Source organism: Congzhengia minquanensis (assembly GCF_014384785.1).
In the GTDB taxonomy this organism is placed as follows: domain Bacteria; phylum Bacillota; class Clostridia; order UBA1381; family UBA9506; genus Congzhengia; species Congzhengia minquanensis.
Map to the genome: position 1 here is coordinate 230,687 of NZ_JACRSU010000003.1, position 57,671 is coordinate 288,357.

Annotated in this window: 52 protein-coding genes (2 of these 52 running past the window's edge); 20 read left to right on the forward strand and 32 right to left on the reverse strand. The window is 44.9% G+C overall.

What is annotated here, in order from left to right; translation table 11 throughout:
• Window positions 1–190 carry the final stretch of a GNAT family N-acetyltransferase gene (locus tag H8698_RS08920; protein WP_249312915.1) on the forward strand. It extends 275 nt beyond the left edge of the window, so 190 of the gene's 465 nt are visible here — the last part of the coding sequence; its start codon lies off the left edge, out of view; the stop codon is at window positions 188–190.
• Here H8698_RS08920 and H8698_RS08925 read toward each other — a convergent pair.
• Complete coding sequence (locus H8698_RS08925) at window positions 187–651, reverse strand: BofC C-terminal domain-containing protein (protein WP_177678053.1); 465 nt, start codon at window positions 649–651, stop codon at window positions 187–189. The two genes, H8698_RS08920 and H8698_RS08925, sit on opposite strands and share 4 nt — an antisense overlap.
• A 202-nt stretch (window positions 652–853) precedes the next feature.
• On the opposite strand from H8698_RS08925, the gene H8698_RS08930 reads away from it, so the two are divergent.
• Both H8698_RS08930 and H8698_RS08935 read left to right on the forward strand, forming a co-directional pair.
• A complete protein-coding gene (locus H8698_RS08930) occupies window positions 854–3,193 on the forward strand; it encodes a transglycosylase domain-containing protein (RefSeq protein ID WP_249312917.1) in 2,340 nt (779 codons plus the stop codon).
• Window positions 3,194–3,250: 57 nt separating this feature from the next.
• On the forward strand, window positions 3,251–4,978 hold the full coding sequence (locus H8698_RS08935) for a phospho-sugar mutase (RefSeq protein WP_249312919.1): 1,728 nt from the start codon (window positions 3,251–3,253) through the stop codon (window positions 4,976–4,978).
• Between the two features lie 35 nt (window positions 4,979–5,013).
• On the opposite strand, the gene ybaK is transcribed toward H8698_RS08935, so the two are convergent.
• The 11 genes from ybaK to H8698_RS08990 form a co-directional block, all read right to left on the reverse strand.
• Entirely contained in the window at window positions 5,014–5,496 is a 483-nt protein-coding gene (ybaK, locus tag H8698_RS08940) for a Cys-tRNA(Pro) deacylase (protein WP_337399374.1), read from the reverse strand.
• 4 nt (window positions 5,497–5,500) lie between these two features.
• On the reverse strand, window positions 5,501–6,433 hold the full coding sequence (gene fmt / locus H8698_RS08945; RefSeq protein ID WP_249312921.1) for a methionyl-tRNA formyltransferase: 933 nt from the start codon (window positions 6,431–6,433) through the stop codon (window positions 5,501–5,503).
• A gap of 21 nt (window positions 6,434–6,454) precedes the next feature.
• Window positions 6,455–6,913 (reverse strand): peptide deformylase, encoded by a 459-nt coding sequence (def, locus tag H8698_RS08950; protein ID WP_177678025.1) that lies wholly within the window; start codon window positions 6,911–6,913, stop codon window positions 6,455–6,457.
• 11 nt (window positions 6,914–6,924) lie between these two features.
• Window positions 6,925–9,180 carry a replication restart helicase PriA gene (gene priA, locus H8698_RS08955; RefSeq protein ID WP_249312931.1) on the reverse strand — a complete coding sequence of 752 codons (2,256 nt, stop codon included), beginning with the start codon at window positions 9,178–9,180 and terminating at the stop codon, window positions 6,925–6,927.
• Window positions 9,180–10,382, reverse strand: coding sequence for a bifunctional phosphopantothenoylcysteine decarboxylase/phosphopantothenate--cysteine ligase CoaBC (gene coaBC / locus H8698_RS08960; protein WP_249312939.1), 1,203 nt, complete (start codon window positions 10,380–10,382; stop codon window positions 9,180–9,182). Before coaBC ends, priA begins: the two co-directional genes overlap by 1 nt.
• Window positions 10,376–11,014, reverse strand: a complete 639-nt coding sequence (locus H8698_RS08965; RefSeq protein WP_249312942.1) for a regulatory protein RecX — start codon at window positions 11,012–11,014, stop codon at window positions 10,376–10,378. The genes coaBC and H8698_RS08965 overlap by 7 nt, the downstream gene beginning before the upstream one ends.
• 65 nt (window positions 11,015–11,079) lie before the next feature.
• Entirely contained in the window at window positions 11,080–11,826 is a 747-nt protein-coding gene (locus H8698_RS08970; protein ID WP_249312943.1) for a thiamine pyrophosphate-dependent enzyme, read from the reverse strand.
• On the reverse strand, window positions 11,826–12,893 hold the full coding sequence (locus H8698_RS08975; protein ID WP_249312945.1) for a 3-methyl-2-oxobutanoate dehydrogenase subunit VorB: 1,068 nt from the start codon (window positions 12,891–12,893) through the stop codon (window positions 11,826–11,828). The genes H8698_RS08970 and H8698_RS08975 overlap by 1 nt, the downstream gene beginning before the upstream one ends.
• A 30-nt stretch (window positions 12,894–12,923) precedes the next feature.
• Window positions 12,924–13,130 carry a 4Fe-4S dicluster domain-containing protein gene (locus H8698_RS08980; RefSeq protein ID WP_177678037.1) on the reverse strand — a complete coding sequence of 69 codons (207 nt, stop codon included), beginning with the start codon at window positions 13,128–13,130 and terminating at the stop codon, window positions 12,924–12,926.
• Between the two features lie 82 nt (window positions 13,131–13,212).
• The gene (locus H8698_RS08985; protein WP_249312948.1) at window positions 13,213–13,872 is read right to left on the reverse strand and encodes a hypothetical protein; all 660 of its coding nucleotides are present in this window, start codon (window positions 13,870–13,872) and stop codon (window positions 13,213–13,215) included.
• Between the two features lie 140 nt (window positions 13,873–14,012).
• Entirely contained in the window at window positions 14,013–14,912 is a 900-nt protein-coding gene (locus H8698_RS08990) for a hypothetical protein (RefSeq protein ID WP_249312952.1), read from the reverse strand.
• 101 nt (window positions 14,913–15,013) lie between these two features.
• On the opposite strand from H8698_RS08990, the gene H8698_RS08995 reads away from it, so the two are divergent.
• Genes H8698_RS08995 through H8698_RS09010 form a run of 4 tightly spaced genes read left to right on the forward strand, consistent with a single transcriptional unit; the run spans window position 15,014 to window position 18,920 of the window.
• A complete protein-coding gene (locus tag H8698_RS08995) occupies window positions 15,014–16,081 on the forward strand; it encodes a LacI family DNA-binding transcriptional regulator (RefSeq protein WP_283245426.1) in 1,068 nt (355 codons plus the stop codon).
• Window positions 16,082–16,134: 53 nt separating this feature from the next.
• The gene (locus H8698_RS09000) at window positions 16,135–17,100 is read left to right on the forward strand and encodes a sugar phosphate isomerase/epimerase family protein (protein ID WP_249312962.1); all 966 of its coding nucleotides are present in this window, start codon (window positions 16,135–16,137) and stop codon (window positions 17,098–17,100) included.
• A complete protein-coding gene (locus H8698_RS13415) occupies window positions 17,091–18,161 on the forward strand; it encodes a Gfo/Idh/MocA family oxidoreductase (protein WP_177679273.1) in 1,071 nt (356 codons plus the stop codon). Before H8698_RS09000 ends, H8698_RS13415 begins: the two co-directional genes overlap by 10 nt.
• Window positions 18,162–18,182: 21 nt before the next feature.
• Window positions 18,183–18,920, forward strand: coding sequence for a ThuA domain-containing protein (locus tag H8698_RS09010; RefSeq protein ID WP_177679271.1), 738 nt, complete (start codon window positions 18,183–18,185; stop codon window positions 18,918–18,920).
• 274 nt (window positions 18,921–19,194) lie between these two features.
• Here the strand turns inward: H8698_RS09010 and H8698_RS09015 are convergent, their stop codons facing one another.
• Window positions 19,195–22,629, reverse strand: coding sequence for an SGNH/GDSL hydrolase family protein (locus H8698_RS09015; RefSeq protein ID WP_249312965.1), 3,435 nt, complete (start codon window positions 22,627–22,629; stop codon window positions 19,195–19,197).
• A gap of 206 nt (window positions 22,630–22,835) precedes the next feature.
• Window positions 22,836–23,939 carry a MocR-like pyridoxine biosynthesis transcription factor PdxR gene (gene pdxR, locus H8698_RS09020; protein ID WP_249312968.1) on the reverse strand — a complete coding sequence of 368 codons (1,104 nt, stop codon included), beginning with the start codon at window positions 23,937–23,939 and terminating at the stop codon, window positions 22,836–22,838.
• A gap of 91 nt (window positions 23,940–24,030) precedes the next feature.
• Here pdxR and pdxS point away from each other — a divergent pair, with 91 nt between their 5' ends.
• Together pdxS and pdxT are read left to right on the forward strand one after the other, a co-directional pair.
• A complete protein-coding gene (gene pdxS / locus H8698_RS09025) occupies window positions 24,031–24,906 on the forward strand; it encodes a pyridoxal 5'-phosphate synthase lyase subunit PdxS (protein WP_249312972.1) in 876 nt (291 codons plus the stop codon).
• 1 nt (window position 24,907) lies between these two features.
• The gene (gene pdxT, locus H8698_RS09030; protein ID WP_249312979.1) at window positions 24,908–25,486 is read left to right on the forward strand and encodes a pyridoxal 5'-phosphate synthase glutaminase subunit PdxT; all 579 of its coding nucleotides are present in this window, start codon (window positions 24,908–24,910) and stop codon (window positions 25,484–25,486) included.
• 57 nt (window positions 25,487–25,543) lie between these two features.
• Here the strand turns inward: pdxT and H8698_RS09035 are convergent, their stop codons facing one another.
• From H8698_RS09035 to H8698_RS09070, 8 genes are all read right to left on the reverse strand, one after another.
• The gene (locus tag H8698_RS09035) at window positions 25,544–26,983 is read right to left on the reverse strand and encodes a 4Fe-4S dicluster domain-containing protein (protein WP_249312983.1); all 1,440 of its coding nucleotides are present in this window, start codon (window positions 26,981–26,983) and stop codon (window positions 25,544–25,546) included.
• 13 nt (window positions 26,984–26,996) lie between these two features.
• Window positions 26,997–28,166, reverse strand: coding sequence for a SpoIIE family protein phosphatase (locus H8698_RS09040; RefSeq protein ID WP_249313408.1), 1,170 nt, complete (start codon window positions 28,164–28,166; stop codon window positions 26,997–26,999).
• Window positions 28,159–29,835: a [Fe-Fe] hydrogenase large subunit C-terminal domain-containing protein gene (locus H8698_RS09045; RefSeq protein WP_249312987.1), complete on the reverse strand. Its 1,677-nt coding sequence runs from the start codon at window positions 29,833–29,835 to the stop codon at window positions 28,159–28,161. The genes H8698_RS09040 and H8698_RS09045 overlap by 8 nt, the downstream gene beginning before the upstream one ends.
• A 26-nt stretch (window positions 29,836–29,861) precedes the next feature.
• On the reverse strand, window positions 29,862–30,104 hold the full coding sequence (locus tag H8698_RS09050; RefSeq protein ID WP_177677707.1) for a (2Fe-2S) ferredoxin domain-containing protein: 243 nt from the start codon (window positions 30,102–30,104) through the stop codon (window positions 29,862–29,864).
• A 188-nt stretch (window positions 30,105–30,292) separates the two neighbouring features.
• Complete coding sequence (locus H8698_RS09055; RefSeq protein WP_177677709.1) at window positions 30,293–30,763, reverse strand: HD domain-containing protein; 471 nt, start codon at window positions 30,761–30,763, stop codon at window positions 30,293–30,295.
• Window positions 30,764–30,787: 24 nt separating this feature from the next.
• Complete coding sequence (locus H8698_RS09060; RefSeq protein WP_249312989.1) at window positions 30,788–31,348, reverse strand: chromate transporter; 561 nt, start codon at window positions 31,346–31,348, stop codon at window positions 30,788–30,790.
• Window positions 31,345–31,893: a chromate transporter gene (locus tag H8698_RS09065; RefSeq protein ID WP_249312997.1), complete on the reverse strand. Its 549-nt coding sequence runs from the start codon at window positions 31,891–31,893 to the stop codon at window positions 31,345–31,347. Before H8698_RS09065 ends, H8698_RS09060 begins: the two co-directional genes overlap by 4 nt.
• A 2-nt stretch (window positions 31,894–31,895) precedes the next feature.
• On the reverse strand, window positions 31,896–32,579 hold the full coding sequence (locus tag H8698_RS09070; RefSeq protein WP_249312999.1) for a polysaccharide deacetylase family protein: 684 nt from the start codon (window positions 32,577–32,579) through the stop codon (window positions 31,896–31,898).
• Window positions 32,580–32,712: 133 nt separating this feature from the next.
• Here H8698_RS09070 and aroB point away from each other — a divergent pair, with 133 nt between their 5' ends.
• Complete coding sequence (gene aroB / locus H8698_RS09075; protein WP_346726842.1) at window positions 32,713–33,780, forward strand: 3-dehydroquinate synthase; 1,068 nt, start codon at window positions 32,713–32,715, stop codon at window positions 33,778–33,780.
• Window positions 33,781–33,818: 38 nt separating this feature from the next.
• Here the strand turns inward: aroB and H8698_RS09080 are convergent, their stop codons facing one another.
• Window positions 33,819–34,262: a YbjN domain-containing protein gene (locus tag H8698_RS09080; RefSeq protein ID WP_249313003.1), complete on the reverse strand. Its 444-nt coding sequence runs from the start codon at window positions 34,260–34,262 to the stop codon at window positions 33,819–33,821.
• A gap of 70 nt (window positions 34,263–34,332) precedes the next feature.
• Window positions 34,333–35,181 (reverse strand): patatin-like phospholipase family protein, encoded by an 849-nt coding sequence (locus tag H8698_RS09085; protein WP_249313006.1) that lies wholly within the window; start codon window positions 35,179–35,181, stop codon window positions 34,333–34,335.
• Window positions 35,182–35,300: 119 nt separating this feature from the next.
• On the opposite strand from H8698_RS09085, the gene H8698_RS09090 reads away from it, so the two are divergent.
• A complete protein-coding gene (locus H8698_RS09090; RefSeq protein ID WP_249313007.1) occupies window positions 35,301–35,483 on the forward strand; it encodes a hypothetical protein in 183 nt (60 codons plus the stop codon).
• 16 nt (window positions 35,484–35,499) lie between these two features.
• Entirely contained in the window at window positions 35,500–35,748 is a 249-nt protein-coding gene (locus tag H8698_RS09095) for a spore coat protein (RefSeq protein WP_249313009.1), read from the forward strand.
• A 44-nt stretch (window positions 35,749–35,792) separates the two neighbouring features.
• Here the strand turns inward: H8698_RS09095 and H8698_RS09100 are convergent, their stop codons facing one another.
• The gene (locus H8698_RS09100; protein ID WP_249313010.1) at window positions 35,793–36,644 is read right to left on the reverse strand and encodes a polysaccharide deacetylase family protein; all 852 of its coding nucleotides are present in this window, start codon (window positions 36,642–36,644) and stop codon (window positions 35,793–35,795) included.
• A gap of 161 nt (window positions 36,645–36,805) precedes the next feature.
• Between H8698_RS09100 and pdaA the strand changes: the two genes are divergently transcribed.
• From pdaA to H8698_RS09115, 3 genes are all read left to right on the forward strand, one after another.
• Window positions 36,806–37,663 (forward strand): delta-lactam-biosynthetic de-N-acetylase, encoded by an 858-nt coding sequence (pdaA, locus tag H8698_RS09105; protein ID WP_249313012.1) that lies wholly within the window; start codon window positions 36,806–36,808, stop codon window positions 37,661–37,663.
• Between the two features lie 56 nt (window positions 37,664–37,719).
• Window positions 37,720–38,934, forward strand: coding sequence for a SpoIVB peptidase (spoIVB, locus tag H8698_RS09110; protein WP_249313013.1), 1,215 nt, complete (start codon window positions 37,720–37,722; stop codon window positions 38,932–38,934).
• A gap of 270 nt (window positions 38,935–39,204) precedes the next feature.
• On the forward strand, window positions 39,205–39,456 hold the full coding sequence (locus tag H8698_RS09115; protein WP_177679992.1) for a helix-turn-helix domain-containing protein: 252 nt from the start codon (window positions 39,205–39,207) through the stop codon (window positions 39,454–39,456).
• Window positions 39,457–39,503: 47 nt separating this feature from the next.
• On the opposite strand, the gene H8698_RS09120 is transcribed toward H8698_RS09115, so the two are convergent.
• Both H8698_RS09120 and H8698_RS09125 read right to left on the reverse strand, forming a co-directional pair.
• Window positions 39,504–42,029: an AMP-binding protein gene (locus H8698_RS09120; protein WP_177679991.1), complete on the reverse strand. Its 2,526-nt coding sequence runs from the start codon at window positions 42,027–42,029 to the stop codon at window positions 39,504–39,506.
• Window positions 42,030–42,221: 192 nt separating this feature from the next.
• Window positions 42,222–42,491 (reverse strand): Veg family protein, encoded by a 270-nt coding sequence (locus H8698_RS09125; RefSeq protein ID WP_249313019.1) that lies wholly within the window; start codon window positions 42,489–42,491, stop codon window positions 42,222–42,224.
• 219 nt (window positions 42,492–42,710) lie between these two features.
• On the opposite strand from H8698_RS09125, the gene H8698_RS09130 reads away from it, so the two are divergent.
• Together H8698_RS09130 and H8698_RS09135 are read left to right on the forward strand one after the other, a co-directional pair.
• Window positions 42,711–43,979 carry an FAD-dependent oxidoreductase gene (locus tag H8698_RS09130; RefSeq protein ID WP_249313022.1) on the forward strand — a complete coding sequence of 423 codons (1,269 nt, stop codon included), beginning with the start codon at window positions 42,711–42,713 and terminating at the stop codon, window positions 43,977–43,979.
• Window positions 43,980–44,002: 23 nt separating this feature from the next.
• Window positions 44,003–44,860: a hypothetical protein gene (locus H8698_RS09135; protein WP_177677795.1), complete on the forward strand. Its 858-nt coding sequence runs from the start codon at window positions 44,003–44,005 to the stop codon at window positions 44,858–44,860.
• A gap of 93 nt (window positions 44,861–44,953) precedes the next feature.
• Here the strand turns inward: H8698_RS09135 and H8698_RS09140 are convergent, their stop codons facing one another.
• From H8698_RS09140 to H8698_RS09160, 5 genes are all read right to left on the reverse strand, one after another.
• Entirely contained in the window at window positions 44,954–45,310 is a 357-nt protein-coding gene (locus H8698_RS09140; protein WP_177677793.1) for a hypothetical protein, read from the reverse strand.
• Between the two features lie 199 nt (window positions 45,311–45,509).
• Window positions 45,510–46,721 carry a cation:proton antiporter gene (locus tag H8698_RS09145; protein WP_249313025.1) on the reverse strand — a complete coding sequence of 404 codons (1,212 nt, stop codon included), beginning with the start codon at window positions 46,719–46,721 and terminating at the stop codon, window positions 45,510–45,512.
• A 134-nt stretch (window positions 46,722–46,855) separates the two neighbouring features.
• The gene (locus tag H8698_RS09150; protein ID WP_177677789.1) at window positions 46,856–47,605 is read right to left on the reverse strand and encodes a phosphotransferase family protein; all 750 of its coding nucleotides are present in this window, start codon (window positions 47,603–47,605) and stop codon (window positions 46,856–46,858) included.
• Window positions 47,605–50,214, reverse strand: coding sequence for a bifunctional acetaldehyde-CoA/alcohol dehydrogenase (adhE, locus tag H8698_RS09155; protein WP_249313028.1), 2,610 nt, complete (start codon window positions 50,212–50,214; stop codon window positions 47,605–47,607). Before adhE ends, H8698_RS09150 begins: the two co-directional genes overlap by 1 nt.
• 176 nt (window positions 50,215–50,390) lie before the next feature.
• On the reverse strand, window positions 50,391–51,956 hold the full coding sequence (locus tag H8698_RS09160; RefSeq protein ID WP_249313031.1) for a response regulator transcription factor: 1,566 nt from the start codon (window positions 51,954–51,956) through the stop codon (window positions 50,391–50,393).
• 196 nt (window positions 51,957–52,152) lie between these two features.
• Between H8698_RS09160 and bglB the strand changes: the two genes are divergently transcribed.
• The 3 genes in view from bglB to H8698_RS09175 are tightly spaced (at most 32 nt apart) and all read left to right on the forward strand, a layout consistent with a single transcriptional unit that may run on beyond the window.
• Window positions 52,153–53,196, forward strand: a complete 1,044-nt coding sequence (gene bglB / locus H8698_RS09165) for a beta-galactosidase BglB (RefSeq protein WP_249313034.1) — start codon at window positions 52,153–52,155, stop codon at window positions 53,194–53,196.
• 32 nt (window positions 53,197–53,228) lie between these two features.
• Window positions 53,229–54,980 carry a hypothetical protein gene (locus H8698_RS09170; protein WP_177677780.1) on the forward strand — a complete coding sequence of 584 codons (1,752 nt, stop codon included), beginning with the start codon at window positions 53,229–53,231 and terminating at the stop codon, window positions 54,978–54,980.
• A protein-coding gene (locus tag H8698_RS09175) for a hypothetical protein (protein WP_249313037.1) crosses the window boundary here: on the forward strand, window positions 54,977–57,671 show its 5' portion. It continues 125 nt past the right edge of the window; only the first 2,695 of its 2,820 coding nucleotides appear in the window; it begins with the start codon at window positions 54,977–54,979; the stop codon falls past the right edge of the window. Before H8698_RS09170 ends, H8698_RS09175 begins: the two co-directional genes overlap by 4 nt.

Sequence of the window (57,671 nt, forward strand, 5' to 3'; positions counted from 1 at the left end):
GATAGGAAAATCCATGATGAACTCGTTGGACATGGAGCTTGCAGAGCTAAAGGTAAAGCGCGTTATGCTGCACACCGCGTCGAAAGCCACGTCGCTGGTGCGGTTTTATTACAACCGCGGCTTTTATATTGATTCTACAACAAAGGACAAAGGTTATATCCGGGCGCTGTTAATTAAGGATTTGGCCTAAGAGGTGTAGTCCTCAAGCAGGGCGGCAAGCTCCTCCTCCGATTCTAAAATAATACCTTCCTCCAGCTGGGCCTTGTCCTCAGCCAACAGCGCGTCGGGGGCAATGTCTAAGTCTTTTGAATAAATTTGGTCGCCGCTTTCGGTAATGTTATAAAGTTTCACAACGCCGTTTTCTGATATTACCAGATAGTCGTTGGGGTCGGACGGGACGCGCACATCCTCCTTGGGCAGTGAGGCAGAGGCAAGGTCCTCAGGCAATTTGAGAGGGTCCTCCTCCTGGGGAGCTATGGTTTCGTTTATTTCCGGCTCCCGGCTTTCAACCGGATTCTCCGCAGCATTGCTGTTTCTGACAAAACGGTAGCCAGTTATGGCGCAAAGATACATAGCGGCAAAAATTAAAACCGCTGTAAGCACCAAATTTAAAAAATGTCTTTTTCTTGTGCCTTGTGTTCCTTTCTCCATTCTTTTCATCTCCTATCCATCATCTTTTACTCATAGTATTTGGCTTTTTGCCACCCTTTATTCGCCTAAAATAACCGTTTTTTGGAGCATTTAGTGTTATTTTACACCAAAGTAACGCACACGTAATAGTTTTGTAATATGTTTGGGATACAATAAATTTGGTATAGTTTAAGATTTACTACCAAATTAAGGGGTGAGCTATTTGGCAAAAAATACATACAAAAAAGGGACAAGTCCTGCTCAGGATAAAAATAAAAAAAGAAAGAAAAAGAGCAAGGGATTGAGAATTTTAGCACGGGTTTTAATTGTTATCCTCGTAATTGCGGCCCTTGCGGCTTCTGTGATTGCAGGTGCGGTTGTGGGTTTTATCGACAACAGCATGGACTTAATTGCCGAGGAATATAACTTAGATTTTACATCAATTATTTATTATATTGATGAGGAAACCAACCAGCCGGTGGAGATGGACCGCATTCACCGAAACGAAAACCGCGTTTGGGTAGACATTGAAAATATTCCCGAAAACTTAACCAACGCTTTTATTGCTATTGAAGACGAGCGGTTCCGCGATCACAAAGGTGTTGACTTAAAGCGTACGTTTGGCGCATTTCTACAATGGATAACGGGAAATAAAAATTCCTATGGCGGTTCTACCATTACCCAGCAGCTGATTAAAAATATCACTGGTGAAAATGACGTATCACCTACAAGAAAAATTCAGGAAATTGTTCGGGCAATTAATCTGGAAAAGAAGATGAGCAAGGACCAGATTATTGAAATGTATATGAACACCATTTATTTCGGCGCGGGATGCCACGGCGTTCAAACTGCGGCAAACTATTATTTCAGCAAGGACGTGAAGGATTTAACGCTGGAACAGTGTGCATCGCTGGCAGGCGTGGTAAAGGCGCCAACAACTTATAACCCGGCTACAAACTACGAAAAAAACAAAGAGCGCCAGGAGGTTATTTTAACCAAAATGGCCAAGCTTGGCTATATTTCCCAGCAGGAATGCGACGAGGCAAAGGGCAGAAACTTAAACGTGAAAATTGGCGAGGTTAAAAAGGATAAAGAAGATGTAAAGGTTCAGAGCTATTTTGTTGATGCAATTATCACCGATGTTGTCCGCGACCTGATGGAAAAAGAAAACCTGACTGAAGGCGAGGCGACTAATCGACTCTATACCGGCGGGTTTAAAATTTATTCCACCATGAATCCAGACGTGCAAAAGGCAATTGACAACGTTTATCAAAATACCGCCAATTTTCCGGGCAGCTCGGGCAACAAGCCCCAGTCGGCCATGGTGGTGATGGATCCGTATACGGGCCAGATTAAAGGCATGGCGGGCGGAATCGGCAAAAAGACCGTTAGCCGCGGCTTTAACATGGCAACACAGGCAAAACGGCAGCCGGGTTCGGCAATTAAGCCCTTGGCGGTGTATGCACCAGCGATTGAATATAACATCATCACTCCGGCAACCATTATTAACGACGCAAAAATTAAAATTGGCGACTGGGAGCCTAAAAACTCTGGGGGCGGCTATAAAGGTAGGCTAACAGCGCGCAGACATTTGGAGCTATCTCAAAACATTCCTGCGGTTAAGGTAATGCAGGAACTTACAGTTGACAAATCTTTCGACTTTATGACAAAGAACCTGGGCTTTACCACAATGGTAGCTGGCGAAACCAGAAACGGAAAACTGGTTACGGATAAATCATTGTCTATGTCGCTGGGCGGTTTAACCGACGGCGTAACTGTTAAGGAAATGACGGCCGGCTATGCCACATTTGTAAACGGCGGGCAGTATAACAAGCCGGTGACCTATACAAAGGTAATTGATGCAAACGGAAAAATTGTGCTGGAAAATAAAGTAGAAAATAAACGCGCAATGAGTGAGCAGACGGCATTTATCATGCAGAATATGCTCACTGGCGTAATTAAGAACGGTACAGGAACCAGCGCATCGTTAGGAAATATTTATGCCGGCGGTAAAACGGGAACTACAAACTCTAACAAAGACCGTTGGTTCATGGGCTTTACGCCCAACTATGTCGCCGGCGTGTGGATGGGCTATGAAATTCCAAAAGCAATGAGCGGCAGCAATGTATGTCCGAAAATTTGGAAAAGTGTGATGCAGCCCATTCACGATGGGAAAACGATTAAAACCATTCCGGAGCCCGATGGGCTTGTGAAGCGTACCATTTGCCAAATTAGCGGACGCGTGGCATCAAAATCCTGCAGCACCACCAGGGTTGACTATTTTAAAGAGGGAACGCAGCCGATGAAATATTGCTCGTCCCATTCGTCTTACGGAAGCTCGTTAGGTGACGATGATGACGACAAAAAGACATCCAGTTCCAAAAAGTCCAGCAAGCCGTCTTCGTCATCTTCTTCAACACCGGAACCAGGCGAGGAATTAAATGAGAACAACCAAAACAATGTTTCGCCCGGCACGAATATTCCCAATGAGGAGGAAACGCCAGACGACAATTCCACCGAGGGCGACGGTAACACCGGCGACACCTGGTATGGAGAAGAATAATTCTGCATATACTAAATCAATAGCGACAGCGAAAAAAAGGTTTGAGGAGACATTTACATGGATTATAAAGAAAAATATGAATATTGGCAGACGAGCGATGTGGTTGACGCTCAGACAAAACAAGAGCTTGAAGCTTTAAAGGCAAATGACGGTGAAATTCAGGAACGCTTTTTCAAAGATTTAGAGTTTGGCACCGGCGGGCTGCGCGGAATTTTGGGCGCCGGTTCCAGCAGAATGAACAAATATACCGTAAGAAAAGCAACTCAAGGATTGGCAAACTACATTTGTGACAACGGAGAAAGCGCAAAGAAGCGCGGCGTGGCAATTTCATATGACAGCCGCCACTTTTCTCCGGAATTTGCAATGGAAAGCGCATGTGTTTTAGCGGCCAGCGGCATTCGCGCCTATGTGTTCGACAGGCTCCATCCAACGCCCGTGTTGTCTTTTGCGGTGCGGGAGCTGAACTGTTTTGCGGGCATTATGATTACGGCCTCCCACAATCCAGCCAACTATAACGGTTATAAGGTTTATGGTGAAGACGGCGCACAGCTCAATGTTGCCGACTCCAACAAAGTGATTGGATATATGAACCGCATGGACATCTTTCAGGATGTAAAAGCAATGGACGAAAAAAGCGCGAAAGAAGCCGGTTTGATTACAATGATTGGCGACGAAATCCGGGAAAAGTTTGTAGGCCGCGTGCTCTCCTGCCGCAAAAATCCCGATGTGGAAAACGACACGGCAAAAGAAATAAAAATTGTTTACACGCCGTTCCACGGCACGGGCTTGGTTCCCGTTACCGAGGCGCTGGATAAGGCTGGCTATAAAAACGTGTATGTTGTGGAAGAACAGGCACAGCCAGACCCGGAATTTTCCACCGTGAAATCCCCCAACCCGGAGGAGAAGGAAGGATTTCAATTTGCCATCAAGCTGGCAGAAAAAGTGGGAGCAGACGTTATTTGCGGAACAGACCCGGACGCAGACAGAATCGGTGTTTTGGTGAAAGATGCAAACGGCAGCTATGAAGTGATGACGGGAAATCAGATGGGGCTTTTGCTGACGGAGTATATTCTGTCCTCTGCTGCGGAAAAAAACCAGCTTACCTCTAAGGATTATATAGTAAAAACCATTGTAACAACAGACTTAACCAAAAAAATTGCAGAAAATTATGGCGTTCGCATGTTTGATGTTTATACAGGATTTAAGTTTATTGCAGAAGTGATTAAAAAGCACGACGAAATGAACGATGGGAACTATTATTTTGGCTTTGAGGAAAGCTACGGCTGTCTGCCGGGAACCTATGCCAGGGACAAAGATGCGGTTGCCGCAACTCTTTTGGTGTGTGAACTGGTTGCAGTTTTGAAGCGGAAAGGACAGACCCTTGCCGACGCAATTCAAAATATTTACAAAAAGTATGGCTGCTGTGTGGAGCGGACGGTTTCAGTGGTAATGGAAGGCTTAGACGGCATGCAGAAAATGGCCGCGCTGATGGAAAAAGTAGCTGCAGATCCGTTTAAGAAGATTGGCGAAACGGAAATTGTGGCATTTAGAAACTATAACGAGGATTTTCGGTTAGATTTTGCAACAGGCAAAAAAGAGTCCATTGGGTTTGAACCGTCAAATGTTCTTTATTTTGAACTTGCAGGCGGCGGATTTTTCGTTATCCGTCCGTCGGGAACAGAGCCAAAGATTAAGTTTTATTATTCCGTTCCTTGCAAAACAATGGCTGAGGGAAACACGAAAATTGACGCACTGGACAAAGCTGTGAAAGAAAAATTGTTGTAAAGTGAAAAAAGCCTTGCCCAAAAGGGTAAGGCTTTTTATTTGCACAAATCGCAAAGCTTTGCTCCGACAAATTCTGTAAGCTCATGGCGGTTTACCAAAAGCTGGCATCCCTTTGTGCCTGCGCTGATGGTAATTTTTTCGAACCCCTCTGCCGACTGGTCAAAAAACGTAGGGAACTGTTTCTTCATTCCAATGGGGGAGCAGCCGCCGCGGATATATCCCGTCAAAGGCAATAGCTCTTTCACAGCCAAAAGTTCCACCCGTTTATTATTTGTGGTCTGGGCTGCCTTTTTTAAATCAATTTCCTTGTGAACAGGAATACAAAATACCACCGGGCCGGTTTTGTCGCCTTTTGCTACCAGCGTTTTAAACACCATGTCATAGGGCAGACCCACAGAGTCGGCTATGTGTACGCCGGAAAGGTCGGCTTCGTCCACCTCATATTCAATTGCTTCAAATGGAATTTTTGCTCTGTCTAACATTCGCATTGCGTTGGTTTTCACCGGTTTTGAGCCCAATTTCTCAGCCTCCTAAAATTATGCCTGTTTCAATTTTGTTGCCCTTAATATATTCCGACACGGGCATTTTCTTTTTGCCTTCAAACTGCACCTCGCAGATGAGCAGTGCACCGCTTTCACACTTTACCAAAATGCCGTCTTTGGTTACACTTAAAATTTCGCCGTTGGCGCCGCTGCTGTTTTCGTGAATGGGCAATGCACGAATAACCTTAAACCGATGCCCGTTATAAAACGTGCTGGCATATGGATAAGAATTCAGTCCGCGTACAAGGTTATATAGCGATAGAGCGTCTTTGTTAAAATCTAAAACGCCGGTATCTTTTGATATCATTGGCGCATAGCAGGAGAGGGCGTCATTTTGCTTTTTACGATCAAGGGTGCCGTTTTCTAATTGGCAAATGGTTTCCCGAATGGCGTCTGCACCGGCTTTAGCCAACTTATCATGCAGGGTCTCGCCCGTATCGTTAAATGCAATGTCCACAGGCTTCACCACCAGCATATCGCCGGTGTCAATGCCATCGTCCATCTGCATGGTTGTAATACCAGTTTTCGTTTCCCCGTTGATAATGCTCCACTGAATGGGCGCAGCGCCCCGGTATTTCGGCAGCAGGGAAGCGTGAATATTGATGCTTCCATGCTTTGGAATGTCTAAAATCCGCTGGGGCAGAATTTTTCCATACGCCACAACTACAAAAAGGTCGGCTTTTTCTGCGCTTAAACGTTCAAACGCTTCGTCAGTTTTCATGCTTTTGGGCTGATACACAGAAATATTACGGCTTTCAGCAAACACCTTAACTTCCGGCGGAAGCATTTTTTGGCCGCGGCCCTTCGGCTTGTCGGGCTGGGTAACGACAAGAGAAATTTCGTGTCCGTCTTCACACAAAGCCTTAAGAGGGGCCACCGCAAATTCCGGCGTTCCCATAAACACAATTTTCATTTTTATCCCTCCGTAAAAAGCTTAGTTTTCCACTTCCGCAATCATTTTATCAACATACAGGGTGCCGTTCAAGTGGTCAATTTCGTGGCACAGGGCAATTGCCAATAACCCCTCGCCCTCAATGGTAAATTCCTTGTTATTTCTGTCTATGGCACGCACGCGCACCTTTTCCGGGCGGGACACCGTACCAGATCTGCCGGGAATGGAAAGGCACCCTTCCGCGTTAATCTGTTCGCCCTTTTTATAAACAATTACAGGATTAATCAGTTCGATAAGCCCCTCGCCAACGTCAATAACCACCACGCGACGCAAAATCCCTACCTGGGGCGCGGCTAAACCTACGCCGTTTTCCGCATAAAGCGTTTCTTTCATATCGTCTAAAAGTGTAAGAATCCTATCATCAATCATTGTGACATCGCGGGACTTCTTTCTTAAAAAATCGTTGTCATCGGGAATTGTAAGTACTTTTCTGATAGCCATTTGCTTTCCTCCTAAATTGCGCCGAATGGGTTGTTTTCAATCACCATATTAATATGTGGATTTTTTTCATTGATATGATAACTTCTCAGGCGTGCAAAAATATCCTCCGCCTTCCGGTTCATTTTGCATTTAATCCAAATCCGCTGACGAAAACGCCCGTTAATCTTAGTTACAGACGTTTCGCTGGGACCTAACAATTCAAACGCTCCGTCATAGTCCTTTTGCATCACAATGTGAATGGAACGCGCCAGTTTTTTTGCGTAGCTCAAGAGTCCGTTTAAAACAGGAGAAGTGAGCAAAACGGAAATGATGTCGCAAAAGGGCGGATAGTTCAGCTGGCGGCGAAGCTCAATTTCATTTTCATAAAACGAAAGATAATCCTGCTCTTGGGCCTGGCAAATCACGCTGTTCTCCGGCATGTAGGTCTGAATCAGCGCGCGGCCTTGCTTTTCGCCTCTGCCGGCCCTGCCGCAAACCTGGGTAATCAGGTCGAAGGTGCGCTCTCCGGCGCGGAAATCGTCCACAAACAGGCTTTGGTCTGCCGCCAAAACACCCACTAAGGTGACGTTGGGAAAGTCTAAGCCCTTAGCCACCATCTGTGTGCCCAGCAAAATATCAATTTTTTCTTTGTCGAACTTTTCTAAAATCGCCCGGTGAGACGACTTTACACTGGTAGTGTCTACATCCATACGAATAACGGACAGATCGGGGAACAAACTGTGCAGCTCCTCCTCCACCTTTTGGGTGCCTGCGCCAAATTCCTTGATAAAACTGCTTGCACAATTTGGGCACACCTCAGGTTTTTTTATAGTATATCCGCAGTAGTGACAGGTGAGAGAGTTTTTTGCTTTATGATAAGTTAAAGAAACGTCGCAGTTCTTACATTTTATCACGAAACCGCAGCTTCTGCAAGACACAAATGTGGAAAAACCCCGCCGGTTTAAAAATAAAATCGTCTGTTCGCCCTGTTCTTTGTTTTTGCGTATCTCCCGCTGCAGGGAAAGCCCAATGCAGGAACGGTTCCCGTTTTTTATTTCCTCCCGCATGTCTGACACGGCGACTGTGGGCAAATTCTGAGCAGTTGGCCTGCGGGTTAAGGAAATTAGCTGATAATTGCCCTGCTTTGCCTGGTAAAAACTCTCAACAGACGGTGTGGCAGAAGCCAGAACAAAAGCGGCTCCGTGCTGTTTTGCACGAAAATCAGCCACCTCCCGCGCGTGGTAGGTGGGTGCGTTTTCCGCCTTGTAGCTGGTTTCGTGTTCTTCGTCAATTACGATGACACCAATGTTTTTTAAAGGCGCAAAAATGGCCGAACGGGCGCCCACAACTACCCTTGCCTCACCGCTTTTAATGCGTTTATATTCGTCCGCTCGTTCTCCCATAGACAGAGCAGAGTGCAAAACGGCAATTTTTTTGCCAAACCGCGCGGCAAACCGCGTTACCATCTGCGGTGTGAGAGAAATTTCGGGCACCAGCACAATGGCGGTTTTTCCAATTTCCAGCGCCTTTTCAATGCAGTTTAAAAAAACCTCTGTCTTTCCGCTGCCCGTTACGCCGTGGAGCAGAAAGGTGTTATTTTGATTTTCTGTTACCGATGCGCAAATGCGGTCTACCGCGTATTGCTGCTCCTCCGTCAGCACAGGGGAGGCTGAACGGGGAATGCTTTCGTAATCAATGGGAAGCCGGAACACCTCTACCGTTTCCTGCCGGGCCAGTCCCTTGTCTTTTAACGCGCGAATGGCCTGATAGCCTGCACCTGTTAAAAACAAAATGTCGCTGTCTGCCACAAAATCGTTTTGAATTAAAAGCTCTAAAATTTTGCACTGTTTCGGCGCTTTGTCCCGCAGTTTTTCCAACGCGTCGAACGCCTCATCGTAGGGCACGTTTAAAACCGAGCCGCGGATCAGTTTGTCAGACACCTTATTTTTGCGTCCGCTGCCAGGAGGCAAAACGGTTTTTACCGCGCTGATATAAGAGCAAAAATACTTCTGTTTTAAAAACTGACAAACCGAAAGCATTTCTCTGTCAAACAGCGGACCGCTTTCTGAAACCGATAAGATTTCTTTCAACGTGCCGTCAAAGTCGGAGTGGTTTGACAAAGACAGCACAAATCCGTCAACAGTTTTGTTTCCGTTTCCAAAGGGCACTGTGACGTGGCTTCCAATATCAATTTTACCCAATAAGCCGTCGGGTATACTGTAATGGAACATTCTGTCAATGTTCAGCGCCAGCCTGTTAATAATTACTCCTGCAAATTTGCCTTCCATTATTTTTCACCGTTTAGCTTTAAAACTTCGTCTAATATTTTCATTCCGGCATCAAATTTGCTCATGTTGGGAAGCGGAATTTTCGCGCCGTTTTTCGTGAGCAAGGTAATGGTGTTGGTGTCAGTCCCAAACCCCGCGCCGGGTGTTCCAATGGTGTTGGCGCAAATCATATCCAAATTTTTTGCATTTAGTTTTTTTTCTGCGTTTTCCAAAAGGTTCTGTGTTTCCATGCAAAACCCTACTAAAATTTGTCCGCTCCGTTTTACCTGGCCCAGTTCTTTTAAAATATCCTTATTTTGAATCAGGGGAATTGTCAGCTCCCCGCCTTTTTTCATTTTTTGTTCTGCTGTGTGCGCCGGGCGGTAGTCGGCCACCGCCGCGGCTTTTATGATAACGTCGCAGCTGGAAGCAAGTTCGGTGCATGCGCGGTACATTTCCTCAGCGCTTATAACCTGCACAAACTCAATTCCAGGCGGAACAGAAAGGGCAGTTTCACCGGAAACCAGGGTAACTTCCGCACCACGGAAGTGTGCGGCCTTTGCAATTTCATAGCCCATTTTTCCGGTGGAATGGTTCGTGATATACCGCACAGGGTCAATGGCCTCCTGGGTTGCGCCTGCGGTGACCAAAATTCGCTTGCCTGCAAAATCTTTTGAAAAACCAATGGCCCGCACAGCCTCATACAACAGCCGGTCGGTGTCGGGCAGCTTTCCGCGGCCTGAGTCGCCGCAGGCAAGGTTTCCGCTTTCCGGTTCAACAAACAAAATGCTCCGCTGCTTTAATTTTTCCATATTTTCCTGGGTAGCGCAGTTTTCAAACATAGCAGTGTTCATGGCCGGAGCAACGAGCATGGGCGCTTTTGTTGCAAGCGCAACGGTCGACAGCATGTCGTCTGCAATTCCGGCTGCAATTTTGGCGATGATGTTGGCCGTGGCGGGCACAATGTATAAAAGGTCGGCCCATTTTGCCAAGGCAATGTGCTCAACCTCCCAAACAGCGGGAGCGCTGAACATGTTGTCGTCTGCCACCATATTTTGCGACATGGTGCGAAACGTTAACGGCGTTACAAATTCTGCAGCCGCCTTTGTCATAATCACCTTTACTTCCGCACCCTGCTTGCGCAGTTTGCTGATTAAGTCCGGTGTTTTATATGCGGCAATACCGCCCGTTACGCCAATTATAATGTGTTTTCCTTTCAGCATGAATACCCGTCCTCGCTTTCCGCTTTCAGTTTTCTAAGTGTGCTGTCTATGTCGTCAAAGCTGTATCCCCTTGCGGCAAAATACCGCTTTGCCCGCATCACGTTTTTCATGTCAAAATCGCCGCCGAGCTTCTTTTGCATAAGCTTTTCCAAATTCTCTGCTTCTACATCATTGCAGTCAAGCTCCTCTATGGCGTTTTCGGCAATTTCTGCAGGAATTCCTTTTTCCAAAAGCTTATATTTAATTTTTCTGCGGCCATACTTTTTTAAATTTAGGCAGTCAGAGGCAAATCTTCTGGCATAGTCGCTGTCATCAATCAGTTTATATTCTTTTAAAAACGCAAGGACCTTATTCGCCGTAGCCTCGTCGCCGGTGTGGTCCATTAGTTTTTGTTTCATGCCGCGCTCTGTATAACTCCTTGCAGAAACAAGATTTGCGGCATAGGTTTTTGCACTTTCAAACAAAACAGTGTTTTTAATTTCACGCAGCCGTATTTCGTCAATCTCATCGTTTTCCTTCAATTTCAGCGCATAAAGGCTAAAGGCATCAATTCCAAAGGCAAACGTATCGTCTAAAAAGACAGACATTCTGTTTTTATGTTTTTTCTGTGGTTCAATTTTTGTAATTTTCATGAAAACCTCAAAGGACACAAAAGCAGGAACGCCAAACAGCGATCCTGCTTTTTTTATTTGAAAGCTTATTTTTCTTCTGTTCTGTCGCAGTAAACGCCCAAAGGATAGTATGGAATCATATTCTCCTGAAGCCATTTAATCGCCTCTTCAGGCGCTAAGCCCCAGTTGGTAGGACAGGAGGATAACACTTCCACCATAGAAAATCCTTTTCCTTCGAGCTGCGTCTGAAATGCTTTTTTTATGGCCTTTTTCGCGCGGTTTACATTCTTCACACAGTCCACCGAAACACGCTCGATATAGGCCGCGCCCGATGTGGTAGCAAGCATCTCACTCACACGAAGGGGATAGCCCTGTGTTTTTGTGTCGCGGCCGTACGGAGAGGTTTGCGTTACCTGGCCGGGCAGGGTAGTGGGAGCCATCTGGCCGCCTGTCATGCCGTAAATTGCGTTGTTGATGAAAATTACGGTAATGTTTTCACCTCTTGAAGCAGCGTGGACGGTTTCTGCCGTTCCGATTGCCGCCAGGTCGCCGTCGCCCTGATAGGTGAACACCACTTTATCGGGATGAACGCGCTTAATTCCCGTTGCAACTGCCGGAGCCCTGCCGTGGGCGGCCTCCTGCATGTCACAGTTAAAATAGTCGTATGCAAACACCGCACAGCCAACCGGCGCAACGCCAATGGTAGAGCCTTCAATGCCCAGTTCGTCCATTACCTCAGCCACTAGCCTGTGCACAATGCCGTGGGTGCAGCCCGGGCAATAGTGCAGGGTAACGTCGCAAAGTGCGTGTGGTTTTTTAAATACCTGTTCCATTATTTTTCACCCCCAACAATCTTTTTAACCTCATCAATAATTTCATTGGGATACGGAATATTTCCGCCGGTTCTGCCGTAGAAATGAACCGGAATTCTGCCGTTTACGGCAAGACGAACGTCTTCAACCATCTGCCCCATGCTCATTTCAACCGTTAAAACAGCTTTCGCGCAGGCAGTTTCTTTCACATATGCTTCAGACGGGAACGGCCAAAGGGTAATCGGGCGGATTAACCCGGCTTTAATTCCCTGCGCACGCAGTTCATCCACTGCGTTTTTGCAGATACGGGCAACAGAGCCGTATGCAGTTAAAATAAACTCTGCGTCGTCTGTCTGATATGCTTCATATTTGGTTTCGTTCTGTTCAATGGTTTTATATTTTTCGTAGCGCTCCAGCGTAATTTTTTCCAGCACATTGGGCTGAATATAAAGGGAATTGATGATGTTGTGTTCCCGTTTCATTTCAGTTCCCGTGGTGGCCCATGTCTTTTCAGGAATTGTTCTTTTCGATTTTTTCTGTTCAAACACAACGGGCTCCATCATCTGGCCCAGCATGCCGTCTGCCAAAATCATAACCGGTGTTCTGTAAATATCCGCTAAGTCAAATGCGTCAGACGTCATGTCAACAATTTCCTGCACGGAGCTGGGGGCCAAAACAATCAGTCTGTAATCGCCGTGGCCGTGTCCCTTGGTGGCCTGAAAATAGTCAGACTGAGCAGGCTGAATGCCGCCTAAGCCCGGGCCCGCACGTACAACGTTTATCACAACGCAGGGCAGGTCAGCGCCTGCCATGTATGAAATTGCCTCCGCCTTTAAGCTAATGCCGGGGGAGGAAGATGATGTCATAACTCTTGCGCCGGCGCCGGCTGCGCCGTAAACCATGTTAGCCGCAGAAACTTCACTTTCCGCCTGGAGAAACACACCGCCGATTTTCGGCATACGCTTCGCCATATATGCGCTCACTTCCGTCTGCGGAGTGATGGGATAACCGAAAAAGTACCGGCAGCCGGCCATGATTGCAGCTTCTGCTATGGCTTCGTTGCCTTTTACCAAAACCTTTTCTGCCATGAATATATCAATCCTTTCTGTAAATAATCTTTATTTAAAAACCTCTATTGCGCAGTCCGGGCACATGGTAGCGCACATTGCGCAGCCGATACACTCGTCAGGGTTCACAGCCTCAATGGGACGGTAGCCCTTTTTGTTCAGTTTATCTTTTGCTGGTGCCAAGACCTTTTTCGGACATGCAGAGGCACAGAGGTAGCAGCCTTTGCATACGTCGTCTAAAATAACAACCTTTGCCATATCATTTCTTGCCTTTCTGCCCACGTAAATTGAATAAAAGCAGGTCTGACAGTGGGCGGCCAGACCGCGGAAAAAAACTGAATTAGATTTTTGAGATGCGGCACTTTATTGGAAATAGCTTTTGCGAAATCTCAGGGCTGAGATGCTCAGCCGCTTTTTCGGTGGCGCATACAAATTTTATGGGAAGGCCGGTTTTCCGGCTGACGTCTTCTAAAATTTCATAGCCTTCCGCAACAATGAAAGACGTAGTTTCCTCTGCAATGTTCGTGTCGGAAATGAGGCCTGTAACCGTAAGACGCGAGGCAATTTCAATGTCTTCTTTCATCTGGATAATTTCGTCGGCATTCGATGTCAGCGGCCGGCGGGTGTTCACCACCAGATAAAGCTCATAACCGCTTTCGTCAAAGTATTTTTTATACCGCCCCAATGCAATTGCTCCGTCGTCGTCGCCGCCCACATCTAAAATGATTTTTGCATCTTCTTCCTCAAAAATCCGCATAATTTCAGGCGGCAGAACAGGAATGTCCACATTCGTTCCGGCATAGGCCGGAGCAATTACACAAATTCCGGCGTCTTCTAAAAGAGCCCGGGCATCGTTTGAACGGAAATAGGGGTTAACAATGTCCAAATCCACCAAAAAGACTTTTTCGCAAGTCTTTTTTAAAGACAGCGCGTAGTTAACTGAAAATTCCGTTTTTCCGCTGCCGTAATGGCCCGTTACAATATATATATTACTTTTCATAGAAATACATCACGCCCAATATACAATTTGATTGGATAACATCTTTCAGTATAGCACAGTTTCGCTGTTATGTAAAGTTGTAACCGGAAAAAAGCCGCTTTTATTTACTTTTTTTTAATTAATTTTGCTTAATTTGACAATTAAAGCGCACCCACCACAACCGACGCAATGGCGCACAGAATAGAGATAACGTCAACGAGATGCAGTTTCCGTTCTTTAAACACAACGACGGACAAAAATGCAGTGATTAAAATTCCCAAAGAGGTGCCCAAAATGGTCATAAGCGCAATGCTCATGCCCCCCATAACCACAAATGCCAGAAGGGTTGAAGCGTTAGAAGTCACTGCGCTGGCAGCTACATAAGCAATGTGCTTCGGCGTAATTTTTTTCAGCTCGGTTTTGATGGAGGACTGCCGTTTGGAAAGCACCAGAAAGCCCGCTGCGGAGACAAAAAACATAACCAAATTCATAAGAAAACAATATGCATTTTCGTTGGTGACAATTGGGCTGCTTTGAAACAGCTTCAGCAGAACCACATACATTCCGTTCATAAAAAACAGTACGGCGCAGCAGATGTAACCGATAACGGTCCCGCGCTCTTTGGGTTTTCCCTTTGCGGCAATCGGAAGCAGAACCGCCGAAGCCATTAACGCAGCGCTGACCCAAAATAATAGAGTTGTGCGCTCATTTAAAAACAAAATTCCAAATAAAACGGGAATGATCATGCTGCCGCAGCTTTGAGAAAAGGAAAGGGTAATCAGGTCAATATACTTCATTGCTACTACGCCTAAAATTACCACAATCACAGTGTCTAAACCTGCGACAATGGAGTAGAGAATTGTCGGGCTGTTTACCTCCAGCCGAAAGCCGCCGGTAATGAAAAAGAATGTCATGGCACACAGTGACATGATAAGAGAAAACAGACAATAGGCAGCGTTGCCAGCAGGCGCCGTTTTTTGATACTGCTTGATAAAACCGTTGCTGATGCCGCCGATTGCGGATTTTATAATTAAGACGAATATGTAAAACCAGGCTCCCATACGGACCCTCCAAACAAAATAATATTACCATGATTATATATGATAATGGAAACTCGGTCAATACATTGAACCGAAATAATTCTTGCAAAATTTAACGGAATATGCTTGACATTTTTTTATGGCTTTGGTATAATGTAAACGATTTCTTGGGAAAACGATTTCAGAGTGATAAGGAGGCGGGTAAAATCGCAAATATTAAAGATGTTGCAAAAATGGCAAACGTGTCGGTGGCAACGGTTTCGCGCGTTTTGAACAAGACCCGCCACGTTTCGGAAGAGATTGAAAAAGCGGTGCTTGAGGCCGCCCGGGAGCTGGGCTACACTCCCAACCTTCTGGGGAAAAATCTGCGGCAGAAGCGCACAGGCATTATTTTGGTGATGATGTCCACGCTTACAAATTCCTTTTGCTCTAAAGTAGTAACGGGAATTGCAAACGAAGCGGAAAAGCACAACTATCATATTATGATTTGTGCCACAAATGGCTTGCCTGAGAAAGAAAAAATTTATTTGGGCCTGGTGAAAAACCGCATGGCAGACGGCATGATTGTGTTAAACAGCACCCTTTCTGCTGACGAAATGTCCTTAATTTCAAACCACGCGGCAATTGTCCAGTGCAGTGAATACACAGCCAGCGAAAACACGCCGTTCGTTTCAATTGACAACGGCCTTGCTGCCAAGGACGCTTGTGAGCACCTGATTTTAAACGGCAGAAAACGGATTTTGTTTATCGGCGTGGACAACAGCCTGATTTCCTCGCATCTTAGGATGGAGGGATACCGCCAGGCACTGAGCTGCCACGGCCTGCCCTTCGATCCGGGGCTGGTACTCTACAGCAACTATGGCTACCGCAACACCATGCGCATGGTAGACAGATATTTGGAGGAGGGTCACACGTTCGACGCGGTGTTTGCCATTTCAGACCGCATGGCGGCCGGCGCGGTGTCAGCTTTGCGCAAGCATGGGCTCACTGTTCCGGAGGATATTGAAGTGATTGGCTTTGACAATACGGACATTGCCTACATGGTGGAGCCGCCGTTGACAACCGTTTCCCAGCCGCAGACAGAAATGGGAAAACGCGCGTTTTCCATTCTTTATGAAAAGCTAAACGGAGGAGAGCCTGAAAATGTAATTCTCCCACATAAATTGATTGTAAGAAAGTCCGCTAAATAATGCATTAAAAATATATAAATAAATATATAAATAAAAATCGGAGGTAATGTTTTATGAAACTTTCAGTTGTAAATTCAGCATGTGCCGGCATGTCCTTAGAGGAAACCCTGGCCTATCTTTCGCCACTGGGCGTTGATTCATTGGAGGTGGGCGCAGGCGGCTATCCTGGTGACTGTCACCTGAACACAAAAGAAATGATTGCGCATCCTGAAAAGGCAAAAGAAATGCTCGACCTGTTCAAAAAATATAATATGGATATTGCGGCAATTTCCTGCCACGGAAACCCCCTGCACCCGAACAAGGAACAAGCAGAAAGCTTCCACAACGATTTTAAAAACGCCATTTTGGCGGCGGAGCTTTTGGGGGTTGACACCATTGTTGGGTTTGCCGGCTGCCCGGGCGACTGTGAAACCTCCCAGAACCCCAACTGGGTAACCTGCGCTTGGCCGCCGGAATATTTAGATATTCAAAAATGGCAGTGGGAAGAAAAGGTTATTCCTTACTGGAAAGACATGGCCGCATTTGCAAAAGAACACGGCATTAAAAAAATTGCATTTGAAATGCATCCCGGTTTTGTGGTTTATAACCCCGAAACACTCTTGCGGCTGCGCGCTGCAGTGGGCGACATCATTGGTGCAAACGTTGACCCCAGTCACTTAATCTGGCAGGGAATGGACCCGAAAGAGGTTATTAAAGAGCTGTCCGGCGCAATTTATTACTTCCACGCGAAGGACACGAAGATTGACAAAGCAAACACAGCGAAAAACGGCGTATTAGACTATAAACATTACGGCGATGTGTTAAACCGCTCCTGGGTGTTCAGAACCGTGGGCTACGGCAACGGCAAGGAATATTGGAACGATTTGATCAGCACCTTAAAGGCTGTTGGCTATGACGGCGTGGTTTCCATTGAGCATGAGGACTCGCTTATGTCTGTAAAAGAGGGTTTGGAAAAAGCAATTGCGTTTATGAAAGATGTTTTAATTTATGAGAAAGCAGGCGAAATGTGGTGGGCGTAAACAAAATTTATAACGTTGGTATTATCGGCTTTGGCGGCATGGCGTCGAACCACTTTAAACAGTCGAAAGAGCTTGACCGCATCAACATGAAGGGCGTTTTCGACATAAACCCTGAACGTATGGAATTTGCGAAAGCAAACGGAATGGTTACATATGAATCCAGAGAAGCGCTGCTGAATGACCCTGACATTGACATTGTGCTGATTGCAACGCCCAATGATGTTCACAGGGAAATTGCAATTGAGGCGCTGCGCGCCGGCAAAAACGTGCTGTGCGAAAAGCCTGTTACCATTGAGAGCTGGGAATTGGAAGAAATTATGAAAGTTGCTGCAGAAACGGGCAAGGTGTTTACCGTTGACCAGAACAGGCGTGTGAACAAAGATTTTGTTGCAATGCGCCGGGCAGTGGAACAAGGCCTTTTGGGAGACGTTTATGTAATTGAGTCGAGAGTGGAGGGTTCCCGCGGCGTGCCTGCCGGATGGAGAATTGACAAAAAGCAGGGCGGCGGTATGATGCTGGACTGGGGCGTTCATTTAATTGACCAGATTATGTATATGTATGACGCGAAAGTAACCAACGTGTTTTGCAAAATGTATAGCATCAACTACCCCGACGTGGACGACAATTTCAGGCTCACCATGACGCTGGATAACGGCGTAACAGCCCACATTGAGGTTTCCACAAACAACTTTATTAAGCACCCGAGATGGTATGTTTTGGGTAAAGATGGCACGCTTCAAATTGACGATTGGGACTGCGAGGGCAAAATCATCCGCTGTAAAGACCGGGAGGACACCTGGAGCGCGGAAATTCCAAAGTCGAAGGCCGGCCCATCGAAAACCATGGCGCCCAGAAGCGACGATTCGGTTGACATTATCCCCATTTCCGCTCCGGAAGACGTGGTGGACAATTTAAATCCTACCTATTGGCAGTTGATTGACACGTTAGACGGCAAGTGTGAATTAAAAATTAAGCCTGAACAGGCAATGCGTGTCATTAAGGTTATGGAGGCGGCTTTTCAGTCCTCTGAAACAGGCGAAGCGATTAAAACGGATATTTAACAATAAAAGGAGACGAATTTCATGATTAAGGTTACCATTTGGAACGAAAATCAACATGAAAAAACCAGCGAGGAAGTCCGCGCCGTGCACCCCAACGGAATTCACGGCACATTGAAAAGCTTTTTGGAAAAGGACGAGGAGCTCATGATTCGAACCGCTACCTTAGACGACCCGGAATGCGGCCTGACACAGGAAGTGTTAGACGACACGGACGTGCTGATTTGGTGGGGGCATATGGCTCACGAAAAGGTACCCGACGAAGTGGCAGAACGCGTGCAAAAGGCTGTTTTAGACGGCATGGGCGCAGTGTTCCTGCACTCTGCACACCATTCAAAACCGTTCAGACGGCTTATGGGAACCTCCTGTAACTTAGAGTGGCGTGAAACCAACGACCGCGAGCGGATTTGGATTACGGCACCCTCAAGCCCCATTGTTAAGGGCGTTAACGCAAGGTATTTTGAGCTTGAAGCAGAGGAAACCTATGGCGAGCGGTTCGACATTCCAGAGCCGGACCGCCTGATTATGATTGGCTGGTATAACGGCGGCGAAGTGTTCAGAAGCGGCTGCTGCTTTAACCGCGGCAACGGAAAGATTTTTTACTTCCAGCCGGGACATGAAACCTTTAGAACATTTTACCACCCCACCGTTCAGCTTATCATTAACAACGCGGTGCACTGGGCGGCAAACGAGCGTCCTACCGTAAAGGGCAACACCGACAGCTGTCTGCACTCAGAGAGAATAGAACCTATGGGCAACTAATAGAAAAATAACATGCTTTACACGAAATGAAGTGTAAAGCATGTTATTTTTTATCTTCTTTTAAAAATTAAAACTGCTGTAACGAATCGGAAAAGAAGCGACTCGCCCCCCTTCTATCGAAAACTCTATGTTACAACTGTTGTGCACAAAGGTGCTGCATCAACCAGATTGTTCCAGAGTGTAACCTTCACGGGGGTTGCATCCCCGTTCCAAAGTCTTCGGAAACAGCAATTTCTGACTTGGTGTCTGCAATGAGCCTTTCTGTTTTCAAAGCTTATTCCGCTCTCCAGGAACCTGCAAAAATATTGTAGATTCTGGTTGCGATTTTTTCGGTTGTTGCGGTGCCGTCAACCACCTTGAGTACAACATTGTGTGTGCCGTAGTCTAAATCAAAGTTAAAGTTGCCGCCGCGTACGGTCATCTGGAAGTTTGTTTTCAGACTTTCGCTGTTATAATAGGGATTGTCTGTCCACAAGAGCTCGCCGTCCACCCATACTTCAACCTTACCTGTGTAATAGTGCAAACCAGTTTCAAAGGCTAAGATGTCGCCTGTGAAGCTGAAGCTTAAGGTATCGCCTACCTGTGTGGATTCTAAGTAGTTTCCGCCCTCTGTCCAGCTGCCGGATTTTTCTACGCGGCTTGTATCCTTGCAGGAGAAGATTTCCATGGTTTCAATCACTCCGCTGTTTTCCGCCAGCTTATCTTCGCGATTTAAGGGCTTCACATAGTTTCTGCCTGTCTCTAACCATGCTTTTAAGCCGTCTGCATTCACTTTATAACCTGCGTTGTTGGGATGTGTACCGTCAGAATAAAGGTCCTCCACCGCTGTCCCTGCTGCAACGGCTGCTTTCATCGTTTCTGTGTTGTCCCATAGAGGCAGGCCGTAGAACGCAGCAATTTTTTCACCATGGCCGGGAGAAACCCTCCAGGACTGATTTGTGAAGAAGGTCAGTGCCACATAGGGCACGTTATCCATTTCGTTTAACATACGGATAGAGCTTTCCACATTTCGCAAGGTATCGCTTTCGCTTGTATCGTTGCAGGTCATAGCATAAAATACCATGTCCGGTTTTAAGTCGATACAGTCACGCATGAGTCTTAATAAGCTGTAGTCGGTTGTAGTGCCGCCAACGCCCTTGTTATAGCAGTTCACCGTTACGCCTTCTTTTTCATAGGTATCTTTAAACCACTGTGAAAGCTGAGGTACAAAACCATTGGAGGAAGGAGAAGCACCTGCGTTTGCATAGATGGAGTCTCCTAAGAATACAATATTGATTTCATCATCGCCTGCAAAGGGATTCTCATTTACAGCGGGAAGGTTATATTCAATGGCTTCAAATACGGGAGCAAGTGTCACTGCATCCCAAACAAACATCTTCACCTTCACAGCCTCCTGCGGAATGGTAAAGGTGCCGCTATATGCGTTTGTACCGTCTTGAACGGAAAAAGTTTTAAGATCTGCCTTCGCTAAGGACTTGCTGTCATCGTATGCCGCAATGATTACCCGATACTGTTTTTCTGTGCCTGTTGTTGATGCAATATCGAATGTCCAGTTTGCTTCTGTTTTGTTTTCGTTTAAGGTAAAGCTTCTGTCCAGCAGCATATCAAATACGCTGCCGTAGGTTGCTGTTGCAGAGTTTCCGATAACACCGGTTGCAGAAACAGGGAACACTTCAAAGGAAATGTTTTCGCCCAGTCCGGAAACGGGAACACTGAATACCTCATCTGCAGCAAAGGAGCCGATATTTTTCTCACCTAGTGCAGTCTCTATGTATGCACGAACTAAGGACTTGCTTCTGTCTTCTTTTTCCCCTGCATTGGGAACATAGTCATAGTCAACCTTTAAGCCGCTCATACCAACCTTTTCAAAGGTAATATTTTCAACCTTTGCGTATTTGCCGCTTGCCATGGTTTCTTCATTTAAAACGCCCAGCTCTTCGATAACAAAATCATCTAAGCACAGCACTGCGCCATTTTGCTGATTATTACCGCCCACACGGAAGCTGATTTTCGGTGTGATGGGCATCAAGTCGGAATCGGTCATGCCGTCTTTTAAAGCAAATCCGGGTGTATATAGGGTTGAATAAGTCTGCCAGTCGTTGGATACCTGCCATTCCTGATTATCCGAGATGGCGCTGTCGATTTTGTTTGTTCCTACAAGAAACTGATAGTCTGGTGTATCTTTATAGGGATATTTTTCATTCTCCTTCAGTGTGGAGTTGCTTCTTTCTAAGATAACGGTTAAGGGCTTTGTTGCGCCGCTTTCCAAGCCTTCTGTTTTTGCTTTGAAGCTGATACGGTAGGTGTTATCATTCTTCATGGATGCAGAAGTTGTCAAGGAACTGTATTCGCCGACGCCTGTGGCTTTGATGTAGGTGTTATCGTTTTCTGTCACTCTTTCTGCAGAGACACCTGACGTATTCCAACCCGGGAAGTCGGAAGCGGACACCATTTGATTATTATACATAAAGTATGCGCCGTCTTCCATCACCAGGTCAAGGTCTGCGGGCATACCCATATCCGTTACAGTTACATCTTTATAGCTGAAGGTACCTGCCGTACCTGCATTTGCACCGCCGGCGGTAGTTGATGAAAGTGGGTCACCGGGATGATATGACTGTCCGTCAGTGTACATACGGGCAATCAGGCTGATGCCAGATGCGTAGCTGAATGTCTGATTATCCATTAGAAAATAAACGGTTAAGTTGTTGTCCGCATTCAGCTGCAAATCATAAATATATGCACCGGGATAACCTGAGCTTGTCAAGCCGTTGTCCGACCGACCGGATGCGTTCCAGTACAGGCGCAGATTGGCTTTTGTGCCCTTCATCTTTTCCTCATAGCCATCTGTTTCGGGGGGTAAATCGTCTGCACGGAAGGTACCCGTGATTTTATACAAACGGCCGGGTCTCAGCTTCTGTGTGAAGGTCATATCGGGGTTACCCCAGCTTGTGGGTTTTGCAGATGTATTTGTTTTGGTGTAGGTCTGCGTTGTAACGGTGCCTGTGGGATTCGATGAGCCGGAGTCGCCGCCCTTGGTTACAAGAATAAAATCGTCAATCTGGTAGTCCAGCTTTTCGCCGTTTACATCGGCAGAAATACCCTTTTGGCCGGCAACACGGATTGCAATACCGTTGATTGAAACATTGTTAATCACAGAACCGCTGCCTGCTGTCAGTTTATCTTCCCAAACAAATTCGTGATCAATTTTTACCCATTCCCCTGTTACCAGCTTACCTGTGAAAGGAATTTCATACCAGCAGTTCGTTTTTTCCTCACCAACGGTTAAGGATGAATTGCCCGCATTGGTTACGGTACCGCCTCCATAGAAAATCAGGGTAAAAGAGTTTGCGTCGCTTTTCAGCTCAGTGTTCATCTTAATCCAGAGATTGAACTTCACCCGTTCACCTGAAGGAATAGAAAGATTGTCTGCAGAATACTTGATATCGGTATAATGCGAACCTGCGGTTTGCACAAAATGCAGGCTGCCTGCGCTTCCCATAGCTCCTTCGGATGAAATGGAAAGCTTTCCGTTTGCACTGCCACCGCTTTGAGTCTTTACGGTTTTTAGAGATTCTTCCGATTCAAACGTTTCATAAATCATCGGAAAGTCGGGATTTTCGCCAATTGCCTGTACGCCAATGCTCATTGCGCCCATAAGACCGAAAAGCATGGAAACAGACAAGACCATTGCCAATAACTTTTTCATTTTTATACCTCCATTTATAAATATTTTTTGATACACATGCTTGGCCAAACAACTGTATGCAATCATTGCAGTATATGATCTACAATTCATACTTATTTTATCACTTTTCAATAAAAAAAGCTATAGCAATATTAAAAAATATGTCAATTGTTTAATACTATCTTTAAAATATCAAAAAAACTTTTCGTTCCGGCGCGGGGCTTTGTTTATTTCTTTTTCATTTCATTTTTGTATAACTGCCGCCTTTTTCTTCTGACCCGGTTAATATTCCGTTCAAAATCTCCGTTGTTGATAAATTCCGCAAGAACAAACTGCTCAAACACTGGAACGGTGCAAGAATAAAATCCGATTTTGTTTAAAAATAAATCTACCAGCTCATCTGGAAGCACCATATATCCAATTCGCATGGAAGGCGCAATTGTTTTTGAAAACGTGTTTACGTAAATAACCGTTTTTTTAGGTTCTAATGAAAAAACGGTATCTTCATTTTTTGTGGAAATGGTAAATTCAGAATCGAAGTCATCCTCAATGATAAATCCGCTGCGTGTTTTTGCCCAGCGGATATACTCGTTCCGTTTTGAAGCGGTTGCAGTGATCCCACTGGGAAAGCTGTTAAACGGCGTAACATGCAGAACAGAAGCTTTTGTTTCATTTAAAGCAGCAGACTGAATTCCGTCCGCTCCCATTTTCAGCATGTCGCACTGCACGCCGTTGGCCGTATAAACAGAACGAATTTTTTCATAGGAAGGATTTTCTAAGGCATAAACTCTGTCGCGTCCTAATAGCTGCACAATTAGGCTGTATAAGTATTCCGCACCTGCGCCAATGACAATTTGGTGCGGCGAAACCCGAATCCCTTTGCTTCGTGCAAGATAGCGGCTGATGGATAGTTGCAGTTCCGGGCTTCCTAAGTTCGGCGGCTTAATTAAAATTTGTGTGCCATATTTTGAAAGCACGTTTCGCATTGTTTTTGCAAAAACCGAAAATGGAAATTCTTCGTTCCAATTGTGGTGGTTCGGCGCTGCACTTGTGTTTTCTTGCTCTCGGACGGGAACTGGAAAAAAGTCTTTTTCTTTGTAAATTACAAAATAACCGCTTCGTTCTCTTGATTCCACATATCCCTCATCACATAAAATTTGATAGGCGTGCTCAACAGTGATAACGCTGACGGAGGTCTCAGCCGCAAGAAAACGTTTAGAGGGCAATTTGTCGCCAAATTGATAAACGCGCCCCGTAATGTCGTCTCTAATTTGAAGATATAGCTGTAGATATGCAGTTTTATCGCTGTTTGTATGAATAGAATATCTCATCTGGTTATATAAAAAACTCCTTTTCTGGCAATTGTAATACTATCAGTATATAGTATAATACAGTTATAACCAGTTGTAAAGGAGAAAAAAGATGAAAAACGAAAGATTTGAATTAAACAAAAATCTGGCCCAAATGCTAAAAGGCGGCGTGATAATGGACGTTACCACGCCGGAACAGGCAAAAATTGCGGAGGAAGCCGGTGCATGCGCCGTTATGGCCTTAGAACGCATTCCGGCCGACATCAGGGCGGCCGGCGGCGTTTCAAGAATGAGCGACCCGAAAATGATTAAAGGCATTCAACAAGCCGTGAGCATCCCCGTAATGGCAAAGTGCAGAATTGGCCATTTTGCAGAAGCCCAGGTTTTACAGGCCATTGAAATTGATTATATCGACGAAAGCGAAGTTTTATCACCGGCAGATGATAAATACCATATTGATAAAACTGCGTTTTCTGTTCCGTTTGTTTGCGGCGCAAAAGATTTGGGGGAAGCCTTAAGAAGAATTAATGAAGGAGCCTCTATGATCAGAACCAAAGGAGAACCGGGAACGGGCGATGTTGTGCAGGCTGTTCGCCATATGCGCATGATGCAGTCTGAAATCCGCAGAATTGCCTCTATGGGATTAGATGAACTTTTCGAAGCGGCAAAGAACTTGCAGGTTCCTTATGATTTGGTTCTTTATGTTCATGAAAATGCAAAGCTTCCGGTTGTTAATTTTGCGGCCGGCGGTGTTGCAACCCCCGCAGACGCCGCAATGATGATGCAGCTCGGCGCGGAAGGCGTATTTGTTGGGTCGGGCATTTTTAAATCGGGCAATCCTCAAAAGCGCGCTGCCGCAATTGTGAAAGCTGTTTCCAATTTTGAAGATGCCGGACTGATAGCGGAATTGTCTGAAGACCTTGGTGAAGCCATGGTTGGCATTAACGAGCAGGAAATTGAGATTTTAATGGCGGAAAGGGGCAAATAATTTGAAAATCGGTGTAATAGCCGTGCAGGGAGCATTTATTGAACACGAAAAAATGCTTGCAGAGCTGGGAATATCTTCGTTTGAAATTAGAAAAAACAGCGATTTAAACCGTTCGTTTGACGGATTCATTATCCCAGGCGGCGAAAGCACGGTTCAGGGAAAGCTGCTCAAAGAGCTGAATTTGTTTGATGCGTTGAAGGAACTGATTAAAAATGGTTTACCGGTGTTTGGCACCTGTGCGGGACTAATCCTCCTTGCGAAGACCATTGAAAACGAACGTCATGCTTATTTTTGCACCATGGACATTACCGCTAGGCGAAACGCCTATGGGCGCCAGTTGGGAAGTTTTCATACAACAGGTAATTTTAAGGGAATTGGCGACATACCCATGACCTTTATTCGTGCTCCCTACATTCAATCGGCTGCAAAAGAGGTGGAAATTCTGGCCACAGTGGACGGGAAAATTGTTGCGGCCAAACAAAAAAATCAGCTTGTAACGGCGTTTCACCCAGAACTGGACCATGATCTTGGTGTGCATCGCTATTTTGCAGATATGATAAAAAAACAGCCGTCGTTATAAAAACAGACATACAAAAAGTGAGAGAATTTTTTCTCTCACTTTTTTTGCTTTTAAAAGCTATTTTAACAAACTGATAGAGTCCTTAATGGTTTTTTCCAAAGCTTCTTCACCATATTTGTCAATGTCTTTCTTGTTCTTTTCCTCGTGGGTTAAACAGCCCGCGCCGCCGATACAGCCGTTAATGCAGGCCATGCCCTCAATAAAGTTGTTGGGCAAAACACCTTTTGTGGCCTTTAAAAGCGCAACCCTGCACGCCTCAATGCCGTCGCAGGAAACCGGTTTATAGTCAAAATCGGTGATGCCGTGTTCTTTTAAACCCTGGGCCACCGCGTCGGTCAGGCCGCCGCTGCGGGCAAAAATACGCCCGAAATATGAGGCGTTGTCCAAAACGTCCTCAGACAAGTCCATAATGTCCATATCGCGGCTGTCAAACAGCGCCTGCAGCTCCTCAAAGGTAATAACGCTGTCGATAAAGGGACGAACGGTCTCTTTTTGAAACTCCATTTTTTTGGCCGTGCAGGGGCCGATAAACACAATTTTGCAGTCCGGCTCCTTTTCTTTCATGTGTTTTGCAATGGTGGCCATGGGAGAAAGATTGTGAGAAATGTGATCCACCAGGCTCGGAAACGATTTGTGAATATAGTCCACAAAAGCGGGACAGCAGGAGCTGGTTAAAAATGTGTCGCTTTCGGCAAGCTCTTTCGACTCGGCAAACGCCACCATGTCTGCGCCCAACGCTGCCTCAACCACATGGTAAAAGCCCAATTCTTTAATTCCCGTAATAATCTGCCCCAGCTTCGCATAGCTGAACTGGCCGGCAATAGACGGGGCCACCACGGCATATACCTTATAGTTTTTATTGTTTTCACTCTTTTTTAAAATGTCAATTACGTCTAAAATGAACGACTTGTCGGCAATGGCACCGAAGGGGCACTGATAAACGCAGGCGCCGCAGGCGATGCACTTGGAATTGTCGATGGTCGCGGCCTTGTTTTCGTCCTCCCCCATATGAATGGCATTCACCTTGCAAGCGTTTTCGCAGGGACGTTTGCGGTTTGTGATGGCGGAGTAGGGGCAAACCTTTGCGCAGCGGCCGCAGTTCACACATTTCGACTGGTCAATGTGGGCTTTTTGGTGCTCGTCAAAGGAAATGGCACCCCGGGGGCACACGTCTTCGCAGCGGTGGGCAATACACCCGCGGCAGCTCTCTGTCACGTCATATCCGCTGACAGGACATTCGTCGCAGGCAATGTCAATTACCTCAATTACGTTGGGATTTTCTTTGTCCCCGCCCATGGCCAGCTTCATGCGCTCCCAAACAATGGCCCGCTCCTTATAAACGCAGCACCGCATGGTAGATTCTTTTCCCGGAATAATGCGCTTAGGAATTTCGCCCATTTTTTTCAGCAGACTGTCGTTCCAGGCCTCGCGGGCAATTTCCCGCAGAATTTTATATTTTAAGTGCTGGACCTTTGTATCAAATTTTCTTAGTTTCATGTTATACACCTCGTTAAAAATAGCTCACGTTAATGGTTTTGCCCATTGTTTTCAGCGCCCCGGAAAGCTCCTCTACCAACTGCATTTTAATGTTGAACCCAATGGGGAGGTTCGGATTCTGGTGCGCGGGGTTTACCGCCCTGCCAACATAAAAGTTGATGTCGGTTGCATCATCAAACAGCATTTTTGCAATTTTTGATGCGCCGTCTTTTTTCGTGTGCCAATCTGAAAATAGTTTGTTTTCACCAATGTAATCTTTGGCATATTCTAAAACCTTGTTAATGGTTAAAACGCCTTCTGTCACCAAATCCACGCCTTCAATTTTTGCGGTTGGCGGAACGTCGGGGTCTAAATAGTCGATGGAGGTTTCCATTTTTTTGCCCAAAAATTCCGCAGTTATGGTTGAAGTTGTGCCGCCGGACACAATGTGTTTGCCCTGCTTTGCAAAAAACAGGGAAAGCATTTTGTTTCCGTCTTCAGGGTTTCGCGGCGGGCCGAACATTAAGTTCACAACCGAGCGTTTTCTTACCCGAACTGTTGCGGCAGTGGTGTCGTCGCCGGGCTTGTGGTTATAAAGATCGTTGCAGGCGTCCACAATCATGGCGGAAATCGCCGCGGCAGACATTTTTACATCATAATTGGCTTCTGCATATTCCACGATGTTTTCTCTCTGCCAGCCATAGTTTAACGTTTCGCCCACGCCGGCAAAAATGGTGCCGTCGCTCATGGCAATGAAAGCATCGTCCTGCTCCAGCTCAATTTTCGACTCTAAAATCTGCTTGCCCGCAATCACTCTGGTTTCGGTTTCATAGTCAAAACTTTTGCCGCCCCGCAGCAAAATCACCTGGGGATTGTCATACTGAATAATTTCGGCATAGGTGTTGTTGGTAATTTTAATAATGGTAAATGTAGAATATGCAACGCCGCGGACAGAGCAAATGGGCAGGGTTTCCATAATGGTGCTCACGCACTCTTCAATGGACATTTGCGCGGCAATCATGGTTGAAATGATGGTAGACGTTAAGGTAGACAAAATGTTGGCCTTCACGCCGCTGCCCAGCCCATCTGCTAAAACCAAAATTGTGGTGTCGCCGTCCCGCGCAATTTGCACCATGTCGCCGCAAAGCTGTTCGCCAAACTTGTTAATGCTTTTATAGCCTACGTCAACACACAAATCATTCATCATCTGTCAGCGTCTCCTTTAGCTTTGTCAGGGCAATTTTCGTTTCCGCTGTGGTTTCGCCCAGCAGAGATGCAATTTCCTGCACAACGCGCATCTGTTTTTCAACTACCCTGTCGGTAATCTCAACTGCAGCTTTGCACTGGTTATCCTTTGAAATTTTCATCTGTTCTTCCGCGCTGATGTCTTTCATCAAAACCATGATAATGCGGTATTCCTTGTCGTAAACAATGGTTTCTTCCACATATTTCTGATATTCAGCCAAATATTTTCGCTTGTCATACACATTTTTTTCGTTGCTTAAAGCAAGCACATAATCTGTGGGATCTAAAATCCGCACAACTGGACTGCCCAAAACGTCCGACGCGCTGGAAAGGTTTAAAATTTTCCGTGCCGCCGTGTTAATTTGCTGCACGTTTAAGTCGCAGTCAAGCACCATAATGCCGTTGGGTGTGTTGTGAATAATGGTGTCGGAAAAAGATTCGGCCTTTTCTTTTAAGAAAGGCAGGCACATGGAAAGGTCGGCCTTGCCCATAAAAACGGCCACCGCCTTGTCGCGGCAGGTGTCGTATCCGCAGCTCCCGCAATTTAATTCCTTGTCCTTCGAGGTTTTGCCCATCTTTCTTAAAATCTCGTCAATTGCCGTGCTGCCGGGCATGGGTTTCGTTGATCCCTCAAAGGCAAAGGCCCTGTCCGTCGTTAAGCTGTCTGCCGCCGGCGTTTCATATAGCCCTTCGCCATAGCCTTTGTTTACCGACAAAAGGTCCATAATGGGGTTGCGGTTTTTCTTTTTCATCACAGGGCCGCCAACACAGCTTCCGCTGCAGGCGGACATTTCAATAAAACAGTTAGAAAGCTTGTCGTTGTCAATGTCGCGCAGGGCGCTGATGCAGGCTTCCATTCCGTCAACCACAACATAGTCGAACTCTTTGTCGAGGTTCATGCTGCGCAGAATTCCACCGGAGGTGGGATAGGCGTTTGTACGGTTTTTTGTCAGTTCTGAATGGCTGGGGACAACGGAAATATTTTCGGATTCCAGCCAGCCGTCTAATTCGTCAAAGGTTAAAACCGCATCCACAGCGCCGGGATATTTTTCTGCCTCTGCCTTTTTGGAAATACAGGGGCCAACAAACACCACTTTGCAGCCCGGGTGCTTTTTTTTCAACATTTTGCCGTGGGCGTGCATGGGCGTTACCACATTTGCAAGATAGGGCAGCGCCTTTTCAAAGTGCCGTTCAATCAGCGTGTTCACCGTGTGGCAGCAGGAGGAAATTACAATTCGCTTTTCGCCTTTGTTAATAATGTTTTCATACTGCTTCGACACAATTTGTGCACCGATAGCGGTTTCAAATACCCCGCGAAATCCAAGTTTTGAAAGTGCGTTTTCCACATCTTTTGCGGTGCATGACTGAAACCAGGCGGTATAGGAAGGCGCAAGGCTGACGTAAACTTCGTCGCCTGCAGCGATAAGCGATTTTACCTGATCCACGTCGTTTCGGATTTGTTTTGCGTTCTGCGGACAGACAACATAACATTCGCCGCACAAAACACACTCGTCGCGGATGATGTGGGCCTGGCCGGCAGTGAATTTTAAAGATTTCACAGGACAGTGCCTGATGCATTTATAGCAATTTTTACAGTTGGATTTTTTTGTTTCCAAACATTCTGCCATAGCGGTTCCTCCTTCCCCAAAAGGATTTATTTTACGGTTTCTAATATTTGTGTTTCAAAAAAGTCTTTCACAGTTTCCGGCTTCACAGAAAAAAGCTCGCCGTCAACCGTTACGCTAACGCCGTTTACACAGTTTTGCATGCAAAACGCGCCGGAAAGCTCCACCTTATCCTGCAAATTATGTTCGTTTACCAGGTCTTGCAGCTGTTCAATAATAGGGCGCGACCCTTTCAAGTGACAGGAACTTCCGATGCAAATTGTAACTTTCATGAATTCGTCCTCCTAAATGCTATTCTAAATTTATGACATACATATACCCTCTATATACCATTGTAACGTATTTCAACCGTTTTTTCAACATATTTATGCTAAAAAACAAAAAATTATGACAAAAAAATAACGAGCAAAAGAAAACCCGGGCAAACCGCATGAAAAAGCGGTCTCCCGGGTGGGTTTGCTCAGTTAAAAATTGGAATTTTTAAAGAAAAGGTTTCGGCGACTGCGCTTATTTTGTCTGCAATGCACACAATGAAACCCTCCTTATGTTTCGGCGGAATGAGATTCAGCGGAAACATGTGCCGCACGATAATGTTTTTTTCAATGGCGTTCAGATCAAAATCGCGGGAAGCGTTTCTGAGCGCGCATTTTGCATGGGTAAATCCGTGAAAGTTGTGCCATCGGCCGGCGGTGTGCCAGTCGTACATAAAATAGTCATGCAGCAGCGCCCCGCGAACCAGATTTTTTTTGTTGACGTCGATATGAAATTTAAAAGCCAAATAAAGGCTTAAGCATGCCACGTTGTAGGAATGTTCAAAAATGCTTGTGCAGCCGTGCTGAATGTGTTTCTTTTCCGCTTGCATGCAGTCGGAGGAGAGAATGTCGCCTCCATACTGTTCTACTAATGTTTCTACATATTTTTCCAAAGTCATACGTTCCACCTGTTTTAGATTTATTTAAAGTTTCAGTAAAGCACCCAATATGCCTGCAAGAATGATATAAAATATGGGGTGCAGTTTTAGTTTGTTCGTTAAAATTAAAAAAATGAAAAATAAAATAGCCGCCCGAACATCTAACGACGCAAAAACGGTCTGTATCTGGCCGTTAAAATCATTGAGCACTGCCGAACCAATCAGCCCTAAAGCCACCGACGCAATCATGCCGGTCGTTGCTGGACGCACACCGTACAATGCATGTTCAACATACAGATTATTTTTAAATTTGTCAAACATTTTTCCAATTATTAGAATCGTTATCACTGACGGTGCAACCAAACCTATGGTTGAGCAAACCGCGCCAAAAAATCCTGACACCGCATAACCCGCATAGGTTGCCACATTCACGCCTATGGGGCCGGGGGTAGATTCCGATATGGCAATCATGTCTGACAAAAACTCTTTCGTAAACCAACCCAGCCGGTCAGACATCTCATATAAAAATGGTACTGTGGCAAGCCCGCCGCCAATGGCAAACAACCCCGTTTTAAAAAATTCAAACAGCAGTTGGAGGAAAATCATTTTGCATTTCCTCCCTTTTTACCGCGCTTAAAAAGCAGGCCTGCACATGCGCCGGCAATCACAAAATAAATCGGTGAGAGCTGAAAGAAGAAAGAGAGCAGGCAGGAGCAAACGGCGATACAGAGACAAATCTTATCCTGCACCGCAGATTTTCCTATGGTAAACACAGCATTTACCACCAGCACGGCAACAATAATCCGAATGCCGCCGAAAATGTGGCCGGTGATTTCATATTGTGCAAAGTTTTTTAAAAACCGGGCAATGATGATGATTATGATAAAGGAGGGGGCTACAACGCCCAGCGTTGCCCAAATTCCGCCCCAAGCGCCGCTTGCCTTTCGGCCCACAAAGGTAGCTACATTTACGGCAATGGCCCCGGGCGTGCACTGAGACAGGGCAAAATAGTCTACCAGCTCCTCTTCGGTGCACCAATTTTTGCGCTGGCAAAGCTCAACCTTCATAAGCTCCAGCATGGCATAACCGCCGCCGAAGGTAAATGCGCCGATTTTAAAGAAAGCGGCAAACAGCTGCAACAATTTTTTCATTGTCAAATCATCCCAAAGTGTTCAAAAACTTCCCGGTTTGTGCCATAGAAAATGTCGTCTTTACTGCCCATCATTTTGCAGAAGCGTTCCATGCGCTCCCAGCCGTTCTCTATGTCAAATTCATAGCTGTGTCCCCAAACATAAAATATCTGCGGTTTGTCCGGGGTGAGGCGTAAAAACTGCTCTCCCAGCTCAAACAGCTTTTCATCTGCATGGTGGCACGTTGCGTTATAGCGCAGCATATCCTGTTCTAAGTCGAAGCTGTGGGTCACAGCGGTTGTGCGCGCATATTTTAAGCCAGCGTTATGAATTACCTCCACCGATTCGTCCGTATATGCGCCAAAGGCATAGGCCATGCCGCAAATGTCGGTTTGAAACAGTTTTTCTAAGTTTTTCTTGTCTTCAAAAATTTCTGTTTCCGTCTTAATACGGTCTGCGTCTTTTAAATTGATGTGGTTAAGACCGTGAACTGCAATTTCATGCCCCTTATAAAGCGTGTCTAACCCCTCTGAATTCATTCTGTAAACGGGGACGATATCTTTGTAATACCAAGGTTTGTCGTGCTTTTGAATTCCGCTGTTTAAGTTAAAGGTGCCTTTTAAGCCAAATTTATTAAAAATTTCAAGCAGTTTCCTGTCCTGTTCTACGCCGTCGTCATAGCTGAACGTCAGTGCTTTTTGAATCATGTTCGTCACTCCTGGTGCTTTTTTTTCATTATATCACGTTTTTTCTTCTGCGTCAACAAATCAATCTGGTTGAAATTTCAGCCAAAATGTGATAAAATAAATACCGAAATACTGAAAGAAAGGCTTGACAATGATGAAAACGCTCCATGTAACCGTACCAAACCATGAATATGATATTTTAATTGGAAAAAATATATTAAACCAGGCGGCGGAATATGTGAAAAATGTTTCGAATCCTGCAAAAATTATGATTGTAACGGATGAAAACGTTAACCGGTTTTATGGGGAACGGCTTATCAATTCCTTAGAGCAGATTGCAGATGTAAAAACCGTTGTGCTTCCGGCAGGCGAAACCACAAAATCGCTGGACTTTCTAAAGCAGCTTTATGACGCAGCTTTCGATTTCGGCATGACGCGGGCTGATTTAATGGTAGCTCTCGGCGGCGGTGTGGTGGGTGACCTTGCGGGCTTTTGTGCGTCAACGCTATTTCGCGGAGTTGATGTTATTCAAATTCCTACAACCCTCCTGGCCCAGGTAGACAGCTCCGTAGGAGGAAAAACCGCCATCGACGTGCCTCAGGGCAAAAATTTGGTAGGCACATTCTATCAGCCGAAACAGGTTATCATTGACACGGAAACGTTAAAAACGCTGCCGGGCAAGGAATTTGCAAGCGGTTTGGCCGAAGTCATAAAATATGGTGCGATTTGGGACAAAGCGCTGTTTTCACGGCTTGAAGAAGCAGAAGGCAAAGATGCGCTGTTGGAAAACATTGCAGATATTGTGTTCACCTGCTGCGACATTAAACGGCAGGTGGTGGAAAAAGACGAACATGACACCGGCTTAAGAATGATTTTAAATTTCGGCCACACCGCAGGGCACATTGTGGAAAAGGCTTATCATTACACGGGCTATACCCACGGCCAAGCGGTGGCCTTTGGAATGATTGTTGCATCGCGCCTTGGTGAAAAAATGGGCCGTACTGCACTGGGAACCGCAGAAAGAGTTTTAAAACTTATTAAGAAAAATGGCCTGCCCACCGCAATTGACATAGAGGAACAACAGCTTATGGGCGCGGCTTTAGACAAAAAGGCAACTGGTAGCAGCATCAGCGTAATTTTGTTAAAAGAAATTGGAAAATGTGAAATTTACAAAATGCCGGTTACAGAATTTGCTGACAGGTGTAAAGAGATTTGGAAATAATAAAAAGCCGCACAAATTTTTGTGCGGCTTTTTATTATTTAAATTCCGTCTGTCACAGTGTTGGATGCATCTTCAAACGGTTGAACGCTCACATATGCCTCGTCTGCCGTGCGAATCATGGAGGCAAGCATTTGAAATGTTATTTCGGGAACTGTTTCACTGGTTGCAGGCACGTCAATTTCACAAATAACAACCCGGGTGGGATCGAGAGAAAACCTTGCCCATTTATATCTGCGGTTTAATTCGTTCAAAACTTTAAGGCATTCGACGGCTTTCCCCTCTTGAATTTTTTCAATTCCACATTGAACACTTGCTTCAAATCCGTTTGTATACATAAAAATGGCAATGTTAATCGGCTGCAAGTGCTTTCCGTTGAATCCCAAGGTGATGGCATCGGCCTTTCCGGCATAATTTTCAGTTAAGGTAACCTTCAGTTTTTTCCGTCTGAGAAGTTCTAAAAATTTTTTTGTAGATTGAACCATGTCCCTCTCCTTATGCGTTTGCTTTTTTACTGGGCATCATTACCAATTATATTATAACGAATAAAAAAAATCAAGTGGCATACGCTTTAATCTGATTCAAATTTTCTTTCACAAACCGAAATCCATCGTCATACATTTTTTTAAGCTTCCTGGGATCAGATTCCGTTCTGCGCCAGCCTGCGGTGTTTTGTGGGGCAATGATGAAGGCCTTGCCCTCCTGTTCCAGCTCCAGCAAACGGCGGTGGGACTGGTTGTAGTTTTCTGTTCTTGCCTTTAAAGCCTGTGTGAAAAGCGGATATTTGCGGTATTTAAAAGCTGCAAGCTTCAGCGCAGGCTCTTCTTTTTTTATATAGTTTTTTTCCCGCGTTAGAATTACCAAATTCTTGGTGCAGCCGTCTGAAAGAGCCTTTTCAATGGGAACAGAGTCGGTAATTCCGCCGTCCATATAGAGATTGTTTCCAATTTTTACAGGCTGAAACAAAATCGGCAGCGCGCAGGTGGCAATTAAAACCGCCCAGGATTTATCGTCGCCGGGAATGTTTAAATATTCCGTCTTTCCTGTGTTCAGGTTTGTTACCGCGGCATAGACGTTTTTGCTGTATTTTTGATATGTATCATAGTCGAACGGGAGATGGACGTTGGGCATATCGTCAAACACAAATTGAATGTTATAGTAGCTTTTGTTGCTGCGGTTTAGCAAATGGCGCGGTCCCATATACCGTTTGTCGGGAAAATATTTCATTCCGATTTCCAGGCTGCGCTCTTTTTGGCGCGAAACATACGACACCCCGTTGGCTATTCCGGCAGATGCACCAATGACATAGTCTGCAAAAATGTTTTCCTCCATCAGTGCGTCCATTGCGCCTACGGAAAAATAGGTTCTGCTGGCGCCGCCCTCCAAAACCAGTCCAAGTTTCATAAATTGTCAGCTCCTGTTTTTTTCTGTTCATTCATTATATCACAAAATTTTGAATAAAAAAAGGGGGGGCGGAAAAAATATGAAAGCAAAGAAAATTTTAAATCAGGAGGTAAAATGTTATGTCACCAAAAGAATTGCTTTATGTTGAAGATGTGTTGGGTCACGAAAAACAAATGAAAACTGCCTGCTCAGATTTTGCAAGCCAAATTCAGGACCCGGAGCTGAAAAGTTTTGTTCAGGGATTATCCTCAAAACACCAGGAAACATTCGGAAAAATTTATAATTTATTATCATCAAACTAATTAAGGAGGTATTTACATGGAAGACAGAGTCATTATGGATAACATTTTAACCGCAACAAAGGGCGCGTGCGATTTACTGATGCACGGCACCATAGAATCGTCTACGCCCGCAGTGCACAGCGCATTTAAAATGTCGCTGGACGAATGCTTGGCAATGCAGAACGAAATTTATACAAAAATGTCTGATAAAGGCTGGTATCCCCAGGAAAAAGCAGAGCAGCAGAAAATTGATCAGGCAAAACAAAAGTTTAACAGCATGCAATAAAAAATATGCCCGGGGCAAACCTGCCCCCGGGCATATTTTATTATTTAATATCGCTTTAAAGCTTCAAACCGGTAGCCCTCGCCCTGAAAATATTCAATCAGACCGGGAAGCGCGTCAGCCGTAGCCTGCTTTGCTCCAGCGTCGTGCATTAAAATGGTAAGCGAATCCGACCCGGAGGATTTTGCTGTTTTTTTCGCTTTTTCAATTAAATTAGCTGGAACCGGACTCCTGGTTTCCGCATCGCCCGTTAAACAGTTCCAGTTTACAAACGGAACATTTTCCTCAATTAAAACATTTTTAAATTCTGCCCGCTGCTCCCGGAACGCCCCCCCTGGGAAACGAAAAATATTGGTAAAAGCGTCTTCTCCCACAATGTTTGTTAAAACGTCTTTTGCTTTGTTCACTTCTTCTCTAAAATTTTCTAAGCTTCCATACACATAGCTGTAATCGTGGGAATAGGTGTGGCTGGCAATGGTGTGTCCCTCGTCGGCCGCACGTTTCACTGTGTCTGGATACTGCTCCGCATTTTTTGCAATAATGAAAAACGTTGCTTTTACATTATATTGTTTTAAAATATCTAATATTTGCGGCGTTACTTTGGCGGAAGGGCCATCGTCAAAGGTGAGGTAAACTACCTTGTCACCGGCCTGAGGAGGGTAAATTTCAAAATAGTCGGCCGATGGGGTGCCGTCGGGCTGCACACAGCGCCGCACTTGATATTCGGGCAGCAGGACCGCCTCATATGTATAATCGGCCCCGCGGAGCGACTTGTCGTGCCGGTTCATGCAGGAGCTAAGGCCTGCGATAACCCAGACTATAATAACAAGCAAAACCAAAACCAGAACAGTGTGCTTGTTTGGTTTAAACGAATATTTTTTTCTTCTTCTAACGGCCATTTCCCACACTCCTTGCTGCAAACGTCACAAATTGTAGATTTTCCATTCTTTATGTTTATTATACATGATAATTGTTACACATTAGTTAAGTTACGTTTAAATTTAAGAATTTTTTTTTAGCAGAAGCATATAAATATAAAAAAACCTTTGGAGCATGAATGATGAATAAAAAGCTAATACTAATTTTAATGTCAATGGTTTTGTTATTGAGCGGCTGCACATCGAAAAGCGTTTTTAAAAACGAGATAACAGAAGATATAACGCCTGTTGCGGTGAATGTGCCGGCAGAGCTGAATCCGGGCAAATACAGCGAACTGCCCAATGAAAAAAACGGCTGGGGACTGAAAAAAAATAAAAATGCACCGCCGGAAATTCCTGCAAAAACAGTTGAAATTTTAAACAAATATGGTGCGGTTTACAAAGACAGCGAGCCTCATGCGTTATACCTCACGTTCGACGAGGGCTATGAAAACGGTTACACGCCGAAAATTTTAGACGTGTTAAAGGAAAACGAGGTTCCGGCCGCATTTTTTGTCACCGGTCCATATATTAAAAATCAGCCGGAATTGATAAAGCGCATGGTGGACGAGGGGCATATTGTTGGCAACCATACGATTAACCATCCCAGCATGCCGGACGTAAAAAGCGCGGAAAAGCTGAAAAACGAAATTGTTGGGCTGGCCAACAGCTTTACAGAACTAACGGGACAGGAAATGAAATTTTTCCGCCCGCCCATGGGGGAATATTCCGAACGGACGCTGAGTCTGACTCAGGATTTGGGCTACACCAGCGTATTCTGGAGTTTTGCGTATAAAGACTGGGACGTAAAAAATCAAAAGGGAACAGATTATGCTTATTCCCAGATAATGGACGGCGTGCACGACGGGGCAATTTTGTTGCTCCATGCTGTTTCAGAAAATAATGCCAATATATTAGACAAAGTGATAAAAGACTTAAAAACAGCAGGATACCGGTTTAAATCGTTGGATGAATTTGGAAATCATGTAAATAATAATTAGTATTTATATGCTCCTGCGGTCAATAATAAACATGCAGACCAAAAGGGAGTGATGAATTGCGGGCACATACGAAAAAGCGGGTTCAGACGTTTTTCATTTTTTTAATCATTACGGCAACAGCAATGTTCGTCGAATGTGACGTCTATTTTCCCGACAAAATTAAAATATTCTACGGCGAAAATATTGATGTGCGGGAGGGTTCACCGTACACTGTTCATATAGCTGCCTCAGGCACAATGGAAGCAAACGGCGAATATGACGCCGCGGTTAAACTGTTCGGCTTAATTCCGGTTAAAAATGTGGAAGTTGATGTTTTGCCGGCCACCGAAATAGTTCCCGGCGGAAAAACCATTGGAATTAAGCTGTTTACCCGGGGGCTGATGTGTGTGGGGACAGAAAAGCTGACAGGAGAAGGCGGGCAAACCATAGACGCGTTGAAAGATGCGGATATTAAAAATGCCGACATGATTATGCGGGTAAACGGTGCAGAGCTGCACACAGTTGAGCAGTTTGGAAAAATTGTGTCGGAGTCGGAAGGCAAGCCTCTGACGCTCTCGGTGGAACGCAGCGGAGAACAGATGGAAAAAACCTTGACGCCGGTGAAAACAAAGGACGGCTATAAGCTTGGCATTTGGGTGCGCGACTCTACAGCGGGAATTGGAACATTAACGTTCGTAGATAAAAAGACCAATTTATATGGTGCATTGGGACACCCAATAACAGATGTAGACACAGGTGCACTGATGCCGGTGGAGCAGGGCAGCATTTCGGATACGAAAATTGTTGACGTGAAAAAGGGACAGCGGGGTGAACCGGGGGAACTGTGCGGCCTGTTTGATCAGAGCGGTGCAGACCGGGGCGTGATCATGAAAAACACGACGCAGGGCATTTACGGCGTTATAGAAAGCGGATATGACGTGGGTGTGTCGCAGGAACCGGTTCCTGTGGCATCGAAAGCTCAGGTTCACACCGGGAAAGCGGAAATTTATGCAAACGTGGAAGACAACAAGGTAGAAAAATTTGAAGTGGAAATTGTGAAAATTATGAAACACGCGGTGGACGATAAAAACATGGTGGTAAACGTTACCGACAAACGGCTGATTGATAAAACGGGGGGCATCGTCCAGGGAATGAGCGGAAGCCCAATCTTGCAGGACGGAAAAATTATCGGCGCCGTAACCCACGTGTTTGTGAACGACCCAAAACGGGGATATGGTGTGTTTATTGAAAATATGCTGGAGAATTTAAACGAAATTAATAAGGTGCAGTAAAAGAAGAAAAGGGCCGCTAAGGGATTATTAGCGGCCCTTTATTTTAGGGGTGACGTACCGCAGCCCGGTTATGGGGGGGGAAAGCCGCGGCACGTCGGGGGATTATACAGTTGTCCGCCTTTGACGGACAGAAACACCTATTTTTAGATACTTTTGTCTGTCAAAGAATAAAAAAGATGCCCTTTACATATAGTATATCATAGTTGCAAGCTAATGGCAAGCTTTATTTTGCAAATTTTGTGTTAGCATTTTATGTAAAGAGGTGATGTCATGAAAGACAGAGAAGAATATTACAAAATTATCGGCAGGAACATTGCTTTTTTTCGTAAGAGAAAGCATCTTACACAGGTTGGACTTTCTATGAAAGCGAATGTTTCAAGAACGCATATTAGTCATCTCGAAGCGAAAAATGTTAACAAAGCACCGTCTTTAGACATGCTGTTCCATCTCTGCGAAATTTTAGAGATTGAGCCATATCAGTTGTTTATTGAACAAGACGAGGAAAAAGAGAAGAAAAAGTAAATCAAAAACACCGCTTTCCGTTTGAAACGGAAAGCGGTGTTTGTATTTTATGCGGTTTCTATGGAATTTGCTTTTTGTAAATTTAATTTTTCCACAGCCCAGTCGCGCATTTTATATTTTAAAATTTTACCGGCGGCGTTCATAGGAAACTCGTCAACAAAAGCAACATAGCTTGGAACCTTGTGTTTCGCCATGTGATCTAATACATATTGCTTCATTTCGTCTTCGGTGGACTCTTCGCCCGGTTTTAAAATGACACAGGCCATAATTTCCTCGCCATACTGCTCGCTGGGAACGCCGATTACCTGAACGTCCTGCACTTTCGGGTGTGTATAAATAAAGTCTTCAATTTCTTTCGGATAAATGTTTTCGCCGCCGCGAATAATCATGTCTTTAATACGGCCGGTAATTTTATAGTTTCCGTCCGGCAGTCTTCTTGCCAGGTCGCCGGTGTGAAGCCAGCCGTTTTCGTCAATTGCCGCATCGGTGGCTTCAGGCATTTTGTAATATCCCTTCATGATGTTATAGCCCCGGGCCACAAATTCTCCGTCAACGTCGTCAGGCAGGTCTTCATAGGTTTCAGGGTCTACAATTTTACATTCCACGCCATACATCGCCCGGCCAACGGTGTTTACCCGGGTTTCCAGCGAGTCGTCCGTCCAGCTCATGGTGCAGCCCGGCGACGCCTCTGTCTGCCCGTAGGTAATACAAATTTCCGACATGTGCATTTTGTTTACAACATCTTCCATAACTTTAACCGGGCAGGGACTTCCCGCCATAATGCCTGTTCTCATGTAAGAAAAGTCGGTCTTTTCAAAGTCTTCATGCCCCAGCATGGCAATGAACATGGTGGGAACGCCGTGAAATGCCGTAATTTTTTCCTTGTTTATGCAGGCAAGCGAGCGCCGCGGCGAGAACATGGGCATAGGCGACATGGTAGTGCCGTGGGTCATAGAAGCCGTCATAGCCAGCACCATGCCGAAGCAATGGAACATGGGCACCTGAATCATCATTCTGTCTGCAGTGGACAAATCCATGCAGTCGCCAATTGCCTTGCCGTTGTTCACCACGTTGTAGTGGGTGAGCATAACACCCTTGGGGAACCCGGTTGTGCCGGAGGTATATTGCATGTTGCAAACATCATGTTTGTCAATCTGTGCGCGCCGGCGGTGAACTTCTTCAATTGGTGTTTTCTGCGCCATTGCAATGGCTTCATCCCAGGAATAACAGCCCGGCTGCTTGCTGTCAACCGTAATGATGTTTTTCAAGCACGGCAATTTTTTCGATTTTAACTCGCCCGGCTGGCTTGTTTCCAGCTCGGGACACAAGGTTTTTATAATTTCAACATAGTCGGAGTCTTTGCATTTATCAATCATAACCAGCGTGTGGGTGTCAGACTGGCGGAGCAAATATTCCGCTTCATGCACTTTATATGCGGTGTTCACCGTTACCAAAACCGCGCCGATGGTGGACGTAGCCCAAAACGTAATATACCATGCGGGAACATTTGTTGCCCAAATGGCAACATGGTCGCCCTTTTTCACGCCCATGGAAATGAGGGCGCGGGCAAAGGTATAGACGTCTTCCCGGAACTGGGGATAGGTTCTGGTGTAGTCCAGCTCTGTGTAACGGAATGCAAATTGTTCGGGAAACTCATCGCAAATCCGGTCTAACACGTCGGGGAACGTGCAGTCAATTAAATGCTCTTTCGGCCAGGGGAATTTTCCGGTTTTGGCCTTGTTGTCATAAAGCTTGTGGGGCTCTCCCACCATGTAGTCTGACATGAAAGTAGCAAATGCAGGGAACACCACGGCCGCGTCTTCTAAGTTTTTGTTCCAGCGTTTTACCCACTCTAACGACACATAGTCGTCGTAACCGGAGATTTTTAACTGGTCTAAAATCTCAACAACCGGCACGTCGCCGTCGCCCAGAATTTTATATTGCACTGTGCCGTCCCCGTTCATCACCGAGTCCTTAATGTGCACATATTTGGTATATTTCCCAATGTTTGCAATGGTTTGCTCCGGCGTTTCATGGAAAAACCGGAACGGGTGGTGAATATCCCACAAAACCTGCACGTGGGAATTATCAACCGTTTCGATTATTTTTTTCAGGCGCGCGGTGTCTGCATACACACCGGAGGTTTCCACCAGCAGGCAAATGTTCTTTTCCTCTGCCGCCGGAATTAAGCGGCGCAGCAGACGGATTACACGCTCGTCGTCAATTTCGCCTCTGGGATCCGGGTTTAAATCGCCCAAAATTCTGACATATTTACAGTCCAATTTTGACGCTAAATCGATATAGTCAAATCCTTCTTTTAGCGCTTCGTTTTCGTCGTCTGTTCCGCCGAGGTAGCAGGAGGAGGCCAGACAGGAGATGGAAAGGTTTAGCTTTTCTAAGTTATTTAAAGTTTTTGTTAGCTGCGCATCTGTAAAGGGACGCGCTTTTAATAGATTCATTTCATTTTCAAGGCCGCGAAGCTCAATGCCGTTATACCCTAAATCCTTTGCCATAATGTAGATGTCATTCCAAGACCACTCGGGACATCCGACGGTTGAAAATGCAATTTTCATGTTCAAATCACTCCATAACTTAAAATAATTTAGAATTACCTTTCGGTAAGTTACATATTAGCATTTACAAAGTCAATAGTCAACATATTTTTTGTGAAAAACAAGATGAATGAATAAAAAAGAGCAAAAAAACGCAAATTTGAGTAAAAAGAAAACCGGCTAATTAGCCGGTTTTAATTTTTTTGTAAATAGTTATCCAATTTCCTCGCCAGACTCTGTCAGCGAAAGGGAAACTGCGTCGGTTAACACGTCGGAATAGTTTAACGAAACGTTTCTGCTGGCGTCGGCAAAATCCGAAATGCTTTCTAAAGTGACATTAAAGGTGAACGGATAAACGGCATTAATAGTGCCGTAGCGCACAACCACCCGCTTGCGGCCTTTTTTTACCGTGATTTTAATGTGTGAACCTATATTGTTTTCAATCAGCGTACGAACCCGTTCCAAATCGTTTTTGTTAATCACTAAAAAAACACCTTCTTTGCCATTATTTAGCCTATCACATTCCCTTGTGTCAAAAGTTATGAATTTACTTTTTTATTATACCACAACTTTAAGATTGTGTCAAGTGGACAAGTTTTGGGAAATTTTTAAAGCAGAATTTGGTAAAATATCACAGTGAGCAATTGACATTTTTTTGGGGTCATGGTAAAATAAAACTATCAAAAACAGAGGGGTGATTGTTTGGATTGCATTGAAGTGAAAAAAAGTGTTCCGGTGAAAGGAAGCTATGACATTATCGTAGCAGGTGGCGGAGTTTCCGGTATTGCGGCGGCAGTGTCCGCAAGCCGCATGGGCAAAAAGGTACTGTTAATTGAAAAAACCATTTGTTTGGGTGGGCTAGCAACCATCGGACTGATTAACCTGTTTGTTCCCCTATGCAACGGTCGGGGCGTGCAGATTATTAAGGGCATGGCAGAGGAGTTGTTACAACTATCTGTAAAATACGGATATGACACCATTCCCGACTGCTGGAAAAATGGTAACCCCACAAAAGACGGACCCAGATATGTGACGCGGTATTCCGTGCCGATTTTTGTTTTGGCGCTGACTGAGTTTATTAAGAGTGAGGGCGTATCCATTTTATATGATTCTGTGGTGTCAGACGTGGCGATGGAAGGCAGCCAGGTGAAAGGCGTTGTGGTTGTGAACAAGTCCGGTTTTGAATATTACACGGCAAGCATGTTTGTAGATGCCACCGGCGACGGAGATTTAATGGTTCAGGCAGGCGTGCCAACGGTGCAGGGACGGAACTTTCACACGTTTATGATGCACGGCGCAGACACTAAAATGTGCAAAAAGGCAGCGGAAAGCGGCGATTTAGGTAATTTGCAGCACTGGGCAAGCGGCGGAAATGCAAACCTTTATGGCGGCGGCCACCCGGAGGGAAAGCCCTATTGGCTGGGAACAAATTCAAAAGACGTGACGAACTATGTGGTGGAAAATCACATTGAAGCGTTGAATAAGCTGAAAAATGATAAGGATAAAGCGGCACGGGACATACTTCGAATTCCCACCATGCCGCAGTTTCGAACCACGCGGCACATCGACGGGAACTATACCCTGAAGGAAGCGGACACCTACAGGCACTTTGACGACTCAGTAGGTGCAATTTGCGACTTCGACCGGCGGGACTTTTTATATGAAATTCCGTTTGGAACGCTGGTGCGCGACGGGTTCGGAAACATTATTACAGCCGGCAGAAGCGCGGCGGGAGAGGGCTATGCGTGGGATGTTCTGCGCGTAATTCCTCCAGCAATCATTTCCGGCCAGGCAGCAGGCGTGGCCTGTGCTTTGGCAATTGACGAAAAGAAACCTGTTTATGGAACAGATATTAAAATGTTACAAAAAACGCTTACAGCGCAAAATGTGATGATTCACTTTGACGATGGTCTGGTTCCCAAAGCTGGGGAAGAAATCACTGTGCAGGAAAGCAATATGGAGCATTTTTAAAAACTAAGTGGGGGTATTTTTAGATGAAAAAAAGGCTGTTATACTTACTTTTAGCGATTTGTTTTGTATTGCAGACACAAGTTGTGTTTGCATCTTCGGTGACAATGTATTCTGCCGACGGCAGGGAGCTTATTGTTGCGGAAAGCGAGGTTGAGGCACAAAAAACGGTGGGGTGGTTCACTGCACCGCCGGTTTTAATGTATTCAGCAGACGGCAGACAGCTTTTGGTTTCAGGCGATGAAATTGAACTGTATCAGAATGTGGGCTGGTATTTAGAGCCTATGAGCACCATGTATGCTCCCTTTGACAGAACAATTGCAGTGCCAACCTGGCAAGTGCAGGATTATGTTAATGTCGGCTGGTTTACCACCCATGACGAGGCTCTATATAATGAAATAATTCCGCAGATACAATATGCTCTTTCCGTAACGGATTATAACGGCGCCATAGATATTTGCGACGACGCACTAGACAAATTTTGGGACTATGAAAACGTGTTTTTTGAAGACATTGTCAACACGGTATATGTTGTTATGGATACCTGGCGGGCAACCGTGAAACAGCCGGTTGCAGCAATTTCCAGTTATGTTACCGACAGCTATGGAATAAAACAGGCAAACATTGTACTGCGCAATATCAGCTATAAAGAAATTTCGGCCATTGAGTTGGAGTTTAACTGTTACAATACATTTAATGAGCCGGTAAAATATTACGGGTTTGGAAGCAGCCAGTTTGACGGGTATGCGCAGCAGATGTCTTTTGGTACGCTGGATACACAATCATGGCATTGGAGTCTGTATGGATACAGCGAAACAGATAGAATTAAAAATATCAAAATCACTCGTGTAGCATTTGCTGACGGAACGGTTTGGACACGGTAATAAAACGCATGGGCATCAATTACGATGCCCATGTTTTTTGATAGCAGTTTTCAGTGCTGATATTTGAACCGCCGGCGCATTATCATGGTGTTTTTAATCGTTATCGTCATCGTCTTCATAACCGCAATTGATACAAATATCCTTTTCGGATGTGCGGATACAATTTACAAAAGCATCGCCGACCTGCGAAACAGCGCCGAATACAACGGGAACCTCAACGCAGAGATCCTGGCTGATTGTAAAGTGACAAGAGCCGTTTTTAATTCCGGGGCATGTTTCCTGACCAGGTCTTACAACCGGATCGCCGCAGCATTTCGTTTTTGTTACGCCGCTTCTTGCAAAAGGCGTCACCGTTACCGGTGCGCATACTGATAGCGACTGAAAGCCTGTTGCCGGGCATGTTTCTGCAATCGGTTCTCCGTTTGTATCTGTTAAAACAAAATTTGCCATATAATTGGCCTCCTTTTTTATTGGTACAATATCATAATATGTCGAAAATTGTAAGTTTGACATTAAAGAATACAATTTATCGTTCAATTGTAAACAGAAAAGAAATACCCCGCATGAAAAGCGGGGTATGAAAATATTAAAAAACTTTATTTAAAAACAAAACGAACAAAATATTCGTGAAAAGTTGATTCAGCTGCTGTTACGCAGAAAGTTCATGGATTGCTGCTGCGTTCATATTTTTGGCAAACAATAGTTTTAAAAAGATTGGCGTTAAAATAGACGATACGATAATGAGAATGATAACGGGCGTGAAGTAAATGGGGTCCAGAAGGCCCACAGATAGGCCCTTTTGCGCCACAATCAACGCCACCTCGCCCCGGGTCATCATGCCGACGCCTACAATTAGGCTGTCCCGCCAGGAATATTTGCATATTCTTGAAACCAGCCCGCAGCCAATAATTTTAGACACTAAGGCCACCAGCACAAAGCAGATGGAAAACAGCACAATGGTGCCAGAAATGCCATGTATGTCGGTTTTTAAACCGATACCTGCAAAGAATACGGGACCAAACAGAATATAGGAATTAATGGCCATTTTTCGCTCAATATATTCGGCGTCGTTAATGTTGCAAAGGATAATGCCGGCTACAAATGCGCCGGTAACGTCTGCCACACCAAAATATTTTTCAGCCGCATATGCCATAAACATGCATAGCGCCAGACCAAAAATCGGTATCCTCTGGGTGTGGGAGTATTTTTTATTTAATGCTTTAAAGAGTTTGTAGCATGCATATCCAAGCACGCCTGAAAACACAAAAAATAGCAGACTGCGCATAATAACCGACAAAATGCCCGCGCTGGCGCCAGAGGTGTTAGCGCCGATTCCGATGACAACCGTTAAAACCATAATGCCGATAACGTCGTCAATGATGGCGGCGCTGACAATTGCTGTTCCAAGCTTTGATTTCAGCTTGCCAAGCTCAGACAGGGTTTGCACCGTAATGCTCACAGATGTGGCAGTGAGAATTACGCCAATAAACACGGCCTTATAAAAATGTGGAGAGCCAACGGCGGCAAACCCATAAAACAGCATATAAAGCAGCGTTCCCAATATCAGAGGCACAGCTACGCCGCAAACTGCAACCAGACAGGCAAACGGCCCAGTTTTAATCATGTTTTTCAGGTTTGTGCCCAGGCCTGCCGAAAACATCAGCAAAATGACGCCGATTTCGGCCATTTGCGTTAAGAAACTTGTCTGTCCCACTAATCCTAAAACGCTGGGTCCAATTAATAACCCTGCCACAATTTCGCCCACCACTTGGGGGACTTTCATTTTTCTTGCCAAAAGTCCTAAAATTTTTGCCGAAACCAGGATGATTGCCAAATCTTTAAATACCGCATAGGTTTCCAACTGATTCACTCCTTATTTTTTTTCGCACAATTTTATATAATATCACATTTTTATGAAAAAAACAATAACAATTCGGTTAAACAATAAAAAAACTTCCCGGAAGGATTGCATTCCGGGAAGTTTTTAAGTTTTACTTATTCATACTCCACAACGTCTGTCCAATGGGTTAAAAACGCGCGTTCTTCTGGTTTTCCTTTCACTAACTGGGACGCTGCGACAATGGGAATCCATTTCTGCACATACTGCTTTGCTGTATCGCTTTTTTTACAGAACAAATCCAAATATTTTTCCGCTGTTTTGTCATCGCCGGACAGGCAGAACAAAAGATAGGTTCTTGCCGCGTCTGCACTGGCGTTGCCCTGGGTTGCGTGAGACCAGTCTAACACATAAGGCGTGCCGTTTTTATCCACAATAATGTTGCTTGGGTTAAAATCGCCGTGACAGACCTTTGTGTGTTTGGGCATGCCCTCCAGCCTTGCATGAAGCTCATAACGGGTAGTTGCGTCCAAATCGGTTTCCGAAATTTTGCGCTTCATCTTATCCTTCAATTTTGTTAAAAGAGGTGCTGTTTTTCCATGAATTTCAAGCTGAAGATCAACAAAAAGGTTTAAATATTCATCCAGTTTTTCAGGATGCTTTTTCATAAGGGAGGCCAGCGTTTCCCCTTCAATGAAGTCCATCACTAAGGCCCACTTACCGTCGGTTTTTGTAACCTCCAAAAGCTTCGGTATATTTAATCCGGTTTCCTCCACACGGGCTTGGTTCAGCGCCTCGTTCAATACGTCAGCCTTCGAAAATTCCTCGTTAAACACCTTAACCGATTTGTCGCCGTCACGGTAAATTGTTTTAGTAGGTCTTACTGCAATTACATTTTCAAAATTCATTATCTTTCACCTCCATAATATGCGTTCAGGTATAATTCCTTAATTTCGCTCATCAGCGGATATCTGGGGTTTGCGCCGGTGCACTGGTCGTCAAATGCCTGTTCTACCATTTCGTCCAGCCGGTCTAAAAAGTCTTTTTCATCAATGCCATATTCTTTAATGGTCTTTTTAATTCCAACCAATTCTTTTAAATCGTCAATTGCCTTAATCAGGTTTTCGGTTTTTTCTTCGTCCGTCTTGCCCTTAAGGCCCAGCGCATCTGCAATCTGAGCATATCGTGCTAAGGTGTGCGGATGGTCATACTGCGAGAACGTACCCATTTTTGTGGGCGCCTCACTTGCATTAAAGCGGATAACTTCATCAATCATCAAAGCGTTTGCAACACCGTGAGGCAGATGGTGGAATGCGCCAAGCTTGTGTGCCATAGAGTGGCAAATGCCCAAAAATGCGTTTGCGAATGCCATGCCGGCCATGGTTGCAGCGTTTGCCATTTTTTCTCTTGCTTCCACGTCTGTCTGACCGTTTTCATATGCTTTCGGCAGATATTCAAAAATAACTTTCAGAGCCTGAATTGCCAACCCGTCGGTATAATCCGTAGCCATGATAGAAACATAAGCCTCTAAGGCATGGGTAACTGCGTCAATACCCGATGCGGCTGTTAAGCCCTTGGGAGCTGACATATGAAGGTCTGTGTCGATAATTGCCATGTTCGGCATCAGCGCATAGTCAGCCAGAGGATATTTAACGCCGGTTGATTCGTCAGTGATAACGGCAAACGGCGTCACTTCAGAGCCTGTGCCGGCAGAGGTGGGGACAGCAATGAAATATGCTTTTTCACCCATTTTCGGGAACGTGTAAATACGCTTTCTGATGTCTACAAAGCGCATTGCCATATCCATGAAGTCCGCTTCCGGGTGTTCATACATCACCCACATGATTTTCGCGGCATCCATTGCAGAACCGCCGCCCAGCGCAATAATGGTGTCCGGCTGGAATGCGCGCATCTGCACGGTTCCGGCTTTGGCGCAAGCTAAAGTCGGGTCGGGAGCTACGTCAAAGAACGTGGTGTGGGCAATGCCCATCTCGTCTAACTTATCGGTAATCGGTTTTGTGTAACCGTTCTGGTAAAGGAACGAGTCTGTTACGATAAATGCCCTCTTTTTGCCCATGACGTTTTTCAATTCATCTAAAGCAACCGGCAGGCAGCCCTTCTTTAAATAAACCTTTTCAGGCGCTCTAAACCAAAGCATGTTCTCCCTTCTTTCTGCAACAGTTTTGATATTCAAAAGGTGCTTTACACCGACATTTTCCGAAACAGAGTTGCCGCCCCACGAGCCGCAGCCCAGGGTGAGGGAAGGCGCAAGCTTAAAGTTGTAAAGGTCTCCGATGCCGCCGTGGGAAGAAGGTGTGTTTACCAAAATGCGGCAGGTTTTCATTCTAAAAGCAAATTGGTTAATTTTTTCTGTTTCCTTCACAGTATCTACATAAAGAGAGGAGGTGTGGCCATAGCCACCGTCAGCAATGAGCTGTTCTGCTTTTGCCAGAGCATCGTCAAAGTCCTTGGCTTTATACATTGCCAAAACAGGGGAAAGCTTTTCGTGAGCAAATTCTTCAGAAATGTCCACCGAAGTTACTTCGCCGATAAGAATTTTTGTGTCTTCCGGAACATCAACACCGGAAAGAGCGGCAATGGTGTGTGCTTTCTGACCAACAATTTTGGCGTTTAATGCGCCGTTTATAATAATGGTTTTCCGAACCTTTTCTGTTTCCTCTTTATCCAGGAAATAACAGCCACGGCGGGTAAATTCTTTTTTAACGGCGTCATAAATATTTTTCATAACAATCACGCTTTGCTCCGAGGCACAAATCATTCCGTTGTCAAAAGTTTTAGAATGGATAATAGAGTTTACTGCCAAAAGCAGATCGGCCGAGTCGTCAATAATGGCCGGTGTGTTGCCCGCACCAACACCGATTGCAGGTTTTCCGCTTGAATATGCCGCTTTTACCATGCCCGGTCCGCCGGTTGCTAAAATAATGTCTGCCTCTTTCATAACCGTGTTGGTTAAATCCAACGAGGGAACGTCAATCCAGCTGATAATTCCCTCCGGAGCGCCAGCCGCTACGGCTGCATCTAATACTACCTTTGCCGCAGCAATGGTAGATTTTTTTGCTCTGGGATGGGGGCTGATAATAATTGCGTTTCTGGTTTTCAGCGCAATCAGCGTTTTAAAAATCGCTGTTGATGTGGGGTTCGTGGTAGGAATAACAGCCGCTACCACGCCGATGGGTTCTGCAACCTTTTTAATGCCATAGGATTTGTCTTCTTCGATAATTCCGCAGGTTTTTGTGTCCTTATAGGCGTTGTAAATATATTCCGCCGCATAGTGGTTTTTAATAACCTTGTCTTCCACAATGCCCATGCCCGTTTCCTCCACAGCCATTTTGGCGAGGGGAATTCTGGCCTTGTCGGCAGCTGTGGCAGCCGCCAGGAATATTTTGTCAACCTGTTCCTGAGTGTAGCCGGCAAAAACTGTTTGAACGTTTCTTAATCTTTTCAGTTCTGTTTCCAACGCTTCCACGCTGTCAATGATTGGTTTTGTTTCATTCATGATAGAACCTCCCACTATAGTATATTGTTAAATTTTTAACAACCTGTTTAAATTTATTTTAGCACGAATTTTTCTTTTTGTCAATATATAAAATAAATTGTTCAAAATCTTTGTATATATCCAATAATCCAGCGCATATAAAGCGTAACAAAGCTGTAATTTTGGCCAAATAAACATTATGCGCCTGTTGACTTTGCGGCCTCGCCGTTTGCAAATTCGCTGGGAGTCAGGCCGGTTACTGCCTTAAACTGGGCGGCAAAATATTTGCTGTTTTTATAACCGGTCATAATGCTGATTTCATATATTTTATATTTGCCGGTTATCAGCAGCTCCTTTGCTTTTTTTACCCTGAGCTCTATTAAATAGTCCCTGAAATTAAAGCCGGTGTGCAGCTTGAAAAAGCGCGAAAAATAAGAAGGATTTAAGTTTAAATATTTTGCCACGTCCTCTAAAGATAAGTCCCGGGCAAAATTGTTTTGAATATATTCCACGGCACGTTTCACGGTGCTGGAAGAAGCGGTCAGATTGCTTTTTCCGGCCTCCCGGCAAACCATAAAAAGCACGTTGGTGCAAATATTTTGCGCTGTGGCGCCGTTTGCTTCGGAAAGGGAACGCATCATGCGTTTGAATTCTGCGTTTTCTTTTAAATGCGGCGCCATATTCTGCATGGAAATTTCACAGAATTCGGACAGTGCATCTGAAAGCACATTTTCGGCCGACTGGGAAAGAAGCCGCACAATATAGTTTAAATGCTCCTTAAGACGGGGCGTTTTATCCAAAATTGCAGAAATTACTACGTTTTTATACATATCAAGCAGTAACGCATGATTTTCCTTCGTGCTGTCAATTGCCTCGACGTTCATGTTGCTGTTGCTTAAAATCGGTGTTGTGATGTGGTCGATAAAATCGTGAAAGGACATAAAATGCCGGCCAATATGCCAATTGACCGTAAGCCCGATCATGGTCTTTAAATTGTGCTCGGTATTGGTGAGGTGCAGGCGCAAGGTATTAATAAAATTGGTGGCGTCGCTGGTCTCCGCCAGAGCAACATAAAAAATTTCTCCGTTTGTGAACATGATATTCTGAATTTCAAAGCTTTTATTTTCAGGCCGCAGAAAGTTGCCCACGGCAACCAAAAACCGCTCCTTGTCGTAATTCCAGCGGTTTGTCATATATTCATTGTAATTGGGGATAGCAATCCAGAACGGGCAGTATATGCAGGAATGATTGCCTAAACTCAGCTCTTTGGCCTTTTTCTGAATATTTTCTCTGCCGGTGATGTTCCCCATAAAAATGTCTGTCAAAAACTGTTTTCTTGCAGAAACAATAAGCTGATCAAATAATCTATCACGCTTTTTCTGAGTCGCCTGCCGGTCCAGCAAGCCCTTAATCCCTGTCAGCGCCGCAGTAAGCTCAGAGTCATCTCCAGGGCAGACAATGCCAGAAACGCCTTGGGAAACAGCGGATTTTGCCAGCTCAAAATCCGTTCTGTCGGTATACAGTAAAATTTTAATATCCGGAAAGCGGCTGTGAATGTTTTTCACAATATCTAAGTTCTTTTCTTTTGATGGAGGTAAATCGGTAATTACCAAATTTGGGCGCGTTCTGGCCACTGCGTCTGACGCGCGCTTATTATATAAATAGGAAGAAACTACGGTAAAGCCTAAATTGCTTTCGGAAATTGCATACTTCAAGTGCGCAATTGCTTCAGGTTTGCTGTTAATAATAATCGTTTTATACATAAATAAACCACCTGTTTTACGGCTGTTTTTATCAATATCACAAGTATATCATACTTTTTTTCAAATATCAATAGAAAAGGTACGTTTTATTTACTAAATTCATAGTGTTGTAAAAATTTTGGGCTTGAAGTGGTGAATGATTTATGGCATAATATATCATATATCATAAACTACAAGTCAAAGTGGGGACCTACGCATGAAGGAAATACTTAAAAAAGTTGCAGATAACATGACTGCAATTAAAAATCAGGGCATTGAAGAAGAATGTCCCATTGGAATTATCGACATTGAAAACTGGGAGTGGCCGCAAGGGGTTGGAATGTATGGCATGTATAAGTATTACAAGGAACTTGGCGATACATCATACCGCGATTTTTTAATAAAATGGTATGATAAAAATATCGCAAAAGGTCTTCCCGAACGAAATGTCAACACCATGTGTCCGATGCTGACACTGGCGCATTTGGCCGAGGAAACCGGCAGAAAGGATTATTTAGACCTTTGCACCGAGTGGGCAGAATGGGTTATGAACGAAATGCCGAGAACGGAAGGCGGCGGAATTCAGCATATCGTCAGCGGTGGGGAAAACCACAACCAGGTTTGGATTGACACGCTGTTTATGACAGTGCTGTTCTTAGCCAAAATGGGACTGTTGCTTGACAGAAAAGAATATATAGAAGAAGCAAAGTTCCAGTTCCTGTTCCATATTAAATATCTGGCTGATAAAAAAACTGGATTTTGGTTCCACGGCTGGACATTTGACGGCAGACACAACTTTGCCGATGCGCTTTGGGCTAGAGGTAACTGCTGGTATACTGCAGGTTCGGTAGAGTTCATTGAAATGCTTGGCCTTGAGGGTTCTTTAAAAGAATACCTTTTAAACACGCTTGTGTTCCAGGTTGAGGCGCTGGCAAAAACCCAGGACGAAAGCGGCGGCTGGCACACACTTTTAGACGATCAAAGTTCCTATTTGGAAGCTTCTGCGACAGCCGGTTTTGGTTACGGTATTTTAAAAGCCGTTCGGCTGGGTTACATAGATGAAAAATATAAAGTTGTCGGCGAAAAGGCTTTGAAATATGTGATTGATAACATTGCAGAGGACGGAGAAGTGCAGAACGTATCCTACGGAACGGGAATGGGCGCGACCTTGGAGGACTACCGGGTAATCCCAATTTGTCCCATGACATATGGTCAATCTTTGGCGCTTCTGATTTTGACAGAGGGCGTACGATTAAAATAAACGGAACTTGACTGCGAGGAAGTGTATAACTGATGTATGAAGATTTTTTAGAAATTGGCGTAGAAGAAAAACATAAACGGTTTGACCCTGAGGCAGGCATGATTATGCAGCATGTGGCCCCTTGGAACGGGGGTTCCGGCGGATACCACACAAGAATTTCAGGGGATTTGCACAGCCCAACAGAGAACTCTGCATTTGCAGACCATGTGTTTTTCTTAAGAAAAGAAGAGTATTATGAAGAGGCAAAATCGGTTCTTTGGGGCCTGATTAAATATCAGGACAACCGCGAAGACTCCAAAACCTACGGTTTGTGGCCTTACTATATTGAAGAAGACTGCGACCACATGATAGCGCCTGACTATAACATGGCGGATTTTAATGCAAAGCACTTTGCATACATATTAAAAAGAAGAAGCGACTGTTTAGATGACGAGCTTCGCGCCGCTTTATCCGAATCGCTGATGAAAGCGGCAATTTGCAGCATCAGAAGAAATGTTTCCCCAGACTACACAAATATCAGCCTGATGAGCTTAAACACCATTATCAACGCTGGAGAAATTTCGGGCAACAAGGAGTTTTTAGAACGGGGAAAGGAACGGCTCAGAAAGGTGCATGAATATAACGCTTTCTGCGGCTGTTTCAGCGAGTATAACAGTTCGACCTATTCTCCGCTGGCAATCGAAGAAATTTCCATGATGCTGGAACTGTTTGAAGATGAAGAATGTGTAAAAATGGCCAAGGATCTGAATGTTATCGCGTGGGAAATGCTTTTAAGCCATTACCACCGGAACTTAAAGCAGGTTTCGCCGCCGCAGATGCGTTGTTATCACAACTTTGAGGGAAGTAAGCTCGAAGAAATGATATATCTAGGAACCAAAGGAGCGTTTGGCAGTATTGACAAAGCAAACCCTAAGTATCCTGCAATGCTGCAGATTCCGCCGGTTTGCCCGGAAGAGGTGGTTGAAAAATATTTAAAGAAGCCTTTTGAGCCGACATTTATTGACCAGACATTTTATAAGAAAAACAATTTCAGAACGCCGGATGAAGACACGGTTATCATTCGGAATATTGACAGTCCGGACTTAAAAGCATTCACCTATATGGCGGAGGAGTACGCCATGGGAGCCTTTGAAAAGACAGATATGTGGACACAGCGCAGGTCTTCAATGGTTTACTGGGGTGAAGGGCAGCAAGCCACATGCATGTTTTTAAGATGTATGAATTACGATTATGACTACTGCTCGGGAATGGTTTATACCAACCAGTACCGCAACGTAATGCTTTCGCATACCGGATTTGTTACAGACAGAGGAGATTTCCACTACATCTTAGACAAAACGAAAGACGGTCTGCTTACAACAAAAAAGCTGTTTTATAAATTTGAGTTTGACGGCGACTGTGACAACATAAAAGTTGAACAAAATGGCGGAAGGTTTACAGTAAAAGACAAGGGAATTACCATTGAAATAAACATTACAGAAGCGGTGTTCGACGGCAAGCCCATGAAGCTGTGCTACAATGAAACAGATAAATGCATTGAAGCTGTTTGCTTTGACACCGAGCGCACCATTGATTTTAAAAATTTAAAGTCCGATTGCCATATGGTGTTCACGCTGGCGGTTAACACAGCCTGCCCCAAACCTGTTACGGCAAAAGACGAAACAGAACAGCTTTTAAAATCAGAACTTACCATGGATGGTAAAACATTAACATTATGTTCACCATATATTCCTGTCGGTTACGACAGCGCAATAGAAAAAACAAAGACGGAGGGACGAGAATGAGTAATTTAAGACGAATAGTATCAACTGTTTTGATACTAGCAATGATTGCGGCTTCAGGAGTATTCACCCTCGGAGTTTTCGCGGAAGCGGAAAGCAATGCAAACGATCCTATGGTTTCAGATGTTACCCTGAACGACGAGGATACGGTCATTGCTGAAAAGCTTACAACATTCGGCATCATCGACGCAGTCGGTGACGAAGATCTCGTGAAATATCTGACAAGAGCAGATATGATTGGGATTTTGATGAAGTACTTAAAGTTAGACGGAACAACCACAAGTGCAGACACGACACCATTTTTAGATGTAAGCGTGTTTGACCCGCAGATTGGCGCTTACAGCATGCTGTTTAAAGCTGGCTACATTGCTGGTGATGACAACAAAATGTATCGCCCGAATGATCTGTTGACCTACAATGAGGCGGTAACACTCATTGTAAACGCAATGGGATACAAAATGTTTGCCGTAAGAAACGGCGGCTATCCGGAAGGATACCTCTACACGGCAAACAAATACGGTTTATTAAGCGGCCTGAGAGGAAACGGGCAGAACCCCATTCCTTACTGTGACCTTTACAGGATTATGGAAGGCAGCTTAGACGCCGATGCAGTTGTTCAGCGCTATTTTGGTGCTGACGGCGAAGGAGAGTTTGAACTCCAAAAGGATGTTTCAGTGCTGGAAGAAATTTATGGCATTAAAGAAATTAAAGGTGTGGTAACAGGTAACGAAAACACCAGACTGCTCTCCTCAAATTCCCAGCTGATTGACATGAATCAGATTGAAATTGAAAATGTCATTTATGACACGCCGGATCTGGTATATGCAGATTATCTGGGCAGAAGGGTAATCGCTTATGCGGAGGAAAACGACCAGAAAGAATATGAAATCATTTATATGGAACTCGATGGAAATAAAAACCGTGAATTCGAGGTTCAGGCAGATGATTTACTGATTGACGAAACAACGTCTTCAAGAATTTATTATGAAGATGAGAATTTTAAAGAGAAACACATCAATGTAGACGCTGCAAATCTTTCTGTTATTTATAACGGCAAGAGCCGCACCGGTTACGGTCAGTTGAAAAACACACTGCCGAAAAGCGGCTATATTGTAGGTGTTGACAACACAGGCGATGACGCTGTTGATGTTTTATTCGTTTATGAATTTAAAAATATTGTAGTTGGCACAATAGATCTCTACAATTATAAATTCTATGATAAATATACAAATGAAGCAACGATTATTGACCCGGATAAGGATGATGTCCGCATTTATAATGCCGGCGGCAAATCTATGCGTGTTGGAGACATTCTTGCAGACGATATTCTTACCATTATGGAAACCGATAATGATAAAGGTTACAAGCTTATTACCGTTTATGACGAAAGAAAGTCACTGGAAGGCACTGTAGAAGAAATCACCAGCGATAACAAATATTTAATTGACGGTGAATATTACGAGCTCGCCTATAACCTTGACGGTTATATTGAAAACGGTGAACTGCCTCCGTTAAAGGCTGGAACAACTGCAACTTTCTATCTCGACCATGAAGGAAAGCTTGCAAATTATGAACGCGGCACAGCTACAACTGCAATTTATGGTTTTGTAGCAGGCGTTGATACAAAAGGTTCTATATCCAGCAGACTTACTTTGAAGATCTTTACACAGGATGCGACCTGGGTTACGGCTGAAACGGTTGACAAAGTGAATGTTGATGGTGAAAGATATTCTGTTGGCACAGATGAGGGCCGGAAACAGGCGCTTGCAGCAATTCCTGTAGGTGAAGTTGTTCTGTTTACCATGAGCGGCGACAAAATCAACTACATCGATACGGCAAGAATTAACAGAGGCAACCCCTCAAAATACAGCGATACCGGCAATTTGAATGAAATTGCTGCCGGCAGCGAATTTGAGCACAGAAATGGAATGTGTAACGAAAAAGGAGACGGATCGCTGAACAAATTCGTTGTAAAATCCGGAAACTGCATTATTTTCTCCACACCGGCGCACGACGAACTTTTAGACAATCTGGAAGATTATTCTGTTACTACCAGCCTTGCGAAAAACTACTATACCGTAGGTGCCGGTCAGTATAACCAGGTTGTAACAGATGGATATTTTGTCTATAACACCGGAGAAGACGACATTAACGTGGCAAGCTGTATCCTTCTGAGGGGATCGAAATCCGCAGGTGCAAGCTCTCTTGGAAAATCTTCGGCTTTTGTGGTTGTAACAAAAATCAGTTCCGCAATTAATGATGAGGGCGAAATGCGCACAAAATTATATTACGATCAAAATGGTTCTGAATTAAGCAACCTGTTGAAGGATGACGATAAAGTGGACTACTCCTATGACCGTGCAGGCGCAGCGCAGCCGACCCAGAAGAAATTCAGTGAAATCGGATTAAAGATTGGCGACGTCATTCAGCTTGCAACGGACGAAAAGGGATATATCACAGCAATCAATGTTGCCTACCGTATTGATCCAAACAGTACATTAAAGACGGAGGCTTGGTTGAAAGGCCAGCAATATTCTCTGTCCTTTGGTAACTACAATGGTGAGGGCGCAGCCAGCGGAATTGTGAAAAAAGTGAACGCAACCGACAAAATTTTGCAGTTCTCTGTAACAACGGAAACGGATGGTGTTGAAAAAGTTTACAATATTGGCACAGGCAGCGCAGGCGTTTCTATTT

Coding starts and splice junctions, on each gene's coding strand:
- H8698_RS08925 (WP_177678053.1), bottom strand. CDS start 651: ATGGAGAAAGGAACACAAGGCACAAGAAAAAGACATTTTTTAAATTTG.
- H8698_RS08935 (WP_249312919.1), top strand. CDS start 3,251: ATGGATTATAAAGAAAAATATGAATATTGGCAGACGAGCGATGTGGTT.
- fmt (WP_249312921.1), bottom strand. CDS start 6,433: ATGAAAATTGTGTTTATGGGAACGCCGGAATTTGCGGTGGCCCCTCTT.
- def (WP_177678025.1), bottom strand. CDS start 6,913: ATGGCTATCAGAAAAGTACTTACAATTCCCGATGACAACGATTTTTTA.
- priA (WP_249312931.1), bottom strand. CDS start 9,180: ATGGAAGGCAAATTTGCAGGAGTAATTATTAACAGGCTGGCGCTGAAC.
- coaBC (WP_249312939.1), bottom strand. CDS start 10,382: ATGCTGAAAGGAAAACACATTATAATTGGCGTAACGGGCGGTATTGCC.
- H8698_RS08965 (WP_249312942.1), bottom strand. CDS start 11,014: ATGAAAATTACAAAAATTGAACCACAGAAAAAACATAAAAACAGAATG.
- H8698_RS08970 (WP_249312943.1), bottom strand. CDS start 11,826: ATGGAACAGGTATTTAAAAAACCACACGCACTTTGCGACGTTACCCTG.
- H8698_RS08975 (WP_249312945.1), bottom strand. CDS start 12,893: ATGGCAGAAAAGGTTTTGGTAAAAGGCAACGAAGCCATAGCAGAAGCT.
- H8698_RS08980 (WP_177678037.1), bottom strand. CDS start 13,130: ATGGCAAAGGTTGTTATTTTAGACGACGTATGCAAAGGCTGCTACCTC.
- H8698_RS08985 (WP_249312948.1), bottom strand. CDS start 13,872: ATGAAAAGTAATATATATATTGTAACGGGCCATTACGGCAGCGGAAAA.
- H8698_RS08990 (WP_249312952.1), bottom strand. CDS start 14,912: ATGGGAGCCTGGTTTTACATATTCGTCTTAATTATAAAATCCGCAATC.
- H8698_RS08995 (WP_283245426.1), top strand. CDS start 15,014: ATGCTTGACATTTTTTTATGGCTTTGGTATAATGTAAACGATTTCTTG.
- H8698_RS09000 (WP_249312962.1), top strand. CDS start 16,135: ATGAAACTTTCAGTTGTAAATTCAGCATGTGCCGGCATGTCCTTAGAG.
- H8698_RS09010 (WP_177679271.1), top strand. CDS start 18,183: ATGATTAAGGTTACCATTTGGAACGAAAATCAACATGAAAAAACCAGC.
- H8698_RS09015 (WP_249312965.1), bottom strand. CDS start 22,629: ATGAAAAAGTTATTGGCAATGGTCTTGTCTGTTTCCATGCTTTTCGGT.
- pdxR (WP_249312968.1), bottom strand. CDS start 23,939: ATGAGATATTCTATTCATACAAACAGCGATAAAACTGCATATCTACAG.
- pdxS (WP_249312972.1), top strand. CDS start 24,031: ATGAAAAACGAAAGATTTGAATTAAACAAAAATCTGGCCCAAATGCTA.
- H8698_RS09035 (WP_249312983.1), bottom strand. CDS start 26,983: ATGAAACTAAGAAAATTTGATACAAAGGTCCAGCACTTAAAATATAAA.
- H8698_RS09040 (WP_249313408.1), bottom strand. CDS start 28,166: ATGAATGATTTGTGTGTTGACGTAGGCTATAAAAGCATTAACAAGTTT.
- H8698_RS09045 (WP_249312987.1), bottom strand. CDS start 29,835: ATGGCAGAATGTTTGGAAACAAAAAAATCCAACTGTAAAAATTGCTAT.
- H8698_RS09050 (WP_177677707.1), bottom strand. CDS start 30,104: ATGAAAGTTACAATTTGCATCGGAAGTTCCTGTCACTTGAAAGGGTCG.
- H8698_RS09055 (WP_177677709.1), bottom strand. CDS start 30,763: ATGACTTTGGAAAAATATGTAGAAACATTAGTAGAACAGTATGGAGGC.
- H8698_RS09060 (WP_249312989.1), bottom strand. CDS start 31,348: ATGATTTTCCTCCAACTGCTGTTTGAATTTTTTAAAACGGGGTTGTTT.
- H8698_RS09065 (WP_249312997.1), bottom strand. CDS start 31,893: ATGAAAAAATTGTTGCAGCTGTTTGCCGCTTTCTTTAAAATCGGCGCA.
- H8698_RS09070 (WP_249312999.1), bottom strand. CDS start 32,579: ATGATTCAAAAAGCACTGACGTTCAGCTATGACGACGGCGTAGAACAG.
- aroB (WP_346726842.1), top strand. CDS start 32,713: ATGAAAACGCTCCATGTAACCGTACCAAACCATGAATATGATATTTTA.
- H8698_RS09080 (WP_249313003.1), bottom strand. CDS start 34,262: ATGGTTCAATCTACAAAAAAATTTTTAGAACTTCTCAGACGGAAAAAA.
- H8698_RS09085 (WP_249313006.1), bottom strand. CDS start 35,181: ATGAAACTTGGACTGGTTTTGGAGGGCGGCGCCAGCAGAACCTATTTT.
- H8698_RS09090 (WP_249313007.1), top strand. CDS start 35,301: ATGTCACCAAAAGAATTGCTTTATGTTGAAGATGTGTTGGGTCACGAA.
- H8698_RS09095 (WP_249313009.1), top strand. CDS start 35,500: ATGGAAGACAGAGTCATTATGGATAACATTTTAACCGCAACAAAGGGC.
- H8698_RS09100 (WP_249313010.1), bottom strand. CDS start 36,644: ATGGCCGTTAGAAGAAGAAAAAAATATTCGTTTAAACCAAACAAGCAC.
- pdaA (WP_249313012.1), top strand. CDS start 36,806: ATGAATAAAAAGCTAATACTAATTTTAATGTCAATGGTTTTGTTATTG.
- H8698_RS09115 (WP_177679992.1), top strand. CDS start 39,205: ATGAAAGACAGAGAAGAATATTACAAAATTATCGGCAGGAACATTGCT.
- H8698_RS09120 (WP_177679991.1), bottom strand. CDS start 42,029: ATGAAAATTGCATTTTCAACCGTCGGATGTCCCGAGTGGTCTTGGAAT.
- H8698_RS09135 (WP_177677795.1), top strand. CDS start 44,003: ATGAAAAAAAGGCTGTTATACTTACTTTTAGCGATTTGTTTTGTATTG.
- H8698_RS09140 (WP_177677793.1), bottom strand. CDS start 45,310: ATGGCAAATTTTGTTTTAACAGATACAAACGGAGAACCGATTGCAGAA.
- H8698_RS09150 (WP_177677789.1), bottom strand. CDS start 47,605: ATGAATTTTGAAAATGTAATTGCAGTAAGACCTACTAAAACAATTTAC.
- adhE (WP_249313028.1), bottom strand. CDS start 50,214: ATGAATGAAACAAAACCAATCATTGACAGCGTGGAAGCGTTGGAAACA.
- H8698_RS09160 (WP_249313031.1), bottom strand. CDS start 51,956: ATGTATAAAACGATTATTATTAACAGCAAACCTGAAGCAATTGCGCAC.
- bglB (WP_249313034.1), top strand. CDS start 52,153: ATGAAGGAAATACTTAAAAAAGTTGCAGATAACATGACTGCAATTAAA.
- H8698_RS09170 (WP_177677780.1), top strand. CDS start 53,229: ATGTATGAAGATTTTTTAGAAATTGGCGTAGAAGAAAAACATAAACGG.